This window comes from Paenibacillus etheri (assembly GCF_001012825.1).
Lineage (GTDB): Bacteria > Bacillota > Bacilli > Paenibacillales > Paenibacillaceae > Paenibacillus_AQ > Paenibacillus_AQ etheri.
Genome location: NZ_LCZJ02000019.1, coordinates 297140 through 354810, shown reverse-complemented (window position 1 = coordinate 354810; position 57671 = coordinate 297140). Strand labels below are relative to the sequence as shown.

Genomic DNA, 57671 nt, shown 5'->3' with positions numbered 1-57671 from the left:
ATTAGAAGTATTAATCCGTCGAAGTGGCGGAACACAATCCGAGCGTATTTCATTAGGGCATTATATTGAAGTAGATCCAGAAGTTCAAATGGTATTTGACAAACGCACAGGAGAAGAAATTATTTTGACAGGGAAACAACATCAAATTTTAATGTACTTCTTACGCCACCCTAATCAAGTTTTACCAAAAGAACAAATCTATGAAGCCCTTTGGGAAGAAGCTTATATAACAGGTGATAAAACATTAATGGTACATATCCATCGACTTCGTCAAAAGTTGGAACGTTATCCAGACTCCCCAGAGATTATTGAAACGTTGAAGGGAATAGGCTATCGGGTGAAGCTATGAAACAGACCAGATCATTATTTCGCCGTTTTCTAAAAGTGCATTTTCTATTTATCTTTTTGCCTCCAATTGTACTTATTTTCTTCTCTGCGTTCTTTGGGTCTTCTATTAATGGAGCAAAGCTCAATACGTTAAATCTATTTTACGTTACACTACTTTTGTTTAGTTTTATTATAGTCGCATTCGTTGTAATCTCTTGGCTGTTTTTCTTGAGACTTCGAAAACGTCTTACCCGCCTACAGGAAGCCATGTCATATTCAGCCAATCATAACTCATTTCCTAAACCAATATCTGTTCAAAGTGATCGTATGGATGAAATAGACCAGTTAGGAAGTTCTTTTAATTGGATGATCCAGCAGCTTGAAGACAGTCGCAAGCGAGAATATGAAGAAGAATTACTACGACATAGGCTCATTGCGAATTTGTCTCACGACTTACGAACGCCTCTTACCATTTTGAGAGGACATGTTACCAGATTAAATAAAGAATCCATAAGTGTAAAAGGACAAAGCTCATTAACAGAGATAAACCATACGATTACAAGAGTCGGAGATTTAATGGATGATTTACTTTCATATACATTGCTTACATCTGGGAAATATCCCTTTGAACCCACTTCAACAGATATTGGACGATTAATAAGAGCATCTGTTGCTGCGTGGTATCCTGTATTTGAAGAAAAAGAAATACAGTTAGATATTGATTTACCGACAGAAGAGACTTTTTATTGGGAAGCAGATCCTAAATGGATGACACGGATTCTGGATAATTTATTCCAGAATATTATCCGTCATGCAGCAGAGGGGAAATATGTAAATATTGTGGTTGATGTAGAAAAAGAACAAATCATTGTTGCAGACAGAGGTCCAGGTATGAATAACTCTTCCTATGAGCGTGGGGCGGGGATTGGTTTATCGACATCAAATTATATGTTGAAAAAAATGAAGCTGAAAGCTGACTTTACATCAAATGATAATGGCACAAGAGTAGCTATTGGTAGAGCTTAACCTAAAGTTAACCCAGAAGTAAACAGCAGGATAACCGAGATGTAACTTTGCTTCTTTATAATTAGAACCATAACAGAAAGGAAGTGTTATGGTTGCTTACAATTAATAACTTAGTCAAACATCGCGGAAATCAAGAGATCTTATCAGGTATCAGTTTTAAAGCTAGACCAGGTAGAGTAACTGGTTTTTTAGGTCCAAATGGGGCAGGTAAAAGTTCTACACTTCGCATCCTGCTTGGATTAGATCGCGCTACCTCAGGGAGTGCACTAATTAATGGAAAGCCATTCGCAGAATTACATAATCCTCTAGCAACAGTAGGTGCCGCACTTGATGGATTTGGAGCTCATCGTATGCGAACAGGACGGGCACACTTGCGTTGGATTGCACGTGCTGCAGGATTGTCTAACTCACGTGTCGAGGAAGTTCTGGAAATTGTAGGTCTTACTAATGCCGCTGGGAAAAGAGTTGGGAAGTATTCTCTTGGTATGGGAAGAAGACTTGGAATGGCAGCTGCACTACTTGGTGATCCAAAAATATTGATTTTAGATGAACCCGTAAATGGGCTTGACCCAGAAGGAATTCGGTGGATTCGTACATTTTTACGTGAGCGTGCTCAGTCTGGAAACACGGTGTTACTATCCAGTCATCTAATGGGAGAGCTTGCAGAGACGGTTGATGATGTGGTGATTATTAAGCATGGAACAATCGTTGCAGATGGAACATTGGAAGAAGTTATAGGTAACCATTCCACGTTAGAGGAAGCCTTTTTTACCCTGACATCTGAAATTGCAGGTGCTGTTGTATGAGAGCATTCAACGCGGAACTATCTAAATTGTTCTCCCTGCCGGGCATTTGGCTTGCCTTTCTTATTGGAGCAATTGCCCCAGCGGTCATTGCCGCCTTGGACAGTATAGCAGAAAAAGAGGAGATTATAGCTGGAGTTAGCACACGGCTATCAGAAGTTGGCTATATTGGATTAGTTCTTGGTGTGCAAGGTGTCATTATTCTTGGTGTGCTTGCTGTCAGCAGTGAGTATTTGACAGAGAGCAGTGAATCTGGTGGAGGACAACAGATTACAACGAGTTTAACGGTTGTTTCATCCCGACTTCATTTTTTGTTGGCAAAAGCAGGTGCTGTGACTGTGATCAGCATACTGCTTTGTATTGTTGCTATTATGACAACTGTGTCAGCAACGCATCTTGTTCTTGGTGAATATGCCCCTGCATTTGAATGGCAAAGACTTATCGGTGCAATTTGTTACTGGACATTTACTGCTCTTTTAGCACTTGGGATTACTTTGCTAACCAAAAATGGCATCATCCCGCTTGCTGTGCTTATGATAAATTCATCCGTTGTATCCTTTAGTGTCCTGCTGTATAGGGTTACAAAGTTGGCGGTTTACTTACCGGATAGGGCTGGCGCAGAAATGTTTATGTTTACAAGCGACACGTTCACAGGCAGTTTATTCGTCAGATATAACACCCCATTCACAGGCGGTTTAGTCATGCTTGCCTGGGTAGTCGTTATTTTTATTGCTGCAGCTATTGTATTCCATAGGAGGGACGTTGCAGCATGAGTGTCTCATCTAGTAGAAAGATAACACAAATCCTTGGTGCTGAACTGGATAAATTAGTTACATTACCATTGATAGGGCTCACTCTTATGGGTACATTCATTCTTAATTTGGCTTTAGCTGCAGCTTTTACTTCTGCAGGTCTACAAGGTGCAGCAGGAACGCAAAGTATACTGAATATAGGACTTGCTTCTATGGGATATCTTAAAGCAGGGTTCATTATTCTTGGAATCTTAGCTACTTGTTCGGAGTATACTGGTGGACAGATTCGAACTACTTTAACTACGATACCTTGGCGTGGGTTTCAACTATCCGCGAAGCATTTGGCATTGGTGATTATAACCATTCCTGTGGCGTTTATTATTGCTGCATCAGGTATACTCTATACTTTTATTATGATGAGAGACACAGCTGAAGTGATTGAAATTGACACAATGATAAAACCATTATTAGGTGCAACAGGCTATCTAACATTAACTACACTTCTCAGTGCAGCTATAGGTGCTTTATTAAGACGAACCACTCCTGCTTTAGTGGTACTGCTTGGTTATTATTTCATTGTCAGTCCATTGACTAGAGTTTTTCTACCTAGTATTAAAAATTATTTAAATTTTTTTCCGGATACGGCAGGATCATATATGTATATGCCGCCTTCCTCCGATGAATTAAATGTTCTTACTCCAATGCAAGGAACAGGTATTTCAATGATATGGACACTGAGCTTTATTACAGTAGCTATTGTATTTTACCGTAAACGAGATGCCTAATTTTAGGTTTCATCATTTTGAGAAAATAAGGAATTGCTCCCTTTGGATAAGGATTGGCTTAAACCGATTTATAGATTTCGTAACCCATTCTAAAAAATGCAACTAAGCCAGTAGGTGCAATCGATAGCGTGGACTTAAGCCAAGGTGAAAATAATCTGTTCGGTAACGGTCAGAATATCTCCAATCATTTGGATACGATAGAGCAGCCTGAATTATGTTTCTGATTATTACGATGGTTATGGGACTTCAATTATCGCAAAAATACTGGAGAATAAGAACCGGTAGTGTGTTTAAATAATTAACGTAAGTAGTTCGAACACAAATCCTTTAACCATATGGGTTAAGGGATTTGTGTTCATTTGTTTTAGGAGCATGAAGAATGCTATTCGTAATATGAAATCTTATACACCAGCCAACCAGAGAAAATTTCATTTAAAGCCCCTCCTTTATTAAACTCCAGATACGCTCAAACCTATCTTGGTAGTCTGGTAAATTCCATGATTCTTTGAAGGAAGGGAGACTAAATACCGCAAACGCTGATAGAATTGCCTCGGCCCGCTCTAAGTGGGGATCTTGATAGTCCATGAAGCCATCGATAATTTGGTAGGAGTCCCAGAGAACGTCACGTAATACCAATGGATTGCTGTCCACATATTGTGTATTAAGGGCAAACATTTTGGGATTTTCGTTGTAAGCGCGTTTTTTGGCGTTAACAAAGGACCAGAGCCACTCGTGGAGCACATCCCTTGGTGTGGTTAAATTAGTTGTGTCTATTTTGATTTGTTCTGAAATCATCCGGTTGAACCAGCTTTTAGACACAGCTGCCCAGAGTTCTTGCTTATTTTTAAAATGTTTATAGAGCGCTGCATGAGTGATACTTAATTCATCGGCAATTTGAGAGAGCGTCACTTCGGATTTTTCCGTTCGTTCGATTAATGCCTCTGCTGTTTCAATAATTAGCTTTTGTGTGATTTTAGCCATTTGTTGTGGCAGGTGAAATGGGCATTTTGAAGCAATCATTTGTAATCAAGCCCAGCGTAACACCGTGCTGCCAACCCTTCTTTCTTTAATGAATTCATTAATCATAGTGTATAAACTTGCCTGTAGTATAGCATAATACAACACTCAGTAACAATTGTTGACTTTTGTAACCATGGAGATTATGCTAATCGAGAGAGTTACAAATAAACAAAAATGTAACTAATCATTTGTGTATATGAGGTGATAAATTATGAAAGCCGCGCAGATTACAAAATATTCTAAACAGTTCAAAGTTGAAGTGAACGATATCCCGATTCCGGGGATACGTGATAACGAAGTCTTGGTTAAGGTGAAAGCAGCCGCGGTTAATCATTTGGAACTACTTATCGCTACTGGGAGCGTGAAGTTAATCCAGGATTATGAGTTCCCGTTGGTACTCGGTAACGAGCTCACAGGTATTATTGAAAAGGTTGGCGAAAAAGTTCAGGGCTTCAAAGTAGGTGACGCAATTTATTCACGCCTACCCTTACAAAAAATTGGTGCATTTGCAGAATACGCGGCGATTAATGCTGATGCTATCGCAAATTTACCTCTTAATCTGGATTTTGTAACCGGCGCGGCTGCGCCCTTAACAGGATTGACGGCTTACCAAGGTTTGCATGAAGAGTTAGCTGCTAATGCTGGCGAAAGTGTGTTTATTCCCGGGGGCTCTGGTTCTTTTGGCCAAATGGCTATTCCTATTGCCAAAAGCATGGGGCTCAAGGTCATCGTCAGTGGTAATCCACAAGCACGTGAACGGACAATGAAGGCTGGAGCTGACCAATACATTGATTACACGACCGAGAACTATTGGGAACAACTCAGAGATCTTGATTATGTGATTGATACCTTGGGACCAAGCGAATTTGATCATGAACTTTCCATTATTAAAGCAGGTGGTCGCCTTCTTTCTTTGCGAACCGGTCCTAACAAACGATTCGCCGAGGCTATGGGCTTGTCAGGTTGGAAACAAAAGCTCTTCGCGATTGCTGGAGCCAAGTATGACCACAAAGCCAAGAAGAAGAAAATTCAATATCATTTCATTTTTGTTCGCAGTGATGGAGAACAATTAAAAAGAATTACAAAAATTATTGAAGAAAACGGGATTGTTCCAGCGGTGGATCCCACAGAATTCCATATTGAAGATATTAACAAAGCTCTGATTCTCGTTGCCACAGGTCACCCCAAAGGAAAAGTCATTATCCAATTTTAAGGAGAGTATCCAATGAAGGCTGCTCTGGATTTCATTACGCATACTTGGGGTTAAATGCTTCTTAAATCAAATTAATACGAGAGTAATTTTACTAGGAATTATTATTAATTATTATGACGGAACTGGTTGAGCATATGGGAATTCAACGAAGAAGTTTATATGACACATTTGGCGACAAGCATACGCTATTTTTTAAAGTAATGGACCGAATTCACGATAAAGTAAGTGCTGACCTCTTAGGAGAAGTTAAACGTTCTAAGACTGCAACTGAGGCACTTCAGCTTATTTTTAAGACCACAGAATTATTTATATTATCAGAGCAGCTGTTCAAAGATATTATTCTGTGGGGACAGCAGAATGGGGAGTTCAGCTCAGATTATGATGCCAGTGATCAAGCGGATCATCTACATGCTGTTTATGTAGGGTTACGAGTGATGACCAAAACCTCCATACGTAAAGAAAAGCTACACCATATAGCCGACGTATCGATTAAACTCTTATCTAAATAATTATTTAGTATGTTTAATATTATCATATAATTCCCTATGCACTTTCTAGTATGATCGTTCTCAAAACGTTACTCTTCCTTCTCTTGCATTAAGATTATCTTCATAAAATGGTCTAGTTTTTTTGAAATTATTAGAACGATCATTCCCGTATGATGAGGCCCTTCTAACCTTAGAACTTTATAAAAAGAAACTTTACTCAAGTAAAGAATAAAAGGAGCTAATACCATGAACATTTCTAAACAAGTTGCATTTGTCACTGGAGCAAATCGAGGTTTTGGCCGCCAGCTCACCCTTGAACTTTTATCTAGAGGTGCTAAAGTTTATGCTGCTGCAAGAAATCCGGAAACGATTGATATTCCAGGTGTTACACCAGTAAAGCTTGATATCACCAACCCTCAAGAGGTTGCCACATCAGCTTTAATCGCTAAGGATGTTACGCTTTTGATTAACAATGCAGGATCATCTACTGGAGCCTCTTTGCTGGAAGATGATGTGGAAAAAATACAGTTGGAATTTGATACACATTTCTTCGGTACGCTATCCATGGTTCGTGCTTTTGCACCGATCATTGAAAAAAACGGGGGAGGCTCCATTTTAAATGTTCTTTCCGCTTTATCTTGGTTTAGTTCAGGAACTGTAGGTGCTTATACAGCTGCAAAGGCTGCAGAATGGGCATTGACGAACGATTTACGTTTAAACTTGTATCCTCGTAATGTAAGAGTATCAGGATTGCATGTGGGCTTTATGGAGACAGACATGACAACCGGCTTAGATACTCCCAAATCCAACCCTGCAGATATTGCAAAAAAAGCTATTGATGGCATCGAATCTGGCAGTTTTGAAATTATTGCTGATGATAACAGCCGTATGTTACAAGGTGCACTTGCCGGCGGCGTTCCTGCGCTATACCCACATCTTACTTAATCACAGTTTCGTTGTTAAATTAATTATAAAGAGGTGTGTACAAAATGAATAACTTATGGAGTGAAACAAAAATTGGGAACTTGAAACTGCCACATCGATTAGCGATGGCACCAATGACACGCAGCAGAGCAGAAGAAGATGGTACTCCGGGAGATTTAAGTTCCCTTTATTATGCTCAAAGAGCATCTATGGGACTCCTTATAACGGAAGGCGTACAGCCTTCTGATGATGGTCAAGGATACCTATGGTCACCTGGGATTTATACCGAACAGCATATAAAAGGGTGGAAAAAGGTTACGGATGCGGTCCATGAAGCAGGTGGAAATATGTACATCCAATTAATGCATGCCGGTCGTATGTCACATCCTGACAATACACCCCATCATCGTCAACCCGTTGCACCATCAGCCCTTGCTCCCGGTGTTCAAATGTTTACGGCCACAGGAATGCAGGATATACCTGTTCCGCGCGAATTAAGTAAAGAGGATATTCAAACGACCATTTCCGATTTCCGTAAAGCAGCAGCAGCAGCTATTGAAGGTGGTGCGGATGGCGTTGAAATTCATGGAGCTAATGGATATCTCATTAATCAATTCATCGGAGAAAATTCGAACACACGGACGGATGAATATGGAGGATCTATTGAAAATCGTGCTCGTTTCGCGATTGAAGTCACGAAAGCCATCGTCGAAGAGATTGGAGCAGATAGAACCGGTTTCCGTATTTCACCAGGGACACCTCTTGGGGGAATTCAAGATGGGGAACAAGGTCCAGAACTGTATCTCTACCTTGTAAAAGAGTTAGCTAAACTGGAAATAGCATATCTCCATGTAATGCACCTCGGAAACGAAAAACTGCTCCATGATATTCGTTCCATTTGGACAAATCCACTATTAGTCAATCGGGCTGGACGTGCTCTGGAAGATCTAAGTATTGATCTTGATAATGGTTTGGCTGATATGGTACCCGTCGGTGCATGGTCATTAGCTAATCCGGATTTAGTCGAGCGGCTAAAATTAGGAGCTCCATTGAATGAAGCAGATCCTACAACATTTTTCGGAATTGGAAGTAAGGGGTATACGGACTATCCTACGCTGAAAGAATTAGATCTCAAAAGGGTTAAGTATTAGATTACTAAAAAGTTATCCATTAGCCTTTTAAGGAAGAACGGTACGGGTTTTGATCCTGATCAGGTTGCAGAAGCAGAGGATAATCATTTTGTTATATGCATGAAGATTTGCTAGTTGGAATCGACAAAGGAAAAGTACGTGGTACTATTGCTGATTTATGTTCAGAAAAAAAAGTATTAGACTGAAGTCGTTGTTTAATGTTTTTTAGATTTAATCAAATTTTTCGACTTTATCGATTTAATTCAAACAAAAAGAAGCTCTGAAACAACAGAGCTTCTTTTTGTTTGAATTAACGATCATTGGTTGGTGAAACCTAAACCCGTACTTGCTTGATTTGCATAGTTTTGGTTATATCCTATATGTGCGTTGTTATTACTCATGAAATTATTGGAGTTACTCTCGATTTGGTTACACACTTGAATCATTGATTGTAATTGCTGGATAGCAACTTGATGTCCTTGAAGTGCCGATTGAATCGTATTAGCAGCTTGTCTTTCACGTTGAGCTAATTGATCTAACTGATGAGCATTTTGCTGTTCTTGTTGAAGCAACCGTTGGTAATTCTGACTTGCCTGCTCCGTTTGATGAATTAGCTGTTGAATAGAGTTTTTAATTTGTTGCGTGGATTGGTATGACATTTTATTACCTCCTTGTATTTTACAATCTTAAATTAGATTGGTTTAATCAATATGAAATTAAACATGTAAATTTTTCCCTTGATTGCAAAAGTCAGATACCGTTTTATCAAGGATAATATGGGAAAATCATTTACTTGAAAGATATTAGCTTATAAGGCTGTATCAGAGAATTTAGATGTTTGATGTTTAAACTGCTGTTACTCAGATAATAATGAGTTATAGGTTTTTCAAACTTCTATCGGTGTTTGTATATGAACATTCAACTGTAGACTACCTAATGTTAGCCTAACAGGGTGATTAAAATGTGGAAAGTTTTAGTTTCATACCTTCCGGAATGGAAAGTTTTTATGCAGGGTTTTATCGCATTTTTCATTCCGTATATTATTTCAAAATTTTTTAATTGGATTTGTACTTCAAAGAAGATTAATGAAAATGAAATGGTGGAATAAAAGATGAAACAGAAACTTGATTTTGAAAGTCAAAAGAAGAAAGTATCGAAGTCTTCTCAAGAACTATCAGAGCATTTTACTAGTGATTTCACCTTGAATCTTGAACTTGTGAGGAAAAAAATCGGTCATAACTCAGATGTTAACTTTAGAGAGTTTCACATAGGAGGAACAGGCGTTTGCGCAGCAGTCATTTTTGTTGACGGATTGTCAGATAAAGAGCTCATCGACAAACACATTATGAAATCACTTATGGAGAGTTTTTCTGAAAAAGGGGTCATATCAAACGAGTTTATTAAAAATCAAATCCTTTCCATTAGTGAATTAACAGAAGTACATGACTTAAATAATTTGGTGTCCAAAGTATTAACAGGGTCGACTGCACTGTTAGTAGATGGAGTGCCGAATGTGATAATTCTCGGTACAACCAAAGGGAAATCACGAAATATTGAAGAACCAGTTTCGGAGGTATTGGTTAGAGGTCCACGGTTAGGTTTCACAGAAACTTTAAGTGATAATACTGCCCTTTTGCGACAGCATGGTGATAATCGTGACTTATCAATCATCAATTTTCAAGTTGGACTGCGTACAAAAAAAGAACTGGTCATTGCCTATATCAAAGACATTGCTGACCCTGATTTGGTCGAAGAGGTTAAGGACAGAATCAAAAAAATAAATATTGATGATGTACCGGAATCAGGCTATGTAGAGCAACTGATCGAAGATAATTACCTCAGTCCTTTTACACAAGTACAGAGTACGGAGCGTCCCGACCGAGTTTTTAGTGCCTTGATGGAAGGACGAGTGGCGATCTTGTTAGATGGGACGCCATTTGCCTTGATCGTTCCGGTTACATTTAGTATGCTGTTGCATTCACCAGAAGACTATTATGAGCGTTGGTTACCTACTTCTCTCCTCCGCCTATTACGTTATTTTGCCGCTTTTATTTCTCTTTTTGGACCTTCCTTCTATATTTCGTTTGTATCGTTTCACCAGGGATTAATACCAACCAAACTAGCCTTATCTATCATGGGAACGAGGGAAGGAGTTCCGTTTCCCGCAATAATAGAAGCACTGATAATGGAAGTAGCCATCGAAATTTTTCGGGAAGCTGGGCTACGCTCACCTAAGCCTATTGGCCCGACAATTGGGATTGTCGGCGGGCTAGTCATTGGGGAAGCTGCCGTACAAGCAGGGATTGTCAGCCCATTTATGGTGATTGTAATGGCGTTAACTGCCATTTCTTCCTTTGCCATCCCACAATATAGCGCAGGGATTACATTACGTATGCTTCGTTTTGTAGCCATGTTTTTCGCTGCTATGTATGGATTATACGGGGTTGTTCTGTTTTTCCTTTTCGTTTGCAGCCATTTGGTGAAGTTGAAGAGTTTTGGTGTACCTTATATCAGTCCGATCGTTCCTTTTCGAGTAAGTGATTGGAAAAAATTTATGGTTCGTATACCACTTATGATGAAGAAACGCCGTCCAAGATAATGTATACGAAAGATTCCATTCGCAAAGGATAGTCGCTATGAAAGGAAATAACCAACCATGATAAACAGTTCAAAAGATCGAATTACGTCTTCACAAGCAGTTGTTATCCTCGTCAATTATATTCTTGCAGCGGGGATTCTCACCCTGCCCCGATTATCAGTGGAAAAGGTGAAAACGCCAGATGTTTGGATTAGCGTTTTTTTAGGAGGGCTGATCGCTATGATCGGAGGGGTAATCATCGTGAAATTAAGCCAGCAATTTCCGGGAAAAACTTTTTATCAATACTGCCAAGAAATTGTGGGTAAATGGGTGGGCGGGTTCCTTAGTTTAGTTATTGTTTGTTACTTTTTTACAATTTCAGCATATGAAGTCAGAACAATGGCAGAAGTAACAGGTTTTTTTTTGCTGGAAGGTACTCCCACCTGGGGTATCATCCTGCCGTTTTTGTGGGTAGGCTTCTATCTGATCATAGGCGGGATAAACCCGATCGCCCGTATGTTTGAAATAATATTCCCTATTACGATCATCATTTTTTTGCTGGTTACCTTTATGAGCTTAGGAATATTTGAGATAGATAATCTTCGCCCGGTTTTAGGTTTGGGAATACTACCCATGTTAAAAGGGATAAAGACAGCCACACTCGCATTTTTAGGTCCTGAAATTATGTTGCTCCTTGTAGCGTTTTTGAAACAGCCTGACAAAGCCGTAAAAGTCGTTCTAATTGGGATATCCATCCCTTTGATCTTTTACGTTTTAACCGTTGTAATGGTAATAGGAGCCTTATCTGTGGACGGAGTGGTCACAAGGACATGGCCTACACTTGATCTTATGCGAAGTTTTGAAATCACCGGTTTAATTTTCGAACGATTTGAGTCTTTGTTGCTTGTGATTTGGATTATGCAAATATTTTCAACTTTTACCATCACCTACTATGCGGCTGCGTTAGGGCTAGCTCAACTCTTCAAAAAGAACATTAAACCATTTATATATGGCTTGATACCGATTATTTACATAATTGCTATGTTTCCGAAAAATATCAATGATCTATTTAAACTTGGCGGTACAATTGGTAATGTCGCCATATTTTTATTTGGCGTCCTGCCACTAATCTTACTTTCAATTTCGAGATTGAAGGGTGAAAAGCATGAAACTAAGTCATCATAATGTACGGTTCTTCTTGGTTTCGCTGATATTTCTTATACTCCTGCCTCTTTCAGGATGCTGGAGCAGTAAAGAAATTGAAAGCTTGGGCCTAGTTGCAGGTACTGCGATGGATTTAGAAAAAGGAGGAGGTGTTGGGGGAGAGGGAGAGTTGGAACAAGAAGACAGGTATCTGTTTATTATAACCAATCAATTTGTCACCTCAGAGACAACTGGAAATGGAACAAAAGGAGGTGGATCACAACAAAAAGCTTACAAAAACGTTTCTGAAACAGGCGATGCCATCCTTCCAACTTTACGTAATATGATATTGAGAATCGACAAACGTGCTTTTGCCGAACATTCAAAAGTGATTGTCATTGGAGAGGATCTTGCACGTACTTTGAATCTGCAACAGATTTTGGATTTTTATCTTAGGGAAATGGAGATGAGACCAAGTGGTTTCATTCTAATCGCTAAAAACCGTGCAAGTATAACACTAGAATCGAAGGAACCAAAAGTCATACCAGCATATCAACTCGTTGAAATTATACAAGGTCACAAAAGAACCACAAAGATTTCACCTCCTATGATACTGGCCAAATTAGAGGGAAAGTTGCATTCAGGATCCAGTTTTCTTTTGCAAAATGTGATCTCGGAGAATGGGAAAAATAAATTTGCAGGAGCTGCCGTGATTGAAGGAAAGACAAAAAAATTGCTTGGTTTCTTGAATGAAGAGGAATTACAGGGTTTAACCTGGATAACCGGAAAGGGGAAAGGCGGCTTAGTTGAAAGCTTTGATGAAGAGACAGCTCAGCCAGTTATATACGAAGTATTGAAAATGAAAAGTAAAATTATACCTTATGTTGATGGAGACAGCATCTCATTTAATATAAAAATCGAGTCAGAAGGAAGAATTGCTGAAAATTGGGTTGTTTCGGAGGAAGCATTTAAAAATGAATTTCTGAAAAGAGCCGAAAAAGCTGCTGAAAAAAAGGTGGAGAGTTTGGTGAAGAATGTATTAGAAAAAATACAACAGGAATACAAAGTAGACGTTTCTGGGTTCGGAAATAAATTGAGAATTGAGTACCCTTACGTATGGGAAAAGGTCAAAAAGGATTGGGATCAAACATTTAGTAAAGTTCCGATCAAGTATGAGGTAAAATTAACCATCAAAGACTATGGGACGGTAGGTAATTGATGTCTCATGTTCAATAATTAAGTGTGATCATGGTTGTTGGACATACTTCACACGATTGATGTTTAAGAACACAACTACGTCTAAGACGGGATATAGCCCTAAACAGGTCATTTTAGTAAGTTTTTGTCGTGCCCAATTCTTATAGTTCTTCCAGTTCTCCACGGAATGTAAAAATCCAGTGGGGAAGCCAAAGCTTTAACGTTACCATTCCAGGTAAGTCCGCTATGACATACAAATGGCATGGGAAGGTCTCCTAGACATAAAAGGTGATAAAGAAGAAGCCGCGTATATCGCGGCTTCTTCTTTATGTGAGCCTGACATGTGCGCTATCTATAGGTTTAAGTCCGAATGGCAAAAGCAGTAGTAGCCATAAGCTTAAGGCAAAGGTGTCCACCGTGAGGTGGAATCTGAAGTAAGCCAGTGACAAATCTCCGGTTTGGGGAACACGAACTTCATAGAAGGCTAGCGTACGTTGGATGAGGTTACTTGGGAGATCTGTGCGAAAGACGAAATACCCTCGTAACCCTGCCCACCTATGTTCAGCCATTCCGCAGTGGAACTTAACTAAATGATTCTTTGACAGTACGAGAAGTAGAAACTCCAGATTTGAAGCATATCCATAATCTCCACCATTTTAATCGTGAACGGATACAGCGATTAAAAGCAGTTGAACCATTCCCCTTGCTGTTAACCATATTTACTTCCTTTATGTACTTTTGGTTGAGCACCTTCATCGCGGTCATATATGTGGACTTCAGGAATCCCTAATGTTTTAAGATAGTTTGAAGACACCCAGTCTTTTAATGTGATACCGCCAAGGTGAAGCATGATGATTCTAGGATCATTTTCTAAATCGGGAATCATCGGATTTAAAGTACGCATCATATGGCTGACATGCAAGTGCTCAACTTAGTACATTGCTAATGACTGAAGGGAAAAATCCATCTCTCAATAGAGACATCAACACTCCTTCAAGCTACGATCTTAGTGAGTTAAGATCACTCTATGGAGGACCTGCGTTAATGGCTTCCTTCAACACATATACTTCTAATCAAAATGAGATTAACGTTGAAACGCAATATGAAAGCTATGGCACATTATCGGAATTATCAAATTATTCAGACCTCGTAGTTATTGCATCACCAATAGATGATTTTGAAAATAGAAAGCATATAGCAACTTTTTACGATACAGGCGATCTACAAGATTATTACACTTTGAATCAAATAGTTTATTCGAATCTGGATCACAAAAAATAAAGATGATAAATGATAGATATAAAGAAACTCAAACTACTAATAAACTAGGAACTTTTATAACACGAGATAATAATGTTAGGGATAATTTACTTAATGAAATTGCCAACACATACTCAAATGAGTTATAAATTTATTATGGAGACTGAATGATCAGTCTCCATCTTTCTTCAGTAAGGAGGTAGTTATGAAAAAAATTAGCATCATTTCAATTTCACTGATAATTATATTGATATTAATTTTAGTTTTTGTATTAGTCAAACCCACGCAAGAGATTGTTAGCGTTAGTCTTGTGTCCGAAACAACGGAAATCACTTACACTGACAGTGAAAGTATTCGCATCTTCGAAGACGCTATAAGAACTGTTAAAAAAGTACGCGGTGCTGTAGATGTGGGTCCACCATCCTATCGAATGACTGTTACTTACGCTGATTCTGAAATTGTCGATTTCAGCCTATATATGGATCTTAAAGCCAAAAATGGATTTCTGATTAAAAATAGTAATAGCGAAAAAATGCTGGATTTAAAAGATAAGAATGCTGTAGAGCTGGCTGATCTTTTAAGTAAAGAAAAGAGAGAATAATATTTGATTAAAAGGTTATAATGTTAGAAAAATCATTTTTCTGTAGTAAATTGCAGTTTATTGACGAATATTTGTAAATTTGGTAATTATATTATATTATGATTCATCGAATTTTCTCTTGTCGTTAGTGATTCGACAGAGTTGGAGTTGTACTGGAACACAACCAGTTCATAAATATTAAGGCTTATTTTGCCATGGAGACGATAGACACCTGTTTGGTGTCTTATTGCGTTCCATGGTTTTTTTGTGCCTGTAGGAGGACATAAAGTGGATCCGGTAGATATTAGTCGTGCAGCTGAGCAGTATGTACTTACTGAGTTGCCTTCAGAGATGCTCCCGCTTCATGAATGATGAAGTTCATGTCAATGTGTCGGGTGGGGTAGATAGTATCGCAACGGCGCTTGTAGCCCTTCACGGCTATCATATTAATCAAGCTTGTCCATATGCGAGTCGATGGAGATCCAGAAGATACGACTAAAAAACAATTGTTTGATTGGCCGCAGACCGATGGATACCTTCAGTACTTAAGCGAAAAACTTGATCTTCCATTAATCGTTATATGGGGTGATTTAAGTTTAGAAGAGAGAATTCGGGACTCGAAAATGTTTCCGGACTCCGTGGCAGGTTCCTGATTTTGAAGTTGCTAAGTATAGGGATGAGCTATACAGCATTCATCAGCTTATTGAACGGCAAGGTTACTTTGAGGTGACACAGCACCGGTTCTACTTACTGGCCAAAGCGGTGTCTTAGAGTATGGATTGATCAAGCCTCATTATTGTAGATATTGAAAGAAGCTATTAAAGTTGCAAGCTGATGCGTATCGCACATACTGGTACAGCGGAGAGTTGAAGTGAGAGTAGCCACAATGTTAAAGTTACATATTCGTGTTTAAGTGACGGGAATCGACACATGTGGAGTGTCTAATATTGATGATATTGAATAAATAGATGAGATGTGACAGTAGAGCTCAAAGCCATTCAGGATGTTTAAGCTGTAAGGAAGATTGATCAAGTAAACCAGCAGTCCCCCAATAAGTATAAATAAGCCTCCAAAACCATTATTGAAATGGACTTGGAGGCTACATGTTCTAATCAATGAAGCTCCGGAAAATCCCTAGAGCAGTAAATCATTGAAGATTGCGCTTGTACGACAGGGCGAACAGGAGGCCGCCAAAAGTCACGAGCGCAATAAAAATCAACATCATATTGCTGTAAAGTGCGGCTTCTTGAATGGTTACGGTTGCGATTAGGGGGGAGTTTAGCCACGGCTTCGTCAGCAGTCCGCCCACACCCGCAATACCAATACCTTCGGCAAGGAAACAGGCGAAGTTAAGCATGCCCATTCCGGAACCTGCTTCATCCGGTTCCAGCGTCTTGGCGACACTTGCCGAAATGACAGTTTTCACAAACGAAAGACCGCCAAACGTCAGGATCATTGAACATGTAATAAGCCAAGGCGCACGATCTGTATAGAAGAGTACGATCAGAAAACCGGCGACAATCATACCGAGCCCGGACAACATCGCGGCGATAAGGCCCCGGCGGTCAGCCAGCATCCCGCCGAGCATCCCGAATAAGATGACGCTCAATGTGCCCGGGAACAGAATGGCGCTTCCGATGAGACTGGTCGGCATATGGTACACCGCTCTCATCAGATAAGGCACCATGGCAAAGAAACCTGCGACCGTGCCGAGCAGCACAGCACCGGTGAGCACACCGGCAATATATTTTTTCTTTCGAAACAGGAACGGTTCCAGGAATGGTGCCTGTTTCCGGCGGATATGAAGAGCGAGAAGCCCGAACAGAACCAGACTTGCAGTCAGGTAAATCCAATGGTACAGCGTCGTGAACAGCGCAAACGAGAAAATGCCTACAGATAGCAAAACGGCGCCAGTAATATCGAATGGTCTTCTTTCCGAAGTCTCGACAGGAAGTGTCCGTAATACGAAAGGAAGGGCTAACAGCGATAGCAATGGCAGTGCAAATAACAAGGACCAATGAATATAGCCGGAAATCGCACCTCCGATGACCGGGCCAAGCCCCTCCCCAAATGCAACCACAGAGCCAATCAGGCCGAACGCCTTGCCTTGTTTTTCCGGCTCGACAATCTTGACGATGATTACCATAATAAGTGATGGAACTGCCGAAGCGCCAACTCCCTGAATAAAACGCGCGATTAATACTCCCGGATACCAGGTATGACATAATAGGCCGACAATGGAACCGAAACCGTAGGCCAGCATACCGAATAACAGCAGCTTTCTCATGCCTGTATGTTCGGATATCTTGCCGTACATAGCGATACCAATGGCGAAGGATAGTGAGAAGCAGGTATTGGTCCAATTGGCCGCAGACGGTGCAATATCAAAATAAGCAGCAATATCCGGCAATGATACGTTAAACATGGTTTCGTTCATAACACTGAAAAACGTCAATATGCTCAGCCAAAGGATGAATCGTGACGCGTGAACTTCATTTCGATGTAGCACTTGCATTTAACCCCTTTAAGTTGAAGGGGAATCGCAGTTTATAGGGTCAATTATGCGTCTTCCCCTAAATGTTGTACCCTTACAAAATTGTTTTGCCGCATGATATAATACGCCTCCAAATAAGTTGAATGAAAAAATAAACCAATACAATAGTATCACATCCTGTTAAAAAACCTAAGCGATATTCATTGAAGAGAACCATCAAACCCGAATATACCGGGGTCATAGCGAGTTGCCAAACGACGGTAATGTTTAATTTGTTGAAAAAAGATTCGATCACATGAAGTTCTTTATAGAGATTGTCACATCTGTTTTAAAGGAATCAGAAGCCATTTATTTACGAGCATCATCCGATTATGTTCATGCTCACGATGTTTCCGAAAAACATTAACAACGTGAATAATCTCAGAGAGAGTCTGGTTACTCCCATTTTTCCTTCATCATATTGATTGTGCCTATCCTTTTTTTATTGCTCAGAGTAAGAGAGAGGCAATAAACATTCATAACTACTTGTGGTGGTTTTTATCCTATGAAACTAAGTTATCTTTTTTATTTCTTTGATTTGTACACTCTTTTATTAGAATTTTACACTACAAGAAAGTGCTTTCATTGAATATGATGTAAATATCAATGGAACGATATGGGAAATTAGGTGTGTCATTGGGTGATCCATATTTTTCAATTTTTACAATTGTGATTTATTTCACTTTTATTAAGTATACCGAGCAGGACATTGATCATAAAGGAAGGTGGGAATGCAGTGAATCAAGTACCCGCAAAAGATTTTATAATACCCGGAACCAGTGAAATCATTTTTGAAAATGAAAGATTATCTTTTGAAGATTTGATCGATTGTATACGAATGATTTCGCATGCTTTGTTATGTGAAAAAATTTGTAATCCTGTAGGGATTTTTCTGGACAGAAGCCCGGTTCAAATTTTAGCGGCTGTAGCAGCCTTGCAAATCAATGTTCCCTATGTGTATTTGGATCCTGCCTATCCTGAGGAAAGGATCAATTATATTCTTGAGGATTGCCAAGTAGATCTCATGATTACCGAGGAAAAGTATTGTAATAGATGTTTGGGACAAAAAATGATTGTTATTGAGAACCTGGGGGATTACAGCGAAAAAAAAGAAACCAACGAAGCTGTTAGCTCAGAGATTGGCTTTATTCTGTATACATCCGGTTCTACCGGAGTTCCAAAGGGAGTGGAAATTTACAGAAAATCTCTTCTTAATTTTATAGACGGAATGTCTGAGGTTATTAACTTTTCACGAGGCAAGGCAATAGCCAGTTTTACGGTTGCAACGTTTGATATTTTTTTCCTCGAAAGTGTTTTATCGATTTGCAAAGGCTTGACGGTTATATTGGCAAATGAGCATGAACAGAAAAATCCCCGTCTTATGACTAATTTAATTAAAAACAGTAAACCGGACATGCTTCAATTTACCCCTTCACGATTGCTGTTTTTATATAAATATGATCCTGACTTATTATGTTTGAGACATGTGAGCGAGATTCTTGTAGGAGGAGAAAAACTCCCTTTAAATTTACTGCAAGAACTTCAAAGAAAAACAAATGCCAAAATATATAACATGTATGGTCCAACTGAAACAACCATTTGGTCAACGGTAAGCGACCTAACGAATAGCGATCATATTCATATTGGTACACCCATCAAAAATACCTCTATCTACATTTTGGATGAAAATTCAAAAAAAGTGGGAGCCGGTGATATCGGAGAGATTTGTATTTCCGGAGACGGTTTGGCGAGAGGCTATATCCATAAGGATGAACTAACTGCGAGAGCGTTTGTGAATTTAAACGGCAACACCAGAATTTACAGAACCGGAGATCGGGGGAGATATGTTGAGAATGGCAATATAGAGTTTCTTGGCAGAAGAGACCATCAGGTGAAGGTCCGAGGCCATCGCATAGAACTTGAAGAAATTGAAATAGCCATGTGCTCTTTTGAAAATATAAACCAGGCAGTTGTGATATGCCTAAATCAACAGGAAGAAAGCCATTTGGTTGGATTATATCAATGCCAAAAGGAAATAGACGAAAACGAATTCATTAATGATCTGCAGCTTAGGCTTCCTGAATATATGATTCCCGGCAGAATGTTGAAGGTTTTGGACTTTCCCCACACCAGTAATGGGAAAATTGACCGAAAGGAGATGATCAACAATTTTAAAACAAATGCTATTTCCAGCGTGATTAGGAGTACTTCGGATAATACATTTGAAAATAAAATCCTGGACGTTTTTAGAAATATAATGGGCGAAAATAAAAACAACGAACTAAGTTTGCACAGTAGGCTTTCAGACCTGGGGATTGATTCTATTACCTTTGTCAGTATCATTGTTGCTTTTGAAGCCGAATTTGATATGGAATTCGAAGATGAAAAATTGGTTTTTAAAGCTTTCAATACGATTGAAGAGATAGCGGATTATCTTAAGCATAGACTCTCAATCTTGCCAGTATAACGAATTCAAAACCGAATACACAAATTAGGGGAATGCTTAATGTATAATCTGAAATCTGAAAAATGCGAAATTAAGATTAATTTTAAACATGATCTATACAGTAATTGTATTCAGGATATCTTTATTACCTATTTACAGTGGAAAAATTATGATTACCGCAAAGTATTTGACCACACCTGGAGCTTTGGCATGAAAAGAACCGAATGGGGGATTGATCTTTATCGGACTGGCTTTAATCAGTTATTTGCTTCTCTATCTTATAACTTCGGCATTTATCTTGAATTCTACGACTGCTTCAAAGATTCGAGCAGGTTCTTGGATATTATAAATCAAGAGCTTCAAGAAGGCAGAATGGTTGGTTTGGAAATCGATCCCTTTTATTGTGAATGGCATAGAATCTACAAGAAATATCATGGCAGTCACTTTGTGCTGTTAACCGGCTTATCAAGCGATGGTCTGATCTGTATTGATCCATACATCAGTAAAACACCCGAGAGGATATCTTTTGAACTTTTCTTTCAAGGCGCATCCCGTTTCTTTTTAATCTCTGAAGAAATAAGCGGAAAATACGATTGGAAAGATAATATGAACAAAAATTTAAGGGATCTGTTTGCAGGCAGTCATGGGTTGAGCGATTTTGAGCAAATGCGGAAATTCTCGGATGATATTGATGAGGCCCACATTAGATTTGAAGTTGAGAAATACGATAGCCTGGTATTTTACCCTATGTTATTAAGATTAAACAATGTTGCCGATGGTAGGAGATGTTACAGCAGGTACTTGGATTATTTAATGACCATTCAGCAGGATATAGATTTCCCTAAATATTTTGAGCCATTGATCAAGGCATCCAGGCTGTGGTCAGAGACAAGTGCCTTGATGCTGAAATACATTTTATCGAATTATAACGAAATGTTGGAGAAAAAACTAAAGGACAAAATTATGTATATTTCCGAGACGGAAGAGGCAATCGCCCATGAATTAATTTGTGAACTAAGATCATGAAGGGAGAATGGATATGGATAACATGACCACAAAAGCAGATGAACTATTCGATGTCTTATCGCAATATTTAATGCTTCCTGAAGGAAGTACTGAAGAGACCGCTTTTGATAAGGATAAACTGGATTCGTTTGATAAAATTAATCTCCTGATCATTTTGGAGGAATACAGCGACAGGGAAATCTCGATCATAGACATTTTTGAGTGCGACGATATTGGAGATTTATGTAAATTATGCTTATAGGAGAGAGAACGATGAATGTAGATCACTATAATCAAAATATGGCCAAATTAAACTTCTATCTGGAAAAATACAATGCCCGCCATTCCATTCAAAAAGGCACTCCGCTCATTATCTCTTTTCTGGTAACCAATAAATGCAACCTTCGGTGCAAGCATTGTTTTTATCATGAAACCATTGACACAGGCAATGTAAAAGATGGAATGACGATTGATGAATATAGACAATTATCCTTAAGCATGGACAATTTTTTGACCGGCATATTTTGCGGCGGAGAGCCATTCCTGAGAGAAGACTTCCATGAAATCATACATATCTTCCAGAAAAACAATAAAATGATGTTGGCCGACTCTGCCAGCAATGGCCAGCTTACCCATAGAATAGTGTCTCAGGTTGAGAAGATTCTGCAGGCAGCGCCCAGACAATCCTATTCACTTGGCATATCACTGGATGGTTTTAAAGATACTCACAATGAAATCAGAGGTGTAGGAACCTTTGAGAGGGCCCTTGAAACGTGGAATGCTTGCCAAACTTTAAAGAAATATTATCCTAATTTTGAACTCTATATATGTTCGGCAATGAATACGATCAACGAGAATGAAATGAGTGCTTTTTTCGATTGGGCTATGGTCCATCTGAAGCCGGATAAAATTTCTTTAATCAAAACCCGTCAAGATCCGAGGGCAGGAGAGGACATTAAAGCCATAAATATGGAGAACTACCTTTCCTGCTTAAAAACTATAGAAAAATATATGCATCAACTGGAGCCTTCGGCATTGGAAAAACCGCAAACCTATTTATTGTCCTCCGTTAATAATTATATTTATGAAGGAGAACGCTGCGGGAACAAGCTTTTTACTTGCTATGCGGGTCACCATGGCGGATTTATAGATTATAACGGAGATGTTGGAGTCTGCGAGGTGCTGCCTTCAATTGGAAATTTAAGAGATTACAACATGGATTTTCAGGAATTGTGGAATAACCGGGCAGCTAATGAAAGGCGAAATGAGGTCAACTGTAATCAGCATTGTCTGCAGTGTACCCACGAGTCCGAAGGCTTATTGCCATCTGTATATTTTTCTCCAAATTCTTTGAAATATGAGAGAGCCGAACGATAGTCGTCAAATATCCTTTTTAGGGGGGACGAAATTGAAGGTGGTCATTTTGGCGGCCAATACTGGGCGAGGGCACATATCCGTAATGAATTCAATAAATTCTTTTTTGGAAAATAAAGCATGCGATGTAAAGTTGTTTCCACACTTTTATGAGCGGTTGATGCCCAGCAACAAAGTATTAAGCGACTTCTATAACTTATTGCAAATGACCTCATCGGAGCTATGCAAATTATTCACCCAGATGTCACTGTTGGAAAAACCGGATAAATTCAATGAGATGTACTCCTATTGGATTGAACCTTTGAATCTGTTTTTTAGCAATCATCCTTGCGATGTAATCGTATCCACGACTCCACTTATTAATAAATACATTATCCGGTATCTAAAAGAAACCAACAGCCGGCAGAAATTCTATATTGTTGTCACCGATCCCTTCAGGCCCATGTATCCGGGGTTTGCTGCAGAGGGAGCAGATCGCTATTTTTGTCCGAACGATGAAACGAAAGCTCTTCTTGAAGAAGAAGGCATACCGGCTGCAGACATCATTGTAAGCGGTTATTCCTTGCATCAGAAGTTTGATGTGAGCGGCAATGATACACCGGAGTTTGTTAAGCAGGACAATTTCTGCAAGGATAAACCAACCGTGCTTATCAATTGCGGAGCGCAGGGCTCCATGCATTACTTAAGCATTATTAGAAGTGTGGATGAAGAATTCAAGGGTAAGGCTAACGTTATAGTGTTATGCGGCAATAATAAACCTCTCTATACGATTTGCAAGAATAAATACCCTAGGTGTTGCGTGTTGGAGTATGTCGATAATATTCAAGATCTTTTGAGAATCAGCGATTTATGTATAACGAAAGCCGGTGCAAATACGTTTTATGAGTGCTTGTACACGGATACACCTGTACTTATTGATGCGACGAAAGGATTTCTGTATCAAGAGGAGGGGGTCGTGCATTTCCTCAAGGAAAACAACGTAGGCAGCATTTTTTATGATCTGGAGGAGCTGGCGGCAAAATGTAAAGAAATGATCAGGCCGGATACGCTTCTTGCATTGAAAGAGAATATTTCCAAACTGCAAATTACGAACGGAAGCGTCAATATAGCAGAGGTTATTTCTGGGTCTAAGGTTTGTATACAAGAAGAACTTGGAGAAGGGTGTTGGCCATGCCGATTATAGAAGCTAGACATATATCCAAAACATTTGAGTTTTATAAAAAAGAGGAGGGCATTAAAAGTTCATTTAAAAATCTTTTCCATAGAGAAAAACTAACCAAAGATGCAGTAAAAGATTTATCTTTTTCGGTGGAAGAAGGGGAAATCGTTGGGTTTCTTGGACCGAATGGTGCTGGAAAAACGACTACGCTCAAGCTTTTATCAGGAATAATCTATCCTACAAGCGGAGAAATGCGGGTCAACGGATATATCCCTTGGAAAAGGGAGACTTTATTTAAAAAGCAAATAGCGGTAGTGATGGCTCAAAAAAATCAGCTTTGGTGGGATCTGCCTGCAAATGAAAGTATATTGCTCAATAAACATATCTATGAGATACCTGAGCCCGAATATAAAAAAACATTAAGTGATCTGGTGGAAATATTCGGCGTAAAGGATTTGTTATCTGTACAAGTCCGCAGGCTATCATTGGGGGAGAGAATGAAATTTGAAATTATTTCTTCCCTTATTCATAAGCCCAAAGTCATATTTCTCGATGAGCCTACCATAGGGCTTGATTTAATGGCGCAAAGAGATATGAGAAAATTCATTAAAGACTATAACAAACACTATAAATCTACTGTCATTCTTACAAGCCATTATATGCAGGATATTGAAGAGCTTTGCAGCAGAGCCATGATCATAAACAAGGGTGAAAAAGTATATGACGGAGCGCTAAGCGATATTAAAAGGGACAATATTAAAATTTTATCATTCAGCGTAGATCACTTAAACTTTGACAGAGATGAACTCATACATTTCGGAAAGATCCGTAAAGAAGAAGAAGGAAGTGTCTCCCTTGAGGTTGATCATAATCATGTCAGAGACTGCTTAGCTTATCTTTTGAACAAGTATGAACTTACTGATTTTTCCGTTGAAGATCTGCCCATTGAGGATAAAATCTTGAAGCTGTACGAGGCAGGTGCCCAATGAAGCCAAAATACTTATATATATCCTCGACCTCTTTCATCAGTACGCTTGAATACAGACTGGATTTTATGTTTGGATTGTTGTCCAAGTTTTTTCCGGCCATTATCCAGTTTTTTATGTGGACGGCGATATTTGCAAATTCACCCGATACAATCATTTTGCATTATACATACAATCAGATGATATTGTATACCGTGCTTTCCATTTTCGTGTCGAGCCTGGTATCTGTGGATGTTCAATACAGTATATCTTCAGATATTAAAAATGGAATGCTAAGCAAATATCTTATATTGCCGGTTAATTATTTTTTCTATAAAGCCTTTCAATTCATCGGTTCCAAAATCTCGGATATGATTGTAATTGTTATCGGAATGGGGATAGTGCTTGTTTACTTTAATGCGAACCAAATGATTGAAATGAACATTATGCAGATCGTCAAATTTAGCGCAGTTGCTGTTATGGCTTTTGTTTTACAATATTTGATTTCATTTTTGTTTGCGAATATCGCCTTTTGGATTGGCGAATGTGGCGGCATTTTCACAGTGATAAACGTTATTTCGCTGATTATATCCGGAGCAATCTTTCCCTTGGATATTTTTGGCGACCGAGTGATTGCCATATCCAGACTATTCCCTTTTTATTACATTACATATTTTCCTGCCAACGTGCTAATCGGTAAAATAAGCGGATCAGAGATTACAGCAGGGCTGTCGATTATGGTGTTGTGGGTTTTATGTCTGGGCATTTTTTGCAGCTTAGTCTGGAACTATGGAAAGAAAAAATATATTGCTGCCGGAGGGTGAACAATCCGATGCTTCGAGAATTTAAAAGGTACTTAGTTATTTATTGGATGTTTATAAAAAACAGCCTGATGAGTCAAATGGAGTATAGAGTTAATTTCATTATATCGGCATGTGTTCAGTTGGCGCATATGGGAATAAAGCTTACTTATGTCATTGTGCTTTACAATGTAGGAATAAACATCAACGGATTCACACCGGATGAGATGATGATTATGATTGGAACCTATAGTGCCTTATCGGGTGTATTCGTTTCATTTTTCCTCATCAATTTCGGATCACTTTCCAGCCATATTAAGAGCGGGGGCCTCGACACTTTAATAGTCAAACCCATTTCCCTACAGTTTATGGTCACTCTGAGACATGTTGATCTGGCCTTTGCTGCAGTGTCATTAGTGGTAGGAGGGACGATGGTAGGGATTGGCTGGTACCGTGCAGATGTCGCCTTTACTTTTGTGAATCTTATAGGGTATATAGGGTTTACTTTATGGGGATTGTTTCTTACCTACAGTGTATTTCTTATTCCAAATATTATTTCGTTCTGGACGGTTTCTGCGAATGGCATAAGCCAATTTGTGAATCAGCTGTGGGATTTCAATAATATGCCAATGACCATTTATAACGGTGTTTTTAAAATTATTGGAACTTTTATAATCCCCGTTTTTTTAATCACAAATATAGGAGGGTTGTTTATATTAGATAAGCTAAGCCCGCTTATGATTGTCTGGAGTATTATAGCGCCGATCTTTTTCTTTATCCTGTGCAGGGTACTCTGGAATAAAGCAATGAAGCATTATGTAAGTGTAAGCGGTTAAGCTTCCGGGAAGGGAGAGCATGATTATGAAAATTCTATTACTCGATTACGGCAGGGACCTCGAAAAAGAAGAATTTATTAAATTAATCAGCTTTGTTTCTGCCGATATCATCAGTTTTGAAGAAAGGGATCACAAAATTGCCTTACAAGTACAAGATAATGGTGATTTGGAGCAAATAAAATTCAATTTCAACCGATTGATGGAGAAATATTGCAGTCCAAAAGAAAGCGAGTACATTTATTTTCAACATAAGCATTCAAAAAAACAGAAGTATTATGATACTCATTCCATCTATGAATCCGACAGGATAGAGAGTTTTGAAAAGGGTCTAATTGGATTTAAAAAAGAAGCTGTTCATTTATTTAATTATTTTTCCTCGATCTTCCGGACCTTTGCGATAGAGGAACATGCGGAAGAGCGTATATACCCAACATTGCTGCCGATGGAAGTCTATAAAAAGACGGGATATTTAAAATCGTCACCCCAGTACGCTATGTTTTGCTGTGACGTCTTGGAAAGTATGGACTCGATCTCCGCTTTAAATGAGCTGGCGGGCCACTCTGATGTTCACCATGTTTTATCTGAACCGTCTCTGGCCCTCTCACCATCCGCCTGCTTTCATACCTATAGGGAGCTTGAGAATCAATCTTTGAAAACATCCCAAAGCTTAACGTTTACGCAAAAAGTATTTCGAAATGAAGGGAGATTTAACTGGAACGAATTTGGAAGATTAAGAGATTATCATGTTAGAGAAATCGTCTTTATAGGAGATGCGCAGTATGTACTAAACCAGAGAAACAGAATCATGGATAAAGTTGCAACCCTTATGCAGCAGTTGAATCTGTCGGGCCAAATCGCCGCCGCTTCGGACCCTTTTATTATACCGGATATGCAGTCCTATAAAAAAATACAGCTGTTTGAAAAAAGTAAATATGAGCTTCGGCTCTCCACCTCGGAAGAGAAAAGCCTGGCTTGTGCTTCTTTTAATTTACATGGCATCTCTTTCACCAAAGCATTTCATATTGAAGTGGAAAACTGCTCCAGAACAGTAACCGGATGCATTGGCTTTGGGATAGAAAGATGGGTTCTGGCATTTATGTGCCAATATGGAATCCATTATGAAAAATGGCCAGCAATGGTTTTGGAATCGATGAAGTAAAAAATATGGAAAGGCGTGAGCATACATGAGTAAAATTGCATTAGCTTTATTTCCATTTATGGAGGACTTGTCCCGTGATTTGTTGGGTACGTTGACCAAAATAAAAGAAATGGGATATGAGGGAGTTGAATTTGCGGGGGGCTTTAGCCATGATGTGCATGAGTTATTAAACGCCTTGAACAAAACAGGCTTGGAAGTCGTCGGCTGGCATATCCAAAAACATTATTTGAATGACGAATTTCTATACTCAACGATCCACTATATGCAGACCTTAAGAAACTCGCGGCTGATCATTCCGAATTTACCCTATGAAGATACTAATTCTGAAGAAGCGTGGGCAAGAACTGCGGGAGAATTCAATCGGTTAAGCAGAAAATTATCTGATTATGGCATGAAGATAGGTTATCATAATCACCGGGAAGAATTCGCAAGAATGGATTACGGGTATGTATTCGATGCTTTTTGCAGCAACATAGATAAAGACGTCATTATACAATTGGATGTTGGCAACATGCTTTCAGCAGGAGCAGCCCCGGAAAGTTTTTTGAGAAAATATCCGTACCATTTCAACACGGTGCATATTAAGCCGTATTCCTTGGAAACGGGTTTTAACACGATTTTGGGTGAAGATAGTCTGGACTATCAATCGATTATTAAAAACGCGGCCGGAACCGAATGGTTCATCATTGAATACGAAAGCAAGCTTTTGTTTAACAATTTTGATGGTGCGCAAAGTTGTCTGACCCATTTTAAAAACATTCGGGGAAAATGAAAATGGCAGCAAAAAAAATACTTCAACTTAATGAAAAACCTCTAATTTATGGAAGATTGCACCATGCGTACCCTTTAAGCATTATAACGTCCCACGAAGAAACAATGCCCTGGTTCTTTAGCAATTTTATACAATTGAGCTGCTTGAAAAATATACATCCCCAAAACACTTTGGATATGAATTTTTTGTGGGATGACGGGCGATTTTACTTAAACTCTTGCCCTTGGATCAACTACTTGGACATCCCTGAATCTTTTTTTTATCACTGCATACAAAAGAATATCGTGGATTTTATTATTAGCACTATTGATACGGAAGGGTATGTTTATTTGCATGTTGATGAGTTTTATATTCCAGAAAAGTACTCCTATCAAAATAGAAGTTATCCTCACTGTAATTTTATATTTGGGTATAACAAAGATGAGAAAGTGTTTTACACTTTGGGATATGATTCATTAGAAAGATTCAAAATAATACAGACCCCGTTTAGTGATCTAGAAAAGTCCTTCACCAACTGTCCTCCTGATTTTAGGTTAGATGTTTTATATTTTATAGGCCAAGGTTCTACGTATGATTTCGACTTTGATTTGATTCGTGGATATATACAAGACTATTTGAGTTCTCAAAATTCGTTGGTGAAATTCAAAACACAAACTAACCTTATTTATGAGGATAAGAACTGTGTATTTGGTATGGCTGTTTATAACCAGTTAAAAGTGTATTTAAGTTCTTTAATAGAAGAAAAGGCTGAACTTGATGTTAGAAACCTGCACATATTATGGGAACATAAGGTAGTAATGAAAGAACGATTTATGTTTATGAAGGCAAATTTCAAAGGGGATTTTTCAAATTATATTAAATGCTATGAAGAAATTGAAAATAAGGCGTTAATTCAACGGTGTAAATTTTTGAAATATAGTTTATCAAAAAAGACCAAAGAGATTATTAGTATCTTAAAAGGCTTGGAAGAGATGAAGGATGCTGAAGAACAACTACTTACATCGTTTTTAAACAGTTGAAGGTGTATAGGGGTCAGGAGCTTAAAGTAGAGACCCTTGATTACACTTCGCTACGCGCTCAAGTTCTGGAATCAGGGAATTCTGGACGATCGGAACAGGGATTATTCGCTGATTGGACCCTCTATTTCTATTTTAAGCATAAACACAAGAGTGGTTATGCCTTTTTCAGGGGCAATTCTTCCTACATAGAGCAGCAGTAGGGGGCAGCAATTCCACAACTTTCAGTAGAGCGGAATAATTCCTTTCATATGGTTCAGATGAACAGTCAATCGGATATTAAGTCAATTACAATTGATTGGAAATATATTGAATAAGTACATTAGATATATACTTTTTACACTTGTTAGGATGATTTTGATTTAATACAATACGAAGGTAAACTGTTAAAAAAAGGGAGGAATTATTAATGACACTAGATAAATTAATAGAAATAATTGTTGAAGTACGGGAGACTCCCGAACTTAGAGATTCCATTTCTAGCGATGCCGATATCATTAATGATATCGGTATTGATTCTCTACAACTTATTAATCTGATTCTGAAAGTAGAAGATGAGTTCGATGTGGAGATCGATTTTGATGAGTTTCAGATGGACGATTTGACAAGTGTGGAGCGTTTTTTTAATTACATTAAGGGTATCCAAGAAAGGGATTTTAAGCAAAAGGAAGACGCGTTGAGATGAGGGCGAAACTGGTATATGGTATTTTCGATTCTGAAAGTTTGTGGAGAGAAAAAAACATAGCCTCGCTCCCTGCCATAAAATCTTACAGCGCAGATTATGTTAAACATATGGACGAGCTGTTATTTGTTTTTTGTAATAGAGATGACAAGCTGTTCACTAGACGCAAAATGAATCTAGCCCATATCCATTATTTGCGCAGTATTGGTTTTTTATTTGAAAATATTGTAGCCAGCCACTGCCATGATGAAGAATCGCTCGAAAATACGCTTATAAAAGAGAGCGTTTACATTGAAGCGTCTGAAATATCATCTTACTCAGTTTTGGATAAAACTTCACAAGTTGAGAAGAAATACACCCTAAAAAATGCTTTGCCAAGCTATGAATCAGCAGTTAGGGTAAATTCAAAATTATTTTCTTATGAGTTTAGCAAACAGTGGGATGCCAACTATAAAGGTGTACTATGCTATTCAGCAGATCAATTGCTAACCATTAGTCAGGATTTATTATCTGACGGCATCATAATAAAAGATTTCTTCGGAGTTTCCGGTAAAGGCAATTTGGTGGTCCATTCAAAGGGCATTTTAGAAAGCGTTTATAGGCATATCAAGAAACAAGAAGGCAGAGGGATGGCTACACAACTGATTGTAGAACCCTTTTTACAAAAAGAAACAGATTTTTCCTGCCACCTGAGCATTGATATGAATGGCGAACCTGAGATACTGTCCGTTCAATATATCGATAACAAAGGCTTAAGTTACAAAGGTTCGAGGCATGTGCACAACTCTTCCTTTATTGATAAATTAGACGCAGCTGGCTATTTTGACACCGTATTTCATGCTTGTAAGTCCATTTATAAACATGGATATCATGGGGAAGTATGTATTGATTCAATGATATTAGCAGACGGTTCAATATATCCGGTAGTTGAAATCAACGCACGCAAATCAATGGGACTTATTAATACGAAGCTGGATCATTACTTAACTCAGCATGGATATTCAAGTTACTTAACTTTCATAGATTTACAATGGAATACGCACTTTACATACGAGCAATTTTTGGAGGTGCTTCATCGGAATAAACTATTATTCAGTCCAAACGAAAGAGGGGTAATCCCCTTAACTTCCAATACGATTATGAATAATAGTTCTTCTGGCAAAGGCAGATTATATTTATCGATACCCTATCAACCGAACGAACACCCTGAATATTTGTCAGAGATTAAAGCATTGATGAATGAAATGAATATAAAAACATATTAGGTAAGGAGATAGACGTGTGAATGATACAAGCACTATACTTTGTTCTGGAATTGCATTAGGCGTATATACTCCTGCGTTATTGTTTAAAAAAAATATAGAAAATGAGCATAAAACGGCCGATATCGTAGCCTTGGAAAGTCTTTTTTCAATAGAAAAACAGGAGCAACTACAGAGAAATAAGATTTTGTTCCACCAGAATTTCAAGCTTGCCAAACTCGCTCATCGCCTGCCTCCTGCAATGTCGCAGCATTATGACAAGCAAAAGGCAGATCACTTGATAGAGAAGTGGCTGGATGAAAAAAGATCCCATTTTACCGTCTTTTCCGGATTCTGGATTCCCTTATTGGAAGACTACATCGCTAAATCGGGTCGGGAAGATATAGCAGTGGAGTGTATCCATATGGACGCCGGCTTGTCACCATCGTGGAAGCCTTACGCTAAATCATGTGATATATATCACAATATTTGGCTCTGGGGGGACGAATGCATCAAGACCATTCCGGCTGGCAGTGACTTTGAAATTCTTGCTTATGAGCAACGGGAGAATAGGTTGATTGTTCATGGCGGAGGATGGGGGATGGGAAATTTTAAGGAAAAAGTATCTTGTCTGGCGAACTGTGAATATGAATTGGATATCGTTAAATATGAAATGGTTGAAGAGGATGAATCTGATATAGCTTACTACAGGATCGATCCGGCGTGGGTTCCATGGGAGAGCTATGAATTTCCTCCTATGCTTTACGGTAAAGGAAGTAATCTGTCCAAGATGGACGCTCGGAATTACCACAACATGTTGGAAATTAGCCGGCGCTGTAAAGGAATTGTATCTAAACCAGGAGGAGCCACTTTATTGGATTCAATCCTTTCAGCCACACCCCTGATTATGTTAGAACCGCTGGGAGAGCATGAGCAGCGAAACGCGGAAATCTGGAAGAAATATGGGTTTGGAATATCTGTAGAGGAGTGGGAGAAAAGCCATTTCTCCCATTCTATATTGAGTGAGCTTCACAATAATTTGCTGGAGTATCAAGAAAAAATCAAACCAATCCAGGAGGGAATGAATAATGTCACAACCAAAAACATCCAAAAAACTAGATGAGGATTGTTTAAACCGCTTGAAAAAAACGATAAAACACATGTCAAAAAGCAGAAAAAGTATCCTCAATGATCCTTCCTATTGTACGGACCTGCCTGTTGAGATTGGCTTGAAACTGACTAACGGCTGTAATCTAAGGTGCAAACATTGTTTTGAATGGAATGATGAAGGATTTCATCGGGATATGGATCTCCTGGAACAAAGAGCTCAATTGGATATTGATATCATAAAAAAATATTGGAGCAAACACAATCCGTGAAGTCAAATCTCTATTTATGGGGTGGAGAGCCTCTTATTTACAATAAATGGAATGAACTCATTGATTTGTTAACTGCAGATCCCAGATGGACGGTACTCTGTACAAACGGCCTGCTGATTGAGAATAAAATTGAATCACTGCTGCAAATTTCGGAGAATCTGGCCTGCTTAATCAGCCTTGAAGGGTTTGAAGAGGAAAATGACCGCATCAGAGGTAAAGGAACGTTCCAAAACGTAATGAGGAATATTGATCTTTTACTAGATTTACAGCGAAAAGGGATATATAAGGGAAGAGTTTCCGTTCATATGACCGTAAGTGAATACATGATTGATAAATTATATGACTTTGTCGACTTTTTTGAAAAAAAGGAAATAGATACGCTTTATTTAACACTGCCTTGGTATTTGCCTGAGGAAGTTTCGAACGAAATGGATCAATATTATCATAAGAACTTTAAATGGCTGGCCAATAACATTGACGAACACCATAGATATAGTTGGCACTCATTCAAATTCAAGTTAGAGCCTGATTTCGTTGAACCTTTGATTCAACAGATGGAACAAATAAATCAAAAGAATTGGTCCATTAGGGTTCGCTATCAGCCGGGACTCGAAACCAATCAAGTAAAAGATTATATCGTTGGCTCAAATGAGCCAGTGCAAAATAAAGAGAAATGTTTGGCTTTGAACAGCAGAATGGATGTATTGGCGGATGGAAAGGTAACAGCATGCAAGCATTTCTCTGAACTAGCTGTCGCTGATTTAAATATTGTCGATGATATCAAAGCCGTTTGGCAGGGTGAAGAATTTAATGAGGTCAGAAAAACGATCAATTGTGGACTAATGCCAGTATGCTCAAAATGCATCCTTCTATATTTAAACGGAAATTAAATCAGAGGAGTATTGAAATGGAAAATACTATACATATCGGTTTATTGGGTTGCTCTAAAATAGCCCCCTTTTCAATTTTAAATCCCGTAAAAGAGATAGTTGGAGTAGATGTATGCGGCATAGCCTCAAGCAGTTTTGAAAGGGCAAAAAAATATGCTGATCAACACAAGATCAAAAAGGTTTACGAAAGCTATGATGCCATCCTTAAAGATGAGCATGTGGACGTTGTCTATATCCCGCTTGCCAATCCCCAACATAAGGAATGGACAATTCAAGCCTTAAAGCATAAAAAGCATGTCTTAGTCGAAAAGCCGATTACCTTATATGCTGAAGAGGTCAAAGAAATCGAAAAAACTGCATCTGAGAACCATGTGCATGTTCTGGAAGCCTTAATGGTGCAGCATCATCCCTGGCAGAAAGAGCTTAAAGACATTATTGGAAGCCAAAAATACGGAAAACTAAAGAAAATTAAAACAAGGATTTCGTTTGAAATCATGGGTGGTAAATTTGAGGCGGATAATTACCGCTTCCAGCCCGAGAATGGTGGAGGCTGCTTTATTGATGAATCTTCCTATTGGCTTCAGTTCATTCAATATATGGTCGGTCTGCACCCGTCAGATTATAAAGGCAGTTCCAAGTTTGACGGAGTAAATGGCTGTGACTGGAATTTTGATGCGTTTCTAACCTATGCAGATGGAGTACAAGCCGAATTTAATGCATCTTTTGACCGGGCCTCTAATGCAACCCATTGGTTGGAGTTCGAAAATGGGGAAATAAAGATACATAATTTTTTCAAACCCTGTTATGGCAAATATAAAATTAAATTTAATATTCAAGATCACCAAACAGGTGAGCATTCTATCATGGAGTTTTTACCTGAAAACTATTATGTCAATCAAATGAAGTTCTTTGTAGATGTGATCCAAGGCAAAGCAGAAAATATATCCTTAAAGGAATCGTTTGAACGGATTGATATGATGAGGAAAATATACCATTCTGTAAAAGAGACGTTAAATTTAGAGGTGGGAACGAAATGACATTGATTTCTGTGCAAAATCTGACTAAACATTTTGAATATTATGAAAAGGAACAGGGGCTGAAAAGCTCGTTCCGTAACTTGCTACACAGAAAGAAAATGGTGAAGGCAGCCGTTGAACAAGTTTCATTCGAAATTAAAAAAGGTGAGATGGTAGCTTTTCTGGGTCCAAATGGAGCAGGTAAAACTACGACTCTAAAAATGTTGTCAGGTATTTTGCATCCTTCTGAGGGCTCGGCCAGCATTATGGGATTTACCCCCTGGGAACGGAAAAATGAATTTAAAAAAGCGATGTCCATTGTTATGGGACAAAAAAGCCAGCTATGGTGGGATCTTCCGGCTATTGATTCCTTTTATCTTTTGAAAAATATATATGATTTAAGTGATGAGAATTACAATAATACTCTGAATGAACTGGTTGAACTATTGGATGTAAAGCATGTGCTGAATATACAGGTCCGCAGGCTCTCATTGGGAGAACGTATGAAGCTTGAACTCATAGCAGCTTTGCTTCATAGTCCAAAGGTTCTGTTTCTTGACGAACCAACGATCGGATTGGATTTTATCTCTCAGAAGAATATTCGCGAGTTTCTGAAAAAGTATAATAGGGACACACAAACCACTATCATACTGACAAGTCATTATATGAAGGATATAGAAGATTTATGTGACAGGAGTATTATCATTAATAAAGGCAAGCTGATTTATGATGGAAAAATAAGTGAGATCCAAAGCGCTTTCCAAAGGAAAAAAAGAATGAAAATTTCGTTGTCTGAGCTTCTGGCAAGGGAACAATTTGAAACACTGGGCTCTATAAAAGAATACAACGGCTATGATGTAGTACTGGAAGTGGAGAATGAACGCTTCAAAGAGATAGCCCACCTTGTATTGGAACAATATCCTGTTCAAGATCTCACAATTGAAGATATTCCACTTGAAGAAGGCATATCTCTTATGTATCAGAAAGGTGAACAAGATCAATGAAAAAGTATATGCTGAGTTTCAATATGGGAATTCAGAATGCTATCGAATATAGATTCAACTTCTTTTTGAGTTTGATCAGCATCGTGTTTCCTATTATTATTCAGACTTCCATTTGGATAGCGGCATTTAACCATTCCAGTGAGGCGACATTGTATGGATATAATTTTACTCAGATGTTGCTTTATACGTTGTTAGCAGCGTTAATTTCGCGTTTGGTAGCGACAGGAATTGAATATGAGATTAATGAAGATATAAAGAACGGCGGATTAAACAAATACATAATACGTCCAATCAATTATTTTATGTATAAGCTAAGCGTGTTTATCGGCAGTAAATGTCTGCAATATATTGTGTTGTCTATATTAATAGCGATTATTGTTAGTGGAGCCACTTTTTATACAGATGAATATGAACTGGGTGTTTATAAAATCCTGGTGTCTGTTTTTATATTGATCAGCTCGTGTATTCTGAATTTTTTGATTTCATATATCATTAGCGCGATAGCTTTTTGGTTAACGGATGTTTCCTATTTATTTGTGGTCACTACCCTATTGGTCAACATTGTAAGTGGAGGTGTATTTCCATTAGAGATATTCGGAAATACCGTGAATCGTATATTTGATTTTTTACCGTTCAAATATACAATATATTTCCCCGTGAATACTCTTAACGGCAATTTATCCGGGGCTGCCATTACAAGCTCGTTGTTTATTCAATGGATGTGGATACTTGTTATCTACTTGTTAGCCAAACTGGTTTGGAGACGTGCAATGACCAGGTACATCGCAGTGGGGGGGTAATCGGAATGAGTTTAGCGCAAACACTTAAGAGATACATCAGATTATATGCTCTTTTCATAAAAAACTCGGTAATTGCACAAATGGAGTATAGAACAAATTTCATCACTGGATTACTGGTTGAGACGGCATATTTATTTGCCAAGTGCTTGTATGTAATCGTAGTGTATCAGACTGATTTGCATATCGGCTCCATCGGTCCTGATCAAATATTGATGTTTATCGGGACATATACATTTTTAACAGGGATCTATTGGGGTCTGTTTGGAATTAACTTCATTAAATTGCCGGAGCACATCCGAAATGGTACGCTTGAGCTGCTAATGACGAAGCCGATTTCACTGCAATTTCTGGTTACCCTTAGGCATGTTGATATGGGTCTGGCATTACCTAACATTATCGGTGGAATTACAATGATTGTCATATCATGGAATAAAGTAAATCTGGATGTTAATTTCTACACCGTGGGCGGATTTATTTTCTTTATTATCATTGGAGTAATCATTACCTATTTCTTGTTCCTGATTCCGCAAATTTTATCGTTTTGGTTTGTCAAAACCTCAGCCATTGATGATGTTTCCAATTCACTATGGGACTTTAATAACATGCCTATGACGTTATATCCTAAATGGGCACATTTTATTGGAATGTATCTTATCCCGATTTTTATCATCACCAATTTCGGACCGCTCTTTTTATATGATGAACTGAAAGTCTCAGATGTTTTCTGGGCAGCCGGTGTTCCATTTATTTTGATATCCTCGATGAGATTAATGTGGAATAAAGGATTGCGTAATTATAGCAGTGCAAGCAGCTAAGCCGGCTCGAAATCAACTTAGAACGAAGCTATTGAGCATATTTAATGATCAGATAATTTCAAATGGTCCTCAAATTTTTAGTTCTCAGAACTCAACTTTCCCAGCAAGAAATTGGCAAACAAGTCTTAATATAGCTTGGCAAAGCCGACATCCATTGCTAGAGTTGAAACGCTGGATCAGAGCCGAGAGCTTTTGCTTACCTTCGGGTGATTTCGTTGATTCTTTCCCAGTTCATAAATATTAAGGCTTATTTTGCCATGGAGACGATAGACACCTGTTTGGTGTCTTATTGCGTTCCATGGTTTTTTTGTGCCTGTAGGAGGAGATAAAGTGGGATCCGGTAGATATTAGTCGTGCAGCTGAGCAGGATGTACTTACTGAGTTGCCTTCAGAGATGCTCCCGCTTCATGGATGATGAAGTTCATGTCAATGTATCGGGTGGGGTAGATAGTATCGCAACGGCGCTTGTAGCCCTTCGCGGCTATCATATTAATCAAGCTTGTCCATATGCGTGTCGATGGAGATCCAGAAGATAAGACTAAAAGACAATTGTTTGATTGGCCGCAGAACGATGGATACCTTCAGTACTTAAGCGAAAAACTTGATCTTCCATTTATATGGGGTGATTTAAGTTTAGAAGAGAGAATTCGGAGGTGTTCGAATCCCCCTTGCTCCCATCAGAAAGACCAGCTACAAGAGCGGGTCTTTCGCTATTCATATAGCTAAGTTGTTGACAAATTGTAGACATGAGATTTAAGCCATTGACCTTTCCACTAACCAATCAAAGGGGCCTTTTTTGCGAAACAAGAAATAATATACATGGGTCTGTGAAGTTTACAATAGTAATCTAATCATTGAACGTCTAGCATTAAGTAAAATGGAGCGACGCATTAGGCGGATAAGGCGTACTACGGGTTGTTTATATTATTCTCGCATAATTTTTTCAAAATGGAGAGTTTATGAAAAAGACTATTGTTTGTGTAATAACGATACTTATATTATTCTCAGGATTCGCAACACAAAGTTATGCGTCGTTGTCAGATACGCAATCTGCGGCAATACACGCGTTGCTGGATGATGCCCGTCGTATATCAGGTGTGCCGGGAATGTCAATCTCGATACTTGCTGATGATGAAATGTTCTACTTTTCTTCCGGGTATGCAGACCGTGAAAGCGGGTTGTCTGCAAGTGAAAATACACTATATGAGTTGGCTTCGGTCAGTAAAGCTTATACCGGCATGGGTATTCTGCTGTTGGAGGAGCAAGGGCTGCTGTCAATGACTGACACTGTCCAAAAATATTTACCTTGGTTTACGTTAAAGTATCAAGGGAAACCTGTTGATATGCAAAGCCTTACACTCAATAACTTTCTTCACCATACTAGCGGCCTAACAAATGGTAGGCATTCTCAAAATATTCCACAAGGCAATACACCAGATTTGCTGCATAAGACTGTGGAAATGCTGGTAGATGCTGAGTTGGCGTTCCCTCCCGGTGAACAGTATAGCTATGGAACCGTTAATTATGACGTATTGGGTTTGGTTATTGAGATTGTGTCGGGACAAAGCTATGAAGACTTTATGAGGGAACAGGTATTTCAGCCGTTAAGTCTTCACCAGACGTATGTTTATAAAGAAGATGCTCAAGCCACCGGACAGTTGGCACAGGGCTACCGTTCTTCCTTTTTTATGACAACTCCATATAACGCGCCGGATTATTCCGGGAATAAACCCGCAGGCTACATCATTTCTTGTACAAAAGATATGGCGCGTTGGATGGGCATACAGATGGGTATTGTGAAGGACATACCTGAAATATTCCATACGGTTATCGAAAAGTCACATCAGGGTGATATGTCTGTTCCGGCTGTCAACGAAATGTATTATGCGGCGGGCTGGACGGTAAACGCCAACCAAACGATTATAGAGCACCCAGGGGGAAATCCCAATTTTGGAACCGAAGTGGTCATACTGCCAAATGAACGAACAGCCGTCTGCTTGCTGACCAACGGCGCAAATATCAATAGAAGCATGGTACTAAAAGTTAAAGATATATTAGACGGCAATCTAACGCAGTCATATGAAATAAGCGGCACACAGCTTTTGGACATTATTTTATCGTCTACCACAATTATTCTTTGCCTATTGGCCGTTCTGTTCTTTCTCTTAGGATTACGCAGAAGGAAAACGAATGAGCGGCAGGCAATGACAAAAAAGCGAATAATCGTAACAGCTATTTTGTTGATTGCTACGATTGCCCTGTGTATAATGTGCTGTGCATTAGATTGGTCAACGATACTTATTTGGCAAACATATAGTGTTCTTACAGCCTTGATTTCGTCAGCATTATTAACAGCGAGCATTACATGGTTTGTATACACTCACCGATATAATGCCTCGCTCCGAAAATAAGCATTTTGTTCGTTCGCCTTATTGGTAAAATGCGTATAGCGTATTTTGTTTGATACAGCGGAAAGTAGAGTTACGAATAACACAGGAAGAATTAACCTATAAATAAGCATATAAAGTTCAAGCAGAGATACCACTTGAACATTTCTTTTGTTGAATTACTTGCACAATCCTTGATGATTCAAGTACATGGTATGTTATCATTTGCCGAAGGGACTTGAAATTCCAGAGAGATTTACAAAGCTTTCTGTCACGGCTTTAACATGGGCTATTTTCCCGGAGCCGCAATGTGATTTACAAAAACTATTCGTACGAATATATACCGAGTGGTTTCCGATATCTGGATACCAGTAAAGAAAAAGTAACGATTGCGCTAACTGATAACGATAATTGAACAAAGCGAGAAAAAGAAAGGGCCATCAAAAGAGGATGGCCCTAAAACTTGCCGTTTGCGAGCATGTAGTTATCGATATGCACCAAATTTTTCAAAAACGATTTTAAGCTAACAGGCAGGTTAGTGAAACCACATAGTTTTCTCTAACGTATAATCATTATTCAAATTTTTCCAACAGGGCTCATACGGAGGTGAACTTGACTGGAGCATTTTTATGACTTGGTTCAATTGGCATTCTCGATCGCTCTCATCTATTCCTTAGTGTCAATTCCATTCACCTATATTTCTTCACAAGAGATACACTGGGGTTATGAAATTGCTCCAGCAGTTTCAACTTGGTTTGTGGCTGTCAGACTGTCGCAACCGAGCAGCATTCAGCGGTGGATAGTACGTACCGCCAGACGAAGAGAAGCACCTGATGAAGAAGACCATAGTCCTTCCCCACATTGATATTTCATACTTTCAATTAGGGAGGACAACGATGAAAAAGATTTTGTTGCTTCAAAAATGGGCCAAGCCCATTCTCGTCATGTTGATTGGAGTTATTCCGATCATTGTGCTCAGCGGGTGTTCGACAGCATCCCAATCAAACTCGATTAATGCCGATACATCAGGGATATTTAATCACTTTTTTATCTATCCATTTTCGATCTTGATCAAATTCTTCGCGAATGTATTTCACGGAAACTACGGATTATCGATCGTGCTGCTGACTTTCATCATCAGACTTGCGATCATGCCGCTCATGATGAATCAAACCAAAAAACAAATGGACATGAAAGAAAAGATGGCGCTCCTCCAGCCGGAGTTAACTGCACTTAAGGAGAAGTATAAGAACGACGCCAGTGCGGATGGAAAAAAACAAGAGCAAGTCGAGATGATGCAGCTCTACCAGAAGCATCAATTTAATCCCTTAAACATAGGGTGTTTGCCGATGCTTCTCCAATGGCCGATCACCCTCGCATTTTACTACGCCATTCGTCGTACCCCAGAGATTGCAGCTCATGATTTCCTGTGGTTTAGCTTAGGGACAACAGATATGATTTTGCCGCTTATTGCCGCTGCGGTGTATTACGTTCAGTTCCGCGTGTCTCAATCCGTTTCAGCGCAGTATCAGCAAAATCAAAATAACCAAATGGCTTTCATCGGATTGTTGTCACCGGTCATGATGGGTGTATTTTCTTTTCAGATGCCTGCCGCGTTACCATTATATTGGGCGGTTGGCGGTATATTCATTATCGTGCAAATGATCATACTCAATAAAATGTACACGAAGCCGAATGTAGCGGGTAAAAACCTACCAACCGGTGTAGAAGATTTATAAAATTGAACCAGAAAAATGAAAGGGCCATCCACAAAAGGATGGCCCTAAAACTTGCCGGTACAGACAGCGCCGTGATCCGAATCATAAGTAGGTGCAAGTTTTTATAAATAGAGCATTTAATAGGTTATAATGTATTGATTTAATAAGGTCAGGGAAGATACAGTGATACTATGATTTAATACGACTAGGGGGCATCTTACATTTTGTACTCATTTCCACCAAGAATAGATAAAGCAGCATTGCAACTTGAGGATTTTAACTCAATAGTCTTACTCGGAGCGAATGGATCAGGTAAAACTATATCCATGGATACGTAATAAAATACGATTTTTAACCACAACACTGATTTTCTGGATCAGTGTTGTGGTGTACTTGAAATGGTGTATTTCATTCTGTTGGTGGACATTAGCATAGTCCCATAAGAGGCGGGGCAGAGTGCGGGTTTTCTGTTTTAAGTGACCAGTTTCTTGTGCGACAAAGATGCCCTCCGACACGACGACAATTGTAAGAGCAATAACATATACCTAATGGAATCCGCGCTGGTCGCGTTAAGGGAATCCATTCTTTTGTCGGCTACCTTGCAGCCTTCTTTTTAAGTGTCCTTGACAAGGAGGCCAGATTATTTAGTTATGGCGGCGGATGTTCATCCAAACATACCGATCATATGAATGACTTTTTTAAGATTTGATGTCCATTCCAAAAATTGTAGATAAGAAGTTGGAATATTTGAGGGCGATTTTAGCTTTTGACGATTTATTAAGGTTCCATCTTTTTATATAAAGGAGGGAGAGTGCTGCTCGACAAATGGGAGAACACTTAAATTCGAAATGTCGGAGTCTTTGCTGCTATCTTCGGGAGACAGCATTCCGCATTTGCCGGGGGTGAACCAATTGAACATGGAATTAAAACACGAAGAGAACAGCCTGATACGCAATGTCTACAGCCTGAATATTATCCGTGGGCTACCGATTGAAGGGAATGGTCAAATAGGGTTACACGCAGGTTCCGTTACGGCCAGTTCGTCGCAACCTGCCACCAATTATGTCTCGGCCAATGTTGTGGACGGCGCCCCTGCGCCGCAGTGGTTTGCGGACAGCGCAGACACCCCCGACTGGGAAAGGCAGGCTGTATCCTTGGCGTCTGCCGCGGGACCATTTCATGCCAGGCGATAAAGTTACGTGGGCGGATGTGGTGACGGTACTGCTGAGAATGTTGAATCTTAGGGAGTTGAATCGATTATGAAAGCTTTAATTATTTCGGATATTCACAGCAACGTCAAAACACTGGAATCGATCCACAAGGTAGAATCCGACTGTGACGTGATTTATTGCGCGGGAGATCTTGTAGACTACGGGCCTTTCCCGCGGGAAGTTATCGAATGGGTGCATAAGAACGATGCGAATTGTGTTCGCGGTAACCATGACGACATTATTATCGACCTGTACCGAAACGGCAATAGCGGTCACGATGTGGCGGAGGATGAGATCAAGTGGGCGCATTACAATGCAAGGCTGCTCGGCGAAGCGGAAATTTCCTTCCTCGAAAGCATACCGGTCTACCGCACATTCGAGATGGACGGCTATAGCTATACAATGCAGCATCTGTACGAAAACTATTTGACGATTGACAGCTTGCCTAAGTACGATGCTTTCTGGGCGGAACGCAACGTCAGGACAATTGGAGCCGAAGAAGATCGCCGCATTATTTTCGGACATACACATCGCAGATGCATTCATTATTTGAGTGACGACAGTTTGTGGCTGAATCCGGGAAGCGTGTCCTACCGCCGTCGCGACGATCCGTCGAAAGAAGCGCATTATTTCACGATTACCGATGGCAAAATAGCGATGAAAAGTCTCGTCTATGACCGCACGCCTTTGCTCGAAGCGGCACAAAAGTTGCTGTTGAAAGAAGAAGAGATGAAGGTTGCGTACTTCTTTTTCGGGTAAGCTGGCGGGAGAGCAGGCAACAACAATGGGGACGTATCCACGATTTGGTGTCGGGATACGTCCTTTCTCATTTATTGTACACCGGCAGGTTGCGATTTACAGCTTGCAAGGCGGTAATTCCCGCTCATTTTGCACCTCAGTTTACATTTTTATGATTGCTTCATTTTTTTACACTATGGCATGGGAAACGTATCTTTCATAATAGAGGTTGTGAAGTTGCGGATATGATCCTGCAGAGGCTGCGGATCATATCCGCCTATTCTATAGGAAGCAGGTGGGAAAATGACTACTATTTATTGGGTATCGAGTAGCGACGAGTTGGCGGCAGCCATTGGCCGGGCAGAACCTGGTTCTTCGATTTTGTTGGCAGACGGCGTTTACGAACGGAATGAAGACTATATTATTGAAGGCAAAGTAGGATCGGACACCGCAAAATTAAGCATTCGCGCTGTAAATAAAGGAAAAGCGACGATCGCTGGAGAATCAAGTATACGCATCTTGAACTCTGCTTATGTAGAGGTATGGGGACTGCATTTCCAGGTCGAGCAGCGCGAATCTATCATTCTGGACGGTTCGCGGCATGTGAGGATTGCGCGCAATAGATTTGAGCCGCGACAGGTTGGGGCGGAGTATAGCCTGCTGTCAGTGCTGGGAAGCGGCAGCGGCTGGAACCGGATCGAACGCAACGAGTTCGGGCCAAAAGCCGACCTCGGACCGCTCGTTGTTTTTGATGGCGATGGTGAACAAATCTCACAGCATGATGTCATTGAATATAATTATTTTCATCATATAGGCCCGCGTGTCGTCAATGGGCTTGAAGCGATCCGGCTCGGCCTGTCCGGCATCTCTCTCTCGAACGGCTATATTACAATTCAACACAACCTGTTTGAAAATTGCGACGGAGAGCCCGAGATTATTTCGGTAAAAAGCTGCTATAATACCGTTCGGTACAACACGTTCCTTAACTCCGCCGGCCAAGTGACAGCGCGTCACGGACATGGAAATCGCTTTCATAATAATGTATTTATCGGCGATGGCGTGAAGGAAGAAATGGGCGGATTTCGCATTTACGGCAACGACCATCACATTTTTGATAATTATATGGAAAACTTGACGTTGGATGCGCTGCTCATTGACGGCGGCAACTACGATGGCGGACTGGACGGCTATCCCGAGACGCCGACGCAGGAGGAACTTAGGAAACATTGGCGCGTCTATCGCGCCAATGTAGTGAATAATACGATTGTCAATTGTCGTCACGGCATTACGCTCGGCAAGCGGATTCCTTATGCGCCGGAGCAATGTGTAATCGCTTACAACCGGATATTCAGCAAGGAGCAGCCGGCCATCTATGAATACCGGCCGTCTCCGGCGGTTTGTATTAACAATTATAATGCGGATGTCGCGGATATTCGTTATCCGGCTATTCTGACAAGGATTGACGTCGGTCCCGACTCCGACTAAAGCTAACATGGAGGAGAACCTATGGCCCAAACTCGAAACCGGTGGACAATCTATCTGAAGCAGCTCCGGCATAAAAATCGCAGCGTATACATGACCTGGATGCTTTCCTACGTCTCGGTGCTGCTCGTGCCCATTCTGATCAGCGGCGTTATATACGGCGCGACGCTGAACGTTGTAAAGGCTGAAATTAACCGTGCCAACCAATCTATTCTTCTTCAGATGGAGCAAGCCATAGATAGCCAGTTCAAAGGAATCGAGAATCTAAGCCTCGAGGTGAGCCTCAACAGGCGAATCGCAGCATTTATTTCGGCCGATACCAATCTGTCTGATTCGGACCACTACGATATATACCAAATCACTAAAGATTTGCGCGTATACGAAATCGCAAACGATTTTCTTGAAGGCATTTATATTTACTACAAAAATAGCGATACGGTCATCGCCCGCAACAACCGTATGAACATCGAAGCGTTATACGACCATATTCGCCTTGAAGAGCATATGCCGTTCCAGTCGTTACGAGAATATTTTGACCGATGGTACATTAAAGGCTATCACTCCGTTGTTGTGTCTGAAGAGAATGAGTGGCGGCCTACGGTCATGTATGCCCAAAATGTGAACTCAACAATCATGAATCAACCTGGAGCTGTCTTGCTGTTCATGATTGACCGCAGCAAGCTGCTAGAGCAAGCTTCGGTGCCTGAGAAAGGTACGATCTTTATTCTGGATGAAGACAACCGGTTCATTGCGTCTACGGGCGAGTCGCTGTCGGAACCTGCTCTACTATACGGCGATATGTCGGAAGAATCGGGACAACTTGAGATCGAGACTGCCGGTCGACGGCTTGTTGCATCCTACACAACCTCATCCATTACGGGATGGAAATATGTGATGACGCTGCCGGCGAACGTATATCACCAGAAGATGAACGTGGTAGAGCAATTGACGATCGCCAGCATCTTGCTTTGCCTTATTGTTGGCGGTGGCGTGACGTATTGGCTCCTCAAACGGAACTACCTGCCGATCCATGCGCTGATCCAGAGTTTGTCATTCAAGGCGGGTTTTACCTTTGATCGCGGCTCCAATGAATACTCCTTTCTTGAGCAGGCGCTGAGTAGCACCTTCCATGAGAAGGAGGAGCTTCATTACAAGCTGAATCAGCATAACAATACACTCAGATCGCACTTTTTGCAGCGGCTGCTGAAGGGGCAACTCGACAGCCATATTCCGTTGCACGAATCGTTCTCAGCCTATGATCTGCGTTTCCCGCTGGGCGGATTTTCTGTTATTTTGCTGCGCATCGAGCACTTCGGCAAGTTCCATCGGAAGGAAGAGGATCAGGTCCATAATAAGCGGTTGCTGCACTTCCTGATCGCCAACGTGGTCGAGGAGGTCGCGCGAAAGTCAGTAAACGCCTATGCGGTAGAGCTGGACCAGGAGTTGCTCGCCTGCATCGTCAACCATCAGCTTGCATCGCCGACGGAGCAGCGGGGGGAGCTGGGGCACATTGCGGAAGAAACGATGTCGTTTATCTCCAATCATGCCCATGTCCAGTTGACCGCAGCCATCAGCGCGCAACAGGAGGGCGAATATGGCATCTTCCAGGCGTTCCAGGAAGCGATCGAGGCGATGGAATACCGTATCATTGTAGGTAGCGGGGGCGTTATTCATTATGGGGACCTGAGCGGCAACGACAACCTAATGGCTGCTCCAGGTGGTTATTTTTATCCGCTCAAGGCCGAGCAGCAATTGATCGTTATGGTTCGCGAAGGGCAGCTCGATAAGGCGAAAGCGTTCGTCGGGGAGATCATTCAGAAGAATGTGACGACGGAGCCGTTTCCTTTTCATACTGCCAAATGTCTCATTTTCGATCTAATGGCTACGCTGCAAAAAGTAATCGGCGAAATCCGCATCGCGGGCAAGCCGGATATGCCTGACGGAGTGCGCGCCATCGAACGCCTGATGCAATGCCAGACGGTAGGGGAGATGCGCAGCCAGCTTTACGATATGCTAGAGCTTTTGTGCGGCTACGTTAATAATAACCGCGAATACTGCAGCAATCCGCTAATCGATAAGGTCATGAAATATGTCAACGAGTATTACCAGGACGAGAACCTGAACATTTCGATGATCGGGGAAGCCTTCTCCATGACGCCGTCGTATGTTTCCAAACTATTCAAGGAACTTGCCGGCGAATCTCTGCTCGATTATATTAACAAGACGCGGCTGGCGCAGGCCAAATTGCTGCTTATCAGCGGGAAATATACGGTCAGCGAAATATCGCTGAAGGTTGGTTACAACGATGTGAATACCTTCCACCGCATATTCAAAAAATTTGAAGGGATAACGCCCGGGCGCTACAGGGAAGTCAAGTAGCTCTAGGGCTTTTCTTTTCAAGAAAAAGTGGCAAACATGCGGTTTTGTTACCCTCATTTTTGAGAAATTGCAGTATATTTTAGGTTTTAATGATGGCTTGCGGCACCGGATTAACGTTATGTTGAAAGCGTATTCAAACCAACTTATTCGGGACGAAAAGAACGGAGGGCACAATGGCGAAAAATCGCAACGACAAGACTCAAAAAAGGCTGCAGCTCACACTGGGGATCGCAATGGTACTTTCATTGTTGTTAACCGCATGCTCCAGTAATGGGGGCTCCGGAAACAAGAATAAGACAGAGCCGACTCAAAGCGCCGTCAGCAATAAGGGCGGCGATGGCGTAAGCAAAGGCAACGAGGGATCGGATATGCCGGTGTATCCACTGGATACGAAAGATACTTTCTCCTACTGGGCTCCAATCAACGGAAACCTGATTACATTTACAACGAATCTGGCGGAAGCGCCGATCGGGAAGGCGATTGCAGAAGCTACCGGCGTGAAAGTGAACTACATCCACCCGACCGAAGGTCAAGCTGAAGAGCAGTTTAATTTGTTGCTGGCTTCCAGCAAGCTGCCGGATGTGCTGGAGTACGACTGGAGTATTTATCCGGGTGGACCGGAAAAGGCGATTTCAGACGGGGTTATCGTACCGCTAAACGATTTGATCGACCAATATGCGCCTAACCTGAAGAAGATGCTGGAAGCTAATCCAGAGCTGGATAAAATGGTAAAAACCGACAGTGGCCAATATTACATCTTCCCGATGGTGCGAAACGAGGAAGGGTTAGTCTTCCGCGGACCCATGCTGCGCAAAGATTGGTTGCATGAGCTAGGGCTGCAATTGCCTGTAACGGTAGATGATTGGCATAAGGTTCTGACGGCGTTCAAAGAGAAAAAAGGCGCCGTAGCTCCGCTAACGGCGCTATACGCGAACAAAATGAATTTGCAGGACGCGTTCTTCAACGCATACAAAACGTCGCACGGCTTCTATATTGACGACCAAGGCAAAGTGAGATACGGTCCGTTAGATCCGCAATACAAGGATGTTATGACGTTGTTCCGCCAGTGGTATTCCGAAGGGCTGATTGATAAAGACTTCCCGATCGTCGAGCGCGACACGCTGGATAAGCGGCTTCTGAACGGCGAGTCCGGCGCGACTGTTTTCCTGCTGGGCGGCGGCATGGGCAAATGGCTGGAGTCCGGCAAAGCCCAAAATCCGGCTTTTGATCTTGTAGCAGCTCCTTATCCGGTATTGAAAGCAGGCGAAAAACCGTTCACCGGACAGCGCGATTTCAAATATAACCCTAAAGCAAGCGCGGCCGTGACGACATCGGCGAAAGACCTGGAAACGATCGTAAAATGGCTGGACTTCGCATTTAGCGAACAAGGTACCATGATGTACAACTTCGGCGTTGAAGGCGAAAGCTACACGATGGACAACGGCGTTCCGAAATTTACCGATATGATCGTAAAAAACGATAAGTACACTTCACAGCAGATGTTGGCGCAGTATACGGTTCCGAACGGTCCATTTCCGATGCATGAGCAAAAAACGACCAACACGTTCCCACAACAGGACGAGGCGGTCAAGATTTGGTCGGAGACCGATGCGGCGAAACATATTTTGCCCGCGTTCATTACGCCTACTGTAGATGAGAGCAAGAAGGTAGCGCAGACGATGACGGCAATCAACACGTATCTGGAAGAAATGTTCATCAAATTTGTAATGGGCAACGAGCCGCTCGACAAGTTCGACAGCTTTGTGAAGCAGCTGGAAGATATGGGGATTCGCGATGTAATCGACATCTATCAAGGCGCCTTGGATCGCTACAACAACAGATAACTCCATGTATCGTCCCACGGTTGGCTGCAGGCTGCCGTGGGGCAAGGGAATGGTGCAGCCATCCCCTGCCGATAATGCTGGATTTGGATAGGAGGAGTAGGAGATGGCTCAATTGAAGCTGGGACGCAGCAAAGTCACGCATGCCGGTCGTCTGCCGCTTAATATTGCGAAAGACATGGTTAAGAACAAGTATTTGTACATGATGCTTACTCCTGTTTTGTTATATTTCATTATTTTTCATTATTTCCCGATGTACGGTTCGATTATTGCGTTCAAGGATTTTAACCCCCGGCTTGGAATTGGGGGCAGCGCGTGGGTAGGACTTGAGCATTTCAAAGACTTTTTTGGCGGGATGTATTTTTGGCGGGTGTTAAAAAACACTCTGATGATTAGCTTGTACGATCTCATTTTCGGTTTTCCCGCTCCGCTTATTCTCGCCTTGTTGCTTAATGAGGTGAAAAATGCGCTGTTCAAGCGTTCGGTTCAGACGATTACTTATTTGCCGCATTTTATTTCGCTTGTCATTATTTGCGGCATGATCAAGGATTTTACGAGCAGTGACGGCGTCATTAACGATATTATCGCATTTTTCGGCGGTGAGCGGGTTACGATGCTGCTGGAGCCGTCTTTTTTCCGGACAATCTTCGTTTCGTCGAATATTTGGCAGCATATAGGCTGGGGTACAATTATTTATTTAGCCGCGCTGTCTGCGATCGATCTCGAGCAATATGAAGCTTGCAAGATCGACGGGGGTGGACGCTGGAAGCAGATGCTTCATATTACTCTACCCGGTCTGCTTCCCGTTTTCGTTATATTGCTCATCCTGAACATTGGCCGAATTATGAGCGTTGGCTTCGAGAAAATTATTCTGTTGTACAACCCGACCACTTATGTGTCAGCGGATGTCATTTCCTCGTATGTGTACCGGATCGGGCTTCAAGATTTTCAATTCAGTTTCAGCTCCGCTGTCGGATTGTTCAACTCCGTGATTAACTTCGCGCTTGTTATCGGCTCCAACTGGATAAGCCGGAAGTTGAACAATACGGGTTTGTGGTAGAGGAGGGTTCGCATGCGAGTAAGCTTGGGTGAACATATATTCAGGATTTGCAATACGCTGTTTTTGTCCGCACTCATGATTGTAACAATGTACCCAATTCTATACGTGGCATTTGCTTCATTCAGCGAACCAGCGCTGATGATGGCGCATAAGGGCATTCTTTGGAAGCCGCTGGGCTTCTCGCTTGAAACATATGGGGCGGTATTCAGCAACCCGATGATCCTGCTCGGCTACCGCAACACGTTATTTATTGTCATTGTAGGCGTGGCTCTCAATTTGCTGCTTACTTCCTTTGCCGCATACGCCTTGTCCAGAAAAACGTTGCAATATCGCAAGCAGCTTACGTTGATTATCGTGTTTACCATGTTTTTCAGCGGTGGATTAATTCCGTTCTACTTGCTGGTCAGAGGGTTGGGCATTACGGACACACTGTGGGCGCTGATCCTGCCTACCGCAATAAGCGCATTTAACCTCATTATCATGCGAACATCGTTCGAGGCAGTGCCGGATGCGCTGGAAGAGTCGGCCAAGATCGACGGCGCCAACGACTTTGGCATTCTGTTCCGCATCTTCCTGCCGCTATGCAAGCCCGTGCTTGCAGTGGTAGGCCTGTATTACGGAGTAAGCCACTGGAACTCCTGGTTTAACGCTATGATCTTCCTTCAGGATCGGTCGCTGTATCCGTTGCAGTTGATCCTGCGAGAAATTTTGATTATTGGCGAGGCAACCTCCATGGCGGAAGGAGCCTCCCAGGATGAGATTATCATATTGGGCGAGACATTGAAATACGCCACGATTATGGTAGCGACCCTTCCGATTTTTCTGGTCTATCCGCTATTACAAAAATATTTCGTGAAAGGCGCCTTGATCGGTGCCATTAAAGGTTAGGAGAAGGGGTGGAATTCAGAGATGAGCAATGAAAATGTGAAACTGAAACCATCAGAGCTGACGGCTTGGTGGGATAAAGTGAAGATTAAAGTTGATCATATGATCGAAGCGGGCTGGACAGAAGCACCGCATGTTTCGGCGGCGGGCAAATATGACCAGATCAAAGTGGATCAGTGGATTTCAGGCTTCTGGCCGGGCATTCTGTGGATTCTGTACGATATGACCGGCGAGCAACGTTATCGGGAGGAGGCGGAGCCTTGGGACGAACGCATGGAGCAATGTTACTTGCGGGACAACCATTTCCACCACGATGTTGGCTTTCAGTTCCTGCCGACATCGGTTATCCGCTACAAGCTGACCGGCGATCCGGACGCTCGGCGGCGCGGGCTGTTCGCCGCCAACTATCTGGCGGGCAGGTACAACCCGGCAGGACAGTTCATTCGAGCCTGGCCCCGCAACCAGACGGGTTGGTCGATCATCGATTCGATGATGAATTTGCCGCTTCTGTTCTGGGCGAGTGAAGAAAGCGATGATCCGCGCTTCAAGCATATTGCGGTCGCCCATGCAGATATGGTGCTTCGCTCATTCATCCGAGGCGACGGCTCGGTGCATCATATCGTTATCTTCGATCCGGAGACGGGCGAAGTGGAGCGTTCTGACGGCGGACAGGGCTTCGCACCGCAATCGTCCTGGTCGCGGGGCCAAGCTTGGGCACTCTACGGGATGAGCTGCGCTTACCGCTTTACGGGAGAAGCGCGTTACTTGAATGCGGCGAAGGGGGTGGCGCATTATTTCATCAGCGCGTTGGCGGAAGACGATGTGCCGCATTGGGATTTCCGTGCGGCGACCGACTTGACGGACGAGCCGCGCGACACCTCAGCGGCGAGCTGCGCAGCATCTGGCTTGATCGATATCGCGTCGCAGGTGGCTCCTGAGGAAGCCGCTTTATATCAGCGCGCGGCCACGCGCATTCTTCGTTCGCTGTCGAACAACTACAGTGCGCTCGACAAGCCGGAGTATGAAGGCATCCTGCTCGGCGCAACCGGTCATAAGCCAGTCAATACCAACATCAACGTATCGCTGATTTACGGCGATTACTATTATATTGAAGCTTTGGCGAAGAGCAAAGGCTGGAGCCAGCATGTTTTTTAAGCGGGATCAAAGGCCGTAATCATGAAGCCGGGAGGACAGGAAGCTCCTCCCGGCTTCCGTATTCTTGAGAGGAGGTGCCGGACGGAACGAAGGGAATGATTCAATAACCATCATTTCATAATGGAAAGGATGAAAATGAATTATGGGAACCAAAAGTATGACGTGCATTATTATGATCTGTATGCTGTTTGCGTTAATGCCAGGAACAGCGAGGGCGGCTGATACGAAGTTCACAATTAGCAGCTCCGACGTAACGGCGAGCGGAGATGACGGCAACGTTCCAGCCAACACGGTGGACGGCGATTTCTTAACACGTTGGTCGGCGAATGGCGATGAGCAATGGATCCAGTACGATTTGGGCGTAAATCGCAAAGTATCTTTCATCAAAATTGCATTTCTGAATGGGTCAAGCCGCACTTCTACTTTTGATATTTTGACGTCTACGGACGGTTCCACCTTTACGACCGTCAGCAGCGGAGTTGTGAGCAGCCTTGTGGAAGGTCTGCAAACGTTCGATTTTCCGGATGTCGATTCTACCCGCTATGTGAGGATCGTTGGGCACGGCAATTCCTCCAACCTGTGGAATAGCTATTCTGAAGTTGAACTCTACGGCACCGCGAGCGGATCTCCGCCAGGCGCAAGCAAGTTGGCGATTACCGTGCCACAACTTATGGCCAGCGGAGATGACGGCAATATCGTCGCGTATACAATCGACGGCGATCTTAACACGCGCTGGTCAGCGAGTGGCGAGGGGGAGTGGGTCCAATACGACCTTGGATCGAGCAAGCGGGTGGAATACGTGAAGATCGCCTTCACCAACGGGGCGGAGCGAACTTCCGCTTTTGATATCCAGACTTCATATGATGGCTTCAACTTCAGTACAGTGCTTTCGGGAGCGGTCAGCAGTCTGAGCAACAGCTTGCAGACGTTTGATTTTGCCGATGTTGCCCCCGTCCGCTACGTTCGTATTGTTGGCCACGGCAACTCGGTGAACGCCTGGAACAGCTTTGCCGAGGTCGAAATTTATGGTAGCGATTCAAGCGGCAGCGGTAGCGAAGGGACGGTCGTCGAAGTTAGCACTTCCACGCAGTTAGCTGCCGAGCTTGCAACCGCTACGGCGGGTAAAACGATTGTGTTGGCAAACGGCACGTATTCGCGCACAAGCCCGTTTGCTGTTCAGAACAAAAACGGCACTGCCAACGCGCCAATCGTCATTAAAGCGAAAAACCGCGGTCAGGCTATCATCTCGGGAGCGTCAGGCTTCCGCGTCGAGAAATCCTCGCATGTGGTGCTGGACGGATTAAAGTTTACGAACACAAGCAATGCTGCAGTGGTGTTGGAAGGCTCGCACCATGTGCGACTGACCCGTAATACGTTTGCGCTTCCAAGCTCGGGGAGCGGCCTGATGTGGCTGCAAGTCCGGGGCACGAACAGCCATCATAACCGCATCGACCGGAACGACTTCGGACTGAAGAGCGACACCGAACCGCTGATCGCTTACGAAGGACAGGACGGCTCAGGGCAAATTTCGCAATACGATATTATTGAATACAACTATTTCCATGATGTAGGCCCATGGGTAGCTAACGGCAAAGAGACAATTCGTCTCGGCTTGTCGGGTCTTACGCTCTCCCACGGCTATAATACGATACAATACAATGTATTTCAGAATTGCGATGGAGAGCCAGAAATCGTATCGGTCAAGAGCAGCAGCAATTCGGTGCGCTTCAATACATTCCGCACGTCCAAGGGCAGCCTGACGCTGCGGCATGGCCATAACAACAGCGTATATGGAAACTTCTTCCTCGGGGACGGCGTGGAGTCAGATCAGGAAGGCATCCGGATGTTCGGCAATGACCATAAGATTTATAACAACTACTTTGAGAATTTGACTGGCGAAGCAATCTACTTGCCTAACGGCGACTTCGACGGCGGTACTGGAGGCTCCCCTCCAAGTCCGACGGTCGAAGAATTGCGCAAACAATGGAAAGTTTACCGGGCGCTTATCGTCAACAATACGATTGTAAACAGCAAAACCGGTATCGTCATCGGCTCGGGCAAAGCGTATGCTCCGCAGGATTCCGTCGTGGCGAACAATATCGTATACAACAGCACCGGCACGCTTTATTACGAGGCGGCGACAACGAATACGCTGTTCCAAGGCAACATCGGGTTTGGCAGCACTATTAGCAACATATCGCGCAGCTCGGAGCAGATCCGAAATATCAATCCGCTGCTGACTGCGGTGAACGGCATTCAGAAACTATCCGCGAGCAGCCCGGCAATTGATGCAGCTGTGGGGACATACACGTTCGTGCTGGCGGATATGGACGGTCAAATGCGGGCGACAGCAGATGTGGGGGCGGACGAATATTCCGGCGCGCCTCTACTGAATCGCCCGCTAGCGGCCGACGATGTGGGGCTGAATACGCCTTAGGATCGATATATGTGCAAGCATGCCGGCGGTTGGCTCGCCGGCATGACTTTGTCGATCCATTGATGTATGGAGCAGTCCTGTTATTCACTTCATTTGGAAGGATGGGAGACCATGATTCACAGCAATTATGGAGCAGCGGGAAAAAACGAGGTGACTGTACGTGCATACTAGCTCAATGTTGCCGGCTCCGCGTGGCGGCGGTTTCCGTATGGAAGGTTATTGGGTATGGTGCGGTTCCGTCGTGCAGGGCGAGGACGGCAAATTCCATATGTTTGCCTCGCGCTGGCCGAAGACACTGCCGATGCATCCCGGCTGGATGACGGCTTCAGAGATTGTCAGGGCAGACTCGGATACCCCCGAGGGACCGTACCGATTCTGCGAGGTGGCGCTTCCGGCGAGGGGAGCGGAATATTGGGACGGACGCTGCACGCACAACCCCCATATCGTCAAGCACAACAACAAATATTTGCTTTATTATACGGGTTCGACCCATCCGCTAAGCGATCCAGAGCCGCCCGGGAATTTCGGGTTAACCGATCCTCAATGCATCGTGGCGCGGGCGAACAAACGAGTAGGTCTGGCTATAGCGGACAGCGTTTTGGGCCCGTGGCGCAGAGCGGACGAACCGATATTGCCAACACGTCCCGGCCGATTCGATAGCTTTCTGACCTCCAATCCGGCTCCGTGTGTCCGGGAGGACGGTTCCGTGCTGCTGATCTACAAGGCACGTCGCTATGAAGGCAACCTACATGGCGGCATGACGATTGGCGTCGCGTATGCGGATCACTACGGGGGGGCGTACCGAGTGCTGAACGACGAACCGGTATTTCCTCCAGAGTCGTTCCATATCGAAGATCCGTTCATCTGGCAAACAGCCGAAGGATACCATTTGATCGCCAAAGATATGGAAGGGCATCTATGCGGTGAAAAATACGGCGGCATCTACGCCGGGTCGCCGGACGGGTTGAAATGGGGCTTACATGGACAGCCGCAAAGCTATTCCCGGACGGTGCGTTGGGATGACGGCACGGTGCAGACGCTGGGCAATCTGGAGCGGCCGTTCCTGTTGTTCCAGAACGGCAAGCCGACTCATTTGTTCGCGGCCGTCTCGGACGGCAGTGATGGTTTTATGGACGCTACCGATACGTGGAACATGGTTATACCTTTGAAGCAATGATTCACGGGGGCTGTGGCCAAATTATATTTGAGGCGAAACCTATACAATTCATTTAAGCGAAACATTCTTTCACAGGGAAATATTTAAAATAATCATGGCTTTTCTGATTGAATCAGACTGTTCAAGCACTAAACACTTGATATGATAGTCCGACTTACGTAAGAATATCAAATCAGATTAAAAATTGTTTAAACCTAGCCACCTTGCGTACTAAAAGCGGGTGGTTTTTTATTTCAGACAACTTATTATTTTTATCGAGGAAAACAGGGGCGTATAATGTGTAACAATATATACAAATGTCGGATGACAAATACGAATGCCCATATCAAAATGAAAGTGTTAAACACAACATTCAATCAATGAGATTAACTCATCCTTGGAGGTATCTGATAGAGCACCATGTATCTAATTTTCAGTATTTGATCCAAAATACTTGACTATGACGTTAGGTCATAGTGCATAATTCTCACTATAAACGACTAGGAGTGAGAGATATGAACATAATAACATTGCGTTCAGACCACATTTATCAAAAAGTTGCCCAAGCTTCGCCCGAGGAAAAACTTGAATTATTCAGAAATGAAATGATGGCTCCCTTTATGAAACAATGGCAAATTCAACAGATCCCTTTTAGAGCTGAAGAGGCGAATGGTTTTGACGTTGTTACGTTTAATAGTATAATGCATCGATCCCCTGATCAGATTACCCAGCAGATTTCACCTGAGGTAGAGTTGATTTCGTCAGATTCTTTTTGGTTGGAGTGTGAGCACGCGGTAAGAAGAAGCCTCCGTCTATTTATAGAACATGAAATAAGTCTCCCCGTATCCGAATATTTGTTTACCATTCAACTAGGGAATCCGGAAAGTAGTGCCTTAACAATAAACGAAGGATATAGCGGTTTTGGGGGCATTCCCGGGTTTATTTGGGGTACACTCTTGCCAAATGAGTACACGATTTCTCGAATGAAGGCTGCGCTGGCGCACGAATGCAACCATAATGTGCGATATCAATTTATTCAGTGGGATCACACCGTTAATCTGGGCGAGCTCATTGTAAGTGAAGGATTAGCTGAAAACTATGCTACGTTCATGTTTGGCGAAGAATTGCTCGGTCCTTGGGTAACGAAAACAAATGCAGACACACTTAACAGGCGCATAAAGCCTGTCCTTAGAGAGCAATTGCAATTAACAGGGTTTGATAAATTTGCTCCGTATCTTTACGGTGACGAGATCGCCAAACTTCAAAACTTTGAACCGGTCAATATGCCTTATAGTGCTGGCTACGCTTGCGGATATTATTTAATCCAATATTTTTTAAGAAAAACAGGAAGAACGATCTTTGAGGCCACAATAACACCTGCTGCTCAAATACTAGACGAAGTAAAAGGATTTTGGGATGAAGAAACCATTATTAGCTGTTAAAGATATTGTTCAGATTACAGGCATTACAAGCCGGACCTTGCATTATTACGATAGGATTGATTTATTTAAACCGACACATCTGACGGAAAAAGGGTATCGCTTATATGATCGAAGCAGTTTGGAAAAACTTCAAACGATTTTGTTCTTAAAGGAAATGGATTTTTCCTTGAAAGAAATTGCGGACATTTTAAAGCTGAACAGGCAAGAACAGAAACAAATATTAAAGAAGCAAAGTCAAACCTTATTATCGAAAAAACAAAGACTAGAAACCATCATGGTAGCTCTCGAAGAATACGTTTCGGGGAATCATATTAGTCAATTGCAAATCTTCAACAGTTCTTCCGTTTTGCCCTTAAAAGAACAATATGCAAATGAGGCGAGATTCATTTATGGTGAAACAGAAGCGTATAATGTGTTTAATGAAACGTTGGATAAACTATCACAAGATGAAAAAGATGAACGTTTTCAATCGATGGAGGAAGTATTCATGCAAATTGCGTCTTGTGTCAATCAGCAACCTTCCTCCGATGAAGTTCAGCGATTAATCGAGGAGTGGAAAAAAATTCTAATGCAATTCATGCCATGTGATACAGAGCTACTGGCTTGCATTGCCGATACTTACAAATTCGATGCACGATTCAATAACTACTTTAATCAATATA

Annotated in this window: 56 protein-coding genes and 1 pseudogene (1 of these 57 cut by a window edge); 52 read left to right on the top strand and 5 right to left on the bottom strand. The window is 41.7% G+C overall.

All coding sequences use genetic code 11. The annotated features are described in order from the left end of the window. From UQ64_RS11245 to UQ64_RS11225, 5 genes are all read left to right on the top strand, one after another. On the top strand, positions 1–349 hold the 3' portion of the coding sequence (locus UQ64_RS11245) for a response regulator transcription factor (RefSeq protein ID WP_060623553.1). It extends 329 nt beyond the left edge of the window; only the last 349 of its 678 coding nucleotides appear in the window; the start codon falls outside the window, past its left edge; the stop codon is at positions 347–349. Continuing rightward, positions 346–1353, top strand: coding sequence for a sensor histidine kinase (locus tag UQ64_RS11240; RefSeq protein ID WP_060623552.1), 1008 nt, complete (start codon positions 346–348; stop codon positions 1351–1353). Before UQ64_RS11245 ends, UQ64_RS11240 begins: the two co-directional genes overlap by 4 nt. Positions 1354–1445: 92 nt before the next feature. Further along, positions 1446–2159 (top strand): ABC transporter ATP-binding protein, encoded by a 714-nt coding sequence (locus UQ64_RS11235; protein ID WP_060623551.1) that lies wholly within the window; start codon positions 1446–1448, stop codon positions 2157–2159. Next, positions 2156–2929, top strand: a complete 774-nt coding sequence (locus tag UQ64_RS11230; RefSeq protein ID WP_060623550.1) for an ABC transporter permease — start codon at positions 2156–2158, stop codon at positions 2927–2929. The genes UQ64_RS11235 and UQ64_RS11230 overlap by 4 nt, the downstream gene beginning before the upstream one ends. Continuing rightward, a complete protein-coding gene (locus tag UQ64_RS11225; RefSeq protein ID WP_060623549.1) occupies positions 2926–3693 on the top strand; it encodes an ABC transporter permease in 768 nt (255 codons plus the stop codon). The genes UQ64_RS11230 and UQ64_RS11225 overlap by 4 nt, the downstream gene beginning before the upstream one ends. A gap of 432 nt (positions 3694–4125) precedes the next feature. On the opposite strand, the gene UQ64_RS11220 is transcribed toward UQ64_RS11225, so the two are convergent. After that, positions 4126–4713 (bottom strand): TetR/AcrR family transcriptional regulator, encoded by a 588-nt coding sequence (locus UQ64_RS11220; RefSeq protein ID WP_209445755.1) that lies wholly within the window; start codon positions 4711–4713, stop codon positions 4126–4128. A 211-nt stretch (positions 4714–4924) separates the two neighbouring features. Here UQ64_RS11220 and UQ64_RS11215 point away from each other — a divergent pair, with 211 nt between their 5' ends. The 4 genes from UQ64_RS11215 (at position 4925) to UQ64_RS11200 (ending at position 8489) form a co-directional block, all read left to right on the top strand. Beyond that, a complete protein-coding gene (locus tag UQ64_RS11215) occupies positions 4925–5926 on the top strand; it encodes an NADP-dependent oxidoreductase (RefSeq protein WP_060623548.1) in 1002 nt (333 codons plus the stop codon). 113 nt (positions 5927–6039) lie between these two features. After that, positions 6040–6435: a TetR/AcrR family transcriptional regulator gene (locus tag UQ64_RS11210; RefSeq protein ID WP_060623547.1), complete on the top strand. Its 396-nt coding sequence runs from the start codon at positions 6040–6042 to the stop codon at positions 6433–6435. A 225-nt stretch (positions 6436–6660) separates the two neighbouring features. Further along, positions 6661–7359 (top strand): SDR family oxidoreductase, encoded by a 699-nt coding sequence (locus UQ64_RS11205; protein WP_060623546.1) that lies wholly within the window; start codon positions 6661–6663, stop codon positions 7357–7359. A 44-nt stretch (positions 7360–7403) separates the two neighbouring features. Continuing rightward, the gene (locus UQ64_RS11200) at positions 7404–8489 is read left to right on the top strand and encodes an alkene reductase (protein ID WP_060623545.1); all 1086 of its coding nucleotides are present in this window, start codon (positions 7404–7406) and stop codon (positions 8487–8489) included. A 296-nt stretch (positions 8490–8785) separates the two neighbouring features. On the opposite strand, the gene UQ64_RS11195 is transcribed toward UQ64_RS11200, so the two are convergent. Then, on the bottom strand, positions 8786–9127 hold the full coding sequence (locus tag UQ64_RS11195; RefSeq protein WP_082651077.1) for a hypothetical protein: 342 nt from the start codon (positions 9125–9127) through the stop codon (positions 8786–8788). A gap of 432 nt (positions 9128–9559) precedes the next feature. Between UQ64_RS11195 and UQ64_RS11190 the strand changes: the two are divergent. The 3 genes and pseudogenes from UQ64_RS11190 (at position 9560) to UQ64_RS11180 (ending at position 13408) form a co-directional block, all read left to right on the top strand. Continuing rightward, positions 9560–11099: pseudogene (locus UQ64_RS11190) on the top strand (spore germination protein). Positions 11100–11124: 25 nt separating this feature from the next. Next, positions 11125–12231: a spore germination protein gene (locus UQ64_RS11185; protein ID WP_060623544.1), complete on the top strand. Its 1107-nt coding sequence runs from the start codon at positions 11125–11127 to the stop codon at positions 12229–12231. Beyond that, the gene (locus UQ64_RS11180; RefSeq protein ID WP_060623543.1) at positions 12212–13408 is read left to right on the top strand and encodes a Ger(x)C family spore germination protein; all 1197 of its coding nucleotides are present in this window, start codon (positions 12212–12214) and stop codon (positions 13406–13408) included. The genes UQ64_RS11185 and UQ64_RS11180 overlap by 20 nt, the downstream gene beginning before the upstream one ends. Positions 13409–13712: 304 nt before the next feature. Here UQ64_RS11180 and UQ64_RS31620 read toward each other — a convergent pair whose 3' ends face one another. Continuing rightward, entirely contained in the window at positions 13713–13955 is a 243-nt protein-coding gene (locus UQ64_RS31620) for a hypothetical protein (RefSeq protein WP_209445754.1), read from the bottom strand. A gap of 140 nt (positions 13956–14095) precedes the next feature. Continuing rightward, positions 14096–14293 (bottom strand): hypothetical protein, encoded by a 198-nt coding sequence (locus UQ64_RS30785; RefSeq protein WP_156417515.1) that lies wholly within the window; start codon positions 14291–14293, stop codon positions 14096–14098. A 38-nt stretch (positions 14294–14331) separates the two neighbouring features. On the opposite strand from UQ64_RS30785, the gene UQ64_RS11175 reads away from it, so the two are divergent. The 3 genes from UQ64_RS11175 (at position 14332) to UQ64_RS32555 (ending at position 15725) form a co-directional block, all read left to right on the top strand. Then, positions 14332–14667 (top strand): hypothetical protein, encoded by a 336-nt coding sequence (locus UQ64_RS11175; RefSeq protein ID WP_209445753.1) that lies wholly within the window; start codon positions 14332–14334, stop codon positions 14665–14667. A gap of 184 nt (positions 14668–14851) precedes the next feature. Next, on the top strand, positions 14852–15247 hold the full coding sequence (locus UQ64_RS11170; protein ID WP_060623541.1) for a YhfM domain-containing protein: 396 nt from the start codon (positions 14852–14854) through the stop codon (positions 15245–15247). A gap of 343 nt (positions 15248–15590) precedes the next feature. Beyond that, positions 15591–15725 (top strand): hypothetical protein, encoded by a 135-nt coding sequence (locus UQ64_RS32555; RefSeq protein WP_280818182.1) that lies wholly within the window; start codon positions 15591–15593, stop codon positions 15723–15725. A 648-nt stretch (positions 15726–16373) separates the two neighbouring features. On the opposite strand, the gene UQ64_RS11165 is transcribed toward UQ64_RS32555, so the two are convergent. After that, positions 16374–17741 carry an MFS transporter gene (locus UQ64_RS11165; protein WP_060623540.1) on the bottom strand — a complete coding sequence of 456 codons (1368 nt, stop codon included), beginning with the start codon at positions 17739–17741 and terminating at the stop codon, positions 16374–16376. A gap of 754 nt (positions 17742–18495) precedes the next feature. Here UQ64_RS11165 and UQ64_RS11160 point away from each other — a divergent pair. The 37 genes from UQ64_RS11160 to UQ64_RS10995 form a co-directional block, all read left to right on the top strand. Further along, positions 18496–20226, top strand: coding sequence for a non-ribosomal peptide synthetase (locus UQ64_RS11160; protein ID WP_060623539.1), 1731 nt, complete (start codon positions 18496–18498; stop codon positions 20224–20226). Positions 20227–20265: 39 nt separating this feature from the next. After that, the gene (locus UQ64_RS11155) at positions 20266–21231 is read left to right on the top strand and encodes a cysteine peptidase family C39 domain-containing protein (protein WP_060623538.1); all 966 of its coding nucleotides are present in this window, start codon (positions 20266–20268) and stop codon (positions 21229–21231) included. 13 nt (positions 21232–21244) lie between these two features. Then, positions 21245–21472 carry a hypothetical protein gene (locus UQ64_RS11150; RefSeq protein WP_060623537.1) on the top strand — a complete coding sequence of 76 codons (228 nt, stop codon included), beginning with the start codon at positions 21245–21247 and terminating at the stop codon, positions 21470–21472. Positions 21473–21483: 11 nt separating this feature from the next. Continuing rightward, entirely contained in the window at positions 21484–22587 is a 1104-nt protein-coding gene (locus UQ64_RS11145; RefSeq protein WP_060623536.1) for a radical SAM protein, read from the top strand. Between the two features lie 37 nt (positions 22588–22624). After that, a complete protein-coding gene (locus UQ64_RS11140) occupies positions 22625–23767 on the top strand; it encodes an MGDG synthase family glycosyltransferase (RefSeq protein WP_245237941.1) in 1143 nt (380 codons plus the stop codon). Then, positions 23755–24732 (top strand): ABC transporter ATP-binding protein, encoded by a 978-nt coding sequence (locus tag UQ64_RS11135; protein ID WP_060623534.1) that lies wholly within the window; start codon positions 23755–23757, stop codon positions 24730–24732. The genes UQ64_RS11140 and UQ64_RS11135 overlap by 13 nt, the downstream gene beginning before the upstream one ends. Continuing rightward, positions 24729–25532, top strand: coding sequence for an ABC transporter permease (locus UQ64_RS11130; protein WP_060623533.1), 804 nt, complete (start codon positions 24729–24731; stop codon positions 25530–25532). The genes UQ64_RS11135 and UQ64_RS11130 overlap by 4 nt, the downstream gene beginning before the upstream one ends. Positions 25533–25579: 47 nt before the next feature. Then, a complete protein-coding gene (locus tag UQ64_RS11125) occupies positions 25580–26344 on the top strand; it encodes an ABC transporter permease (protein WP_209445752.1) in 765 nt (254 codons plus the stop codon). 25 nt (positions 26345–26369) lie between these two features. Then, entirely contained in the window at positions 26370–27503 is a 1134-nt protein-coding gene (locus tag UQ64_RS11120) for a class-II aminoacyl-tRNA synthetase family protein (RefSeq protein ID WP_060623531.1), read from the top strand. A gap of 25 nt (positions 27504–27528) precedes the next feature. Continuing rightward, entirely contained in the window at positions 27529–28275 is a 747-nt protein-coding gene (locus tag UQ64_RS11115; RefSeq protein WP_060623530.1) for a sugar phosphate isomerase/epimerase family protein, read from the top strand. Positions 28276–28277: 2 nt separating this feature from the next. Further along, a complete protein-coding gene (locus tag UQ64_RS11110) occupies positions 28278–29294 on the top strand; it encodes a hypothetical protein (RefSeq protein ID WP_060623529.1) in 1017 nt (338 codons plus the stop codon). Positions 29295–29700: 406 nt separating this feature from the next. After that, complete coding sequence (locus tag UQ64_RS11100; RefSeq protein WP_060623527.1) at positions 29701–29976, top strand: acyl carrier protein; 276 nt, start codon at positions 29701–29703, stop codon at positions 29974–29976. Further along, positions 29973–31238 (top strand): ATP-grasp domain-containing protein, encoded by a 1266-nt coding sequence (locus UQ64_RS11095; protein ID WP_060623526.1) that lies wholly within the window; start codon positions 29973–29975, stop codon positions 31236–31238. The genes UQ64_RS11100 and UQ64_RS11095 overlap by 4 nt, the downstream gene beginning before the upstream one ends. A 16-nt stretch (positions 31239–31254) precedes the next feature. Beyond that, the gene (locus tag UQ64_RS11090) at positions 31255–32337 is read left to right on the top strand and encodes a hypothetical protein (protein WP_060623525.1); all 1083 of its coding nucleotides are present in this window, start codon (positions 31255–31257) and stop codon (positions 32335–32337) included. Continuing rightward, complete coding sequence (locus UQ64_RS30005; protein WP_082651072.1) at positions 32303–32593, top strand: hypothetical protein; 291 nt, start codon at positions 32303–32305, stop codon at positions 32591–32593. The genes UQ64_RS11090 and UQ64_RS30005 overlap by 35 nt, the downstream gene beginning before the upstream one ends. After that, entirely contained in the window at positions 32590–33483 is an 894-nt protein-coding gene (locus UQ64_RS11085; RefSeq protein ID WP_156417513.1) for a radical SAM protein, read from the top strand. Before UQ64_RS30005 ends, UQ64_RS11085 begins: the two co-directional genes overlap by 4 nt. A 17-nt stretch (positions 33484–33500) precedes the next feature. After that, positions 33501–34520, top strand: a complete 1020-nt coding sequence (locus UQ64_RS11080; protein WP_060623524.1) for a Gfo/Idh/MocA family protein — start codon at positions 33501–33503, stop codon at positions 34518–34520. Beyond that, positions 34517–35503: an ABC transporter ATP-binding protein gene (locus UQ64_RS11075; protein WP_060623523.1), complete on the top strand. Its 987-nt coding sequence runs from the start codon at positions 34517–34519 to the stop codon at positions 35501–35503. The genes UQ64_RS11080 and UQ64_RS11075 overlap by 4 nt, the downstream gene beginning before the upstream one ends. Next, positions 35500–36303 (top strand): ABC transporter permease, encoded by an 804-nt coding sequence (locus UQ64_RS11070; protein ID WP_060623522.1) that lies wholly within the window; start codon positions 35500–35502, stop codon positions 36301–36303. Before UQ64_RS11075 ends, UQ64_RS11070 begins: the two co-directional genes overlap by 4 nt. 5 nt (positions 36304–36308) lie before the next feature. Next, the gene (locus UQ64_RS11065; RefSeq protein ID WP_060623521.1) at positions 36309–37118 is read left to right on the top strand and encodes an ABC transporter permease; all 810 of its coding nucleotides are present in this window, start codon (positions 36309–36311) and stop codon (positions 37116–37118) included. Between the two features lie 407 nt (positions 37119–37525). Next, positions 37526–37654 (top strand): hypothetical protein, encoded by a 129-nt coding sequence (locus UQ64_RS32550; RefSeq protein WP_280818181.1) that lies wholly within the window; start codon positions 37526–37528, stop codon positions 37652–37654. 423 nt (positions 37655–38077) lie between these two features. Next, positions 38078–39529: a serine hydrolase domain-containing protein gene (locus tag UQ64_RS11060; protein WP_060623520.1), complete on the top strand. Its 1452-nt coding sequence runs from the start codon at positions 38078–38080 to the stop codon at positions 39527–39529. A 186-nt stretch (positions 39530–39715) separates the two neighbouring features. Beyond that, a complete protein-coding gene (locus tag UQ64_RS30000) occupies positions 39716–39880 on the top strand; it encodes a hypothetical protein (RefSeq protein WP_425339584.1) in 165 nt (54 codons plus the stop codon). Between the two features lie 301 nt (positions 39881–40181). Next, on the top strand, positions 40182–40370 hold the full coding sequence (locus UQ64_RS31615) for a hypothetical protein (protein WP_209445751.1): 189 nt from the start codon (positions 40182–40184) through the stop codon (positions 40368–40370). A 31-nt stretch (positions 40371–40401) separates the two neighbouring features. Continuing rightward, positions 40402–41244 carry a membrane protein insertase YidC gene (gene yidC / locus UQ64_RS11055; RefSeq protein ID WP_060623519.1) on the top strand — a complete coding sequence of 281 codons (843 nt, stop codon included), beginning with the start codon at positions 40402–40404 and terminating at the stop codon, positions 41242–41244. 827 nt (positions 41245–42071) lie between these two features. Next, positions 42072–42416, top strand: coding sequence for a hypothetical protein (locus tag UQ64_RS11050; protein ID WP_209445750.1), 345 nt, complete (start codon positions 42072–42074; stop codon positions 42414–42416). 66 nt (positions 42417–42482) lie between these two features. Beyond that, the gene (locus UQ64_RS11045) at positions 42483–43193 is read left to right on the top strand and encodes a metallophosphoesterase family protein (protein ID WP_060623517.1); all 711 of its coding nucleotides are present in this window, start codon (positions 42483–42485) and stop codon (positions 43191–43193) included. Between the two features lie 282 nt (positions 43194–43475). Continuing rightward, positions 43476–44657: a polysaccharide lyase 6 family protein gene (locus tag UQ64_RS11040; RefSeq protein ID WP_060623516.1), complete on the top strand. Its 1182-nt coding sequence runs from the start codon at positions 43476–43478 to the stop codon at positions 44655–44657. A gap of 21 nt (positions 44658–44678) precedes the next feature. Continuing rightward, positions 44679–47033 carry an AraC family transcriptional regulator gene (locus tag UQ64_RS11035; protein WP_060623515.1) on the top strand — a complete coding sequence of 785 codons (2355 nt, stop codon included), beginning with the start codon at positions 44679–44681 and terminating at the stop codon, positions 47031–47033. 173 nt (positions 47034–47206) lie between these two features. Then, positions 47207–48877 carry a type 2 periplasmic-binding domain-containing protein gene (locus UQ64_RS11030; RefSeq protein ID WP_060623514.1) on the top strand — a complete coding sequence of 557 codons (1671 nt, stop codon included), beginning with the start codon at positions 47207–47209 and terminating at the stop codon, positions 48875–48877. A gap of 103 nt (positions 48878–48980) precedes the next feature. After that, positions 48981–49934, top strand: coding sequence for an ABC transporter permease (locus UQ64_RS11025; protein ID WP_060623513.1), 954 nt, complete (start codon positions 48981–48983; stop codon positions 49932–49934). 12 nt (positions 49935–49946) lie between these two features. Next, positions 49947–50822 (top strand): carbohydrate ABC transporter permease, encoded by an 876-nt coding sequence (locus UQ64_RS11020; protein ID WP_060623512.1) that lies wholly within the window; start codon positions 49947–49949, stop codon positions 50820–50822. 21 nt (positions 50823–50843) lie between these two features. Further along, positions 50844–51974: a glycoside hydrolase family 88 protein gene (locus UQ64_RS11015; RefSeq protein WP_060623511.1), complete on the top strand. Its 1131-nt coding sequence runs from the start codon at positions 50844–50846 to the stop codon at positions 51972–51974. Positions 51975–52116: 142 nt separating this feature from the next. After that, complete coding sequence (locus tag UQ64_RS11010) at positions 52117–54411, top strand: chondroitinase-B domain-containing protein (RefSeq protein ID WP_060623510.1); 2295 nt, start codon at positions 52117–52119, stop codon at positions 54409–54411. Between the two features lie 208 nt (positions 54412–54619). After that, the gene (locus UQ64_RS11005) at positions 54620–55588 is read left to right on the top strand and encodes a glycoside hydrolase family protein (protein WP_245237924.1); all 969 of its coding nucleotides are present in this window, start codon (positions 54620–54622) and stop codon (positions 55586–55588) included. Positions 55589–56082: 494 nt separating this feature from the next. Continuing rightward, positions 56083–57009, top strand: a complete 927-nt coding sequence (locus tag UQ64_RS11000) for a DUF2268 domain-containing putative Zn-dependent protease (protein ID WP_060623509.1) — start codon at positions 56083–56085, stop codon at positions 57007–57009. Further along, positions 56984–57671, top strand: a 688-nt coding sequence (locus UQ64_RS10995) for a MerR family transcriptional regulator (protein WP_156417531.1), incomplete at its 3' end; no start/stop codon positions are given. The genes UQ64_RS11000 and UQ64_RS10995, both read left to right, overlap by 26 nt.

Bases quoted from the DNA above. Each gene is read 5' to 3' on its own strand.
- UQ64_RS11200 (WP_060623545.1), top strand. From the start codon at position 7,404: ATGAATAACTTATGGAGTGAAACAAAAATTGGGAACTTGAAACTGCCA.
- UQ64_RS11020 (WP_060623512.1), top strand. From the start codon at position 49,947: ATGCGAGTAAGCTTGGGTGAACATATATTCAGGATTTGCAATACGCTG.
- UQ64_RS11080 (WP_060623524.1), top strand. From the start codon at position 33,501: ATGGAAAATACTATACATATCGGTTTATTGGGTTGCTCTAAAATAGCC.
- UQ64_RS11175 (WP_209445753.1), top strand. From the start codon at position 14,332: ATGACTGAAGGGAAAAATCCATCTCTCAATAGAGACATCAACACTCCT.
- UQ64_RS11070 (WP_060623522.1), top strand. From the start codon at position 35,500: ATGAAAAAGTATATGCTGAGTTTCAATATGGGAATTCAGAATGCTATC.
- UQ64_RS30005 (WP_082651072.1), top strand. From the start codon at position 32,303: ATGTCACAACCAAAAACATCCAAAAAACTAGATGAGGATTGTTTAAAC.
- UQ64_RS11040 (WP_060623516.1), top strand. From the start codon at position 43,476: ATGACTACTATTTATTGGGTATCGAGTAGCGACGAGTTGGCGGCAGCC.
- UQ64_RS11115 (WP_060623530.1), top strand. From the start codon at position 27,529: ATGAGTAAAATTGCATTAGCTTTATTTCCATTTATGGAGGACTTGTCC.
- UQ64_RS30785 (WP_156417515.1), bottom strand. From the start codon at position 14,293: ATGATGCGTACTTTAAATCCGATGATTCCCGATTTAGAAAATGATCCT.
- UQ64_RS11095 (WP_060623526.1), top strand. From the start codon at position 29,973: ATGAGGGCGAAACTGGTATATGGTATTTTCGATTCTGAAAGTTTGTGG.
- UQ64_RS11130 (WP_060623533.1), top strand. From the start codon at position 24,729: ATGAAGCCAAAATACTTATATATATCCTCGACCTCTTTCATCAGTACG.
- UQ64_RS11065 (WP_060623521.1), top strand. From the start codon at position 36,309: ATGAGTTTAGCGCAAACACTTAAGAGATACATCAGATTATATGCTCTT.
- UQ64_RS11120 (WP_060623531.1), top strand. From the start codon at position 26,370: ATGAAAATTCTATTACTCGATTACGGCAGGGACCTCGAAAAAGAAGAA.
- UQ64_RS11155 (WP_060623538.1), top strand. From the start codon at position 20,266: ATGTATAATCTGAAATCTGAAAAATGCGAAATTAAGATTAATTTTAAA.
- UQ64_RS11145 (WP_060623536.1), top strand. From the start codon at position 21,484: ATGAATGTAGATCACTATAATCAAAATATGGCCAAATTAAACTTCTAT.
- UQ64_RS11100 (WP_060623527.1), top strand. From the start codon at position 29,701: ATGACACTAGATAAATTAATAGAAATAATTGTTGAAGTACGGGAGACT.
- UQ64_RS11060 (WP_060623520.1), top strand. From the start codon at position 38,078: ATGAAAAAGACTATTGTTTGTGTAATAACGATACTTATATTATTCTCA.
- UQ64_RS11225 (WP_060623549.1), top strand. From the start codon at position 2,926: ATGAGTGTCTCATCTAGTAGAAAGATAACACAAATCCTTGGTGCTGAA.
- UQ64_RS11165 (WP_060623540.1), bottom strand. From the start codon at position 17,741: ATGCAAGTGCTACATCGAAATGAAGTTCACGCGTCACGATTCATCCTT.
- UQ64_RS11220 (WP_209445755.1), bottom strand. From the start codon at position 4,713: ATGATTGCTTCAAAATGCCCATTTCACCTGCCACAACAAATGGCTAAA.
- UQ64_RS11110 (WP_060623529.1), top strand. From the start codon at position 28,278: ATGGCAGCAAAAAAAATACTTCAACTTAATGAAAAACCTCTAATTTAT.
- UQ64_RS11210 (WP_060623547.1), top strand. From the start codon at position 6,040: ATGACGGAACTGGTTGAGCATATGGGAATTCAACGAAGAAGTTTATAT.
- UQ64_RS11205 (WP_060623546.1), top strand. From the start codon at position 6,661: ATGAACATTTCTAAACAAGTTGCATTTGTCACTGGAGCAAATCGAGGT.
- UQ64_RS31620 (WP_209445754.1), bottom strand. From the start codon at position 13,955: ATGGCTGAACATAGGTGGGCAGGGTTACGAGGGTATTTCGTCTTTCGC.
- UQ64_RS11180 (WP_060623543.1), top strand. From the start codon at position 12,212: ATGAAACTAAGTCATCATAATGTACGGTTCTTCTTGGTTTCGCTGATA.
- UQ64_RS11135 (WP_060623534.1), top strand. From the start codon at position 23,755: ATGCCGATTATAGAAGCTAGACATATATCCAAAACATTTGAGTTTTAT.
- UQ64_RS11050 (WP_209445750.1), top strand. From the start codon at position 42,072: ATGTCGGAGTCTTTGCTGCTATCTTCGGGAGACAGCATTCCGCATTTG.
- UQ64_RS11015 (WP_060623511.1), top strand. From the start codon at position 50,844: ATGAGCAATGAAAATGTGAAACTGAAACCATCAGAGCTGACGGCTTGG.
- UQ64_RS11215 (WP_060623548.1), top strand. From the start codon at position 4,925: ATGAAAGCCGCGCAGATTACAAAATATTCTAAACAGTTCAAAGTTGAA.
- yidC (WP_060623519.1), top strand. From the start codon at position 40,402: ATGAAAAAGATTTTGTTGCTTCAAAAATGGGCCAAGCCCATTCTCGTC.
- UQ64_RS11125 (WP_209445752.1), top strand. From the start codon at position 25,580: ATGTTTATAAAAAACAGCCTGATGAGTCAAATGGAGTATAGAGTTAAT.
- UQ64_RS11005 (WP_245237924.1), top strand. From the start codon at position 54,620: ATGGAAGGTTATTGGGTATGGTGCGGTTCCGTCGTGCAGGGCGAGGAC.
- UQ64_RS11075 (WP_060623523.1), top strand. From the start codon at position 34,517: ATGACATTGATTTCTGTGCAAAATCTGACTAAACATTTTGAATATTAT.
- UQ64_RS11045 (WP_060623517.1), top strand. From the start codon at position 42,483: ATGAAAGCTTTAATTATTTCGGATATTCACAGCAACGTCAAAACACTG.
- UQ64_RS11240 (WP_060623552.1), top strand. From the start codon at position 346: ATGAAACAGACCAGATCATTATTTCGCCGTTTTCTAAAAGTGCATTTT.
- UQ64_RS11000 (WP_060623509.1), top strand. From the start codon at position 56,083: ATGAACATAATAACATTGCGTTCAGACCACATTTATCAAAAAGTTGCC.
- UQ64_RS32550 (WP_280818181.1), top strand. From the start codon at position 37,526: ATGGATGATGAAGTTCATGTCAATGTATCGGGTGGGGTAGATAGTATC.
- UQ64_RS11010 (WP_060623510.1), top strand. From the start codon at position 52,117: ATGGGAACCAAAAGTATGACGTGCATTATTATGATCTGTATGCTGTTT.
- UQ64_RS11025 (WP_060623513.1), top strand. From the start codon at position 48,981: ATGGCTCAATTGAAGCTGGGACGCAGCAAAGTCACGCATGCCGGTCGT.
- UQ64_RS32555 (WP_280818182.1), top strand. From the start codon at position 15,591: ATGAATGATGAAGTTCATGTCAATGTGTCGGGTGGGGTAGATAGTATC.
- UQ64_RS11150 (WP_060623537.1), top strand. From the start codon at position 21,245: ATGGATAACATGACCACAAAAGCAGATGAACTATTCGATGTCTTATCG.
- UQ64_RS30000 (WP_425339584.1), top strand. From the start codon at position 39,716: ATGGTATGTTATCATTTGCCGAAGGGACTTGAAATTCCAGAGAGATTT.
- UQ64_RS11030 (WP_060623514.1), top strand. From the start codon at position 47,207: ATGGCGAAAAATCGCAACGACAAGACTCAAAAAAGGCTGCAGCTCACA.
- UQ64_RS11230 (WP_060623550.1), top strand. From the start codon at position 2,156: ATGAGAGCATTCAACGCGGAACTATCTAAATTGTTCTCCCTGCCGGGC.
- UQ64_RS11195 (WP_082651077.1), bottom strand. From the start codon at position 9,127: ATGTCATACCAATCCACGCAACAAATTAAAAACTCTATTCAACAGCTA.
- UQ64_RS11185 (WP_060623544.1), top strand. From the start codon at position 11,125: ATGATAAACAGTTCAAAAGATCGAATTACGTCTTCACAAGCAGTTGTT.
- UQ64_RS11170 (WP_060623541.1), top strand. From the start codon at position 14,852: ATGAAAAAAATTAGCATCATTTCAATTTCACTGATAATTATATTGATA.
- UQ64_RS11035 (WP_060623515.1), top strand. From the start codon at position 44,679: ATGGCCCAAACTCGAAACCGGTGGACAATCTATCTGAAGCAGCTCCGG.